Here is a 57,671-nt window from a genome sequence, read left to right on the forward strand (position 1 = left end):
GAGCATGATGAGCATCCAGGGCATTCGAGGCGTGCGGATGCGGCGCGCTCTCGCGGTGTCCGTCGCGGGGCTGACCGCGATACCGGCGCTCGTCCTCGGCACCGGCGGGTCCGCGCAGGCGGCGTCCTGCACGACGTCCACCGGGCCGAACCAGAAGCAGGTCGAGAAGTACCTGCACCGGCCGGTGGACGGCAAGCAGTCGGTGGCCGACTGCAAGGCGATCCGGTCGTTCCAGAACACCTACGGTGTCACCCCGGCGATCGGCTACGCGGGCCCGGTCACCTGGCGCACGATGACGACCCTCACCGCCCAGAAGGCGGCCGGGAAGGACCCGAACAAGGCGAAGAAGTGCCCCACCGACAAGGGGCGCATCGCGTGTGTGGACCTGACGCGGCAGATCAGCTGGATCCAGGACGGCAAGAAACTGAAGTTCGGGCCGGTGCCGGTGCGGACCGGGCGGGACAAGTACGAGACCCGCACCGGGGCGAAGAAGATCTACTGGCGGCACAAGAACCACGTCTCGTCGATCTACCACGTGTCGATGCCGTACTCGCAGTTCTTCGACGGCGGGCAGGCCTTCCACGCGGTGGGCGTGAAGATGTGGAACCCGCCGGGCTCGCACGGATGCGTCAACATGCGCACCGCCGACGCGAAGTCGTACTGGAATCTGCTGAAGAACGGCGACGACGTGTACGTGTACGGGCGCAAGCTCGGAACGTGACCGCTTTCCGCTCTTCCCGCCTCGGTTGTCAGTGCCCTGCGGTAGCTTCCCAAGTGCTGAAGTGAGCGGTGTCACGGCGCAACAGGGGTGGAGCGACGCAATGGGTGATCTGACGGCGACGGCGGGCGATATCGACAGCCGTCTGGAGGGACACCGGGTCGAGCTGACCGGCTACTGCTACCGGATGCTCGGCTCGGCCTTCGAGGCGGAGGACGCGGTCCAGGACACGCTGGTGCGCGCCTGGCGCAACTTCGACAAGTTCGAGGGCCGTTCCTCACTGCGGTCCTGGCTGTACCGGATCGCGACGAACGTCTGCCTCGACATGCTGAACGCGGGCAACAAGCGGGCCAGGCCCGTCGATCTGTCCGGCCCGACGCCGCTCGCGCAGGCCGCGCTCAATCCGCGGCCGGAGAACACCTGGCTGGAGCCGATGCCGGACGGGCGCATCCTGCCGTCCGTCGCGGACCCGGCCGAGGCGGCGGTGGCGCGCGAGTCGGTGCGGCTCGCGTTCGTCGCCGCGCTGCAGCATCTGCCGCCCAAGCAGCGGGCCGTGCTGATCCTGCGCGAGGTGCTCGCGTGGAAGGCGAGCGAGGTCGCCGAGCTGCTCGACACCTCGGTCGCTTCGGTCAACAGCGCCCTCCAGCGGGCGCGGGCGACGCTCAACGACCACCAGGACACGGCCGCCGACGCCGCCGATCCGCTCGACGAGGAGCAGAGCAAGCTCCTGGAGCGGTACGTGGCGGCGTTCGAGGGGTACGACATGAAGGCGCTGACCGCGCTGCTCCATGAGGACGCCATCATGACGATGCCGCCGTTCGACCTCTGGCTCCAGGGGCACGACGACATCGCCGGCTTCATGACCTCCATGGGCGCGTCCTGCGCGGGCTCCCGGCTGATCGCGACGTCGGCGAACGGCACCCCGGCGTTCGCGCACTACAAGCCGAATCCGGACGGGCCCGGTTTCGTGCCGTGGGCGGTGCAGGTCATCGACATCTCGGACGGTGCGATCACCGGGATGCACTGCTTCCTGGACACCCCGCGCTGGTTCCCGCTGTTCGGGCTGCCCGATCACCTGGAGGCGGATGCGGCGTGAGCCGACGGCTGGGCCGGGGCGCGGCGTACGGGCTGGTCGCGGCGTGGGCCGTGGTCGTGGCCGGCGGCTGGGGGGCCGGCCAGTGGCTCGGTGAGCCGGCGGCCACGTCCGGCCCCCGCCGGGTCCTGCCACCGGCCTCCGAGGCGGAGCCGGGACCGCAGCCGGAAAGCGGGTACGCCGATCTCTGCGACCAGGTCCCCTCCGGGTCCGCCTGCAGGCGGTACGCGCCGCCCTCCCCGTCGCCGTTTCCGAGCGTCATGCCCTCGGAGACGATGCGCGACGAGGCCCGTGTGTCCGCCGTCCAGTGCTCGAAAGCGGTCGTCAGGGGCGGCTGGCGCGAGGCGGACTGAAGGGCCTGTGTCTTCCGTCCGCACCAGGTGGTGGCCGGGGCCGTGGCGGACCGGGCCGCGCAGCAGGCCGCCCGCTCACTCCGGGACCCTGCGCGCCCCCTCCTGGTCCGCGAGGCCGACCACCTCGTCCAGCCCCACCAGGTCCAGCAGCAGCCGGAGTTCGGGAGGCGTTTTGCGCAGCCGGAGCCGTCTGCCGCCCGACCGGCGGGCGACCAGCGACAGCCGGGCGACCGCCTCCACGGCGGCGAGGTCGGGGTGGACGAGCCCGCCCACGTCGCAGTCCACCACCGTCACCTCCGTGTCCGCGGCGGCCAGCAGCGCCTCCAGCTCGGCGCAGAGTCCGGGCACACCGGCCCGCGTGAGGCGTCCGGAGACGGTGAGAACGATCGGGGTCATGGCATCCACATCAGGGAGACCGGTCCGGCGGCCGAAACTCATCGCCGCGCGGTTCCCCGCTTTTCACCGGCTTTCCGAAGGCTCCCCTGCGGTTCCCCCGGGGGCGTCCTGGTGCCCCGAGCTGCGCATGGGCCTCCCCGGCCACCGTCGTCACGGCCGTTTCCCGTCGCGCAGGGCCGACCGACCATCGACGAAGTTTCGCCAACTCCGTTCATCTGTGTGCTTGCTGTGAACCGATTCGATCAAATCTCCCCTCTATGCGAGTGAAACGGCCGGCTCCGGTGCGCGTACCGGAGCCGGCTGCCCAGTGGCCCTCTCGTGGGGCCGCCTGATTCTCCAGGGGGAGAGTTGCGCAGACACGTCACAAGAGCGTGTGTTTCAACCGTCGCCACGGCTGCGGCCGTGGCGCTCGCGGCCGGACTGACCACCCCGGCCATGGCCCGTGACAACGGCCCGTCACGGTCGGCGGACGGCACGTCCGGGGCCCGGCATCAGCTCACGCTCATCACCGGTGACCGCGTCACGGTGGACGCCAAGGGCCGGGTCGTGGGCTTCCGTCCCGCGGCGGGGCGCGAGCACATACCCGTGCAGCGGCAGATACGGGACGGGCACACCCTGCTCGTCCCGGCCGACGCACACCGGCTGATCAGTTCCGGAAGGCTGGACCGTCGGCTGTTCGACGTCACGGAGCTGAACCGGGCGGAGAACCGCAGGGCGCAGAAGTCGGCCCTGAAGCTGATCGTCTCCTACCGGGGCGCCGGGGCCGCGGCCGCGAGGGCGGAGGTCCGCGACGCGGGCGCCACCCGGGTCGGGCCCGTGCTGAAGTCGCTGAACGCCCAGTCCGTGGCCACCCCGCGGGAGGACGCCCGGTCCATCTGGCAGGCGCTCACCAGCAAGCCGTCGGGCAGCGCCCAGCGGACCACGGCCGCCGGTATCGACCGGGTGTGGCTGGACGGCGTACGCCGGGCGAGCCTCGACAAGAGCGTCCCGCAGATCGGCGCGCCGACCGCCTGGAAGGCGGGGTACACCGGCAAGGGCGTCAGGATCGCCGTCCTGGACACCGGTGCGGACGCCACCCACCCGGACCTCAAGGGCCAGATCCTCGCGTCGAAGAACTTCTCCGGCACGCCCGATCTGAAGGACCACTTCGGCCACGGCACCCATGTCTCCTCGATCGCGGCCGGTACGGGCGCGAAGTCGGGCGGCAGGTTCAAGGGTGTGGCCCCGGACGCCAAGCTCCTTGAGGGCAAGGTCCTCGACGACGACGGCTTCGGCGAGGACTCCGGAATCCTGGCCGGTATGGAGTGGGCGGTCGCACAGGGCGCCGACGTCATCAACCTGAGCCTCGGCGGCACCGACACCCCGGGGATCGACCCCCTGGAGGCCGCGGTCAACAAGCTCTCCGCCGACAGCGGCGTGCTCTTCGCCATCGCGTCGGGCAACGACGGCGGCGCCGGCACGGTCGGCTCCCCCGGCAGCGCGGACGCCGCGCTGACCGTCGGGGCCGTCGACGGCAAGGACGTGCTGGCGGACTTCTCCAGCCGCGGTCCCCGGGTCGGTGACAACGCGATCAAGCCCGATGTCACCGCTCCCGGCGTGGACATCACGGCGGCCGCCTCCCCCGGCTCCGTCATCGACAAGGAGGTCGGCCAGAACCCGGCGGGCTATCTGACGATCTCCGGTACGTCGATGGCGACCCCGCACGTCGCGGGCGCCGCGGCGCTCCTCAAGCAGCAGCACCCGCGGTGGAAGAACACCGAGCTCAAGGGTGCGCTCACGGCCTCCACGAAGCCGGGGAAGTACACCCCCTTCGAGCAGGGCTCGGGCCGCATCGCCGTCGACCGGGCGATCACCCAGTCCGTCGTCGCCGACCCGGTGTCGCTGAGCTACGGCGTCCAGCAGTGGCCGCACACCGATGACGTGCCGGTCGCCAAGAAGGTGTCGTACCGCAACCTCGGTACGACCGATGTCACGCTCTCGCTCGCCGTCCAGGCCACCGGCCCGGCGGGCAAGCCGGCCCCGGCCGGGTTCTTCGCCCTCGGCGCCGACCGGGTGACCGTCCCGGCGGGCGGCACCGCCGAGGTGCCGCTGACCGTGAACACCAGGCTCGGCGGCACGGCCGACGGCGACTACAGCGCGTACGTCGTGGCGACGGGCGGCGGGCAGACCGTCCGCACCGCGGCCGCGGTCAATCGCGAGCGCGAGTCGTACGACCTCACGCTCAAGACCATCGGGCGTGACGGCAAGCCGGCCCGGTACACCACCGGGGACGTCTACGGCATCACCGGCGGCGGGACCGACGTGTGGGAGTCCCCCGAGGTGGTCAACGGCACGGCCAAGCTCCGCGTCCCCAAGGGCGGGTACGTGCTGAACTCGGCCGTGTACATCGACCCGGACAACGCCGACAAGGGCGTCGACTGGCTCACCCAGCCCCATCTGAAAGTCACCAGGAACACCACGGTGACCTTCGACGCGCGCCTGGCCAAGCCGGTGGACATCACCGTTCCGGCGACCGGCACGAAGGCCGTGCTCGCCTCGCCCGACCTCCAGTTCGAGACCGAGGACAGCTTCTACTCCTACGGCTTGCAGCTCAACTCGTTCAAGCCGCTGCGCACCGCGCACATCGGCCCGAAGACGACCGGCATCCAGCTCTCGCAGCAGTGGGCCGGCACGTGGACCAAGGGCGCGGCGACCCGCTACGACATCACGGTCGGCGGCCCGGTGAGCCGGGCGGCGACCGGCTACCGCCGCGCGTTCAGCAGCGGTCAGCTCGCCAAGGTCACCATCCGCGCCGGTGCGTCCGTCAAGGGCAAGACCGGTGACATCACCGCGTGGGGCGAGCTGCCCGACTCGTTCAGCCTCGTGGCGGCCCCGACCACCCAGAAGCTCCCGTCGACCACCACGGTCTATGTCTCCACCGCGGACAAGGTGCAGTGGAGCTTCGACTTCAGCCAGAACGGCGCGCTCGACGAGGACGGCTTCCCGCAGACCGACGCCTGGTACTCCCTCGGTGCCCCGCAGGCCCTCAAGGCGGGCGGGACGTACGCGAAGACCGTGAACACCGCGGTGTTCGGACCGTACGTGAACGCCGGCTTCGGGGTCTTCCGCGACGGCAACGAGCTCACGGGGGCGCTGCCGCTGGTCGCCGACGGCCACCGGAATGTCGGCGACTCCGCGTACAGCTCGGTGAAGACCGTGCTCTACCGCAACGGCAAGGAGTTCGCCAGGAACGCCGACCCGCTGACGGGCGAGACGCCCATCGTCGTGCCGTCCGCCGCCGCCGACTACCGGCTGACCACGTCGGTGCGGCGCGGCGCCGACGTCGCCTCGGTCTCCACCCGGATCGACGCGAGCTGGACCTTCCGCTCCGGCCGGCCGGTCTCGGGCTACGCCCAGCTGCCGGTCTCCATGGTCCGCTTCGCTCCCGAGGTGGCGCCGGACAGCACGGCCAAGGCCGGCAAGGCCGTGTCCGTGCCGGTGACGGTGCAGGGTGCGGCAGCCGGTAAGAACCTGAAGTCGCTGACGGTGTCGATCAGTTACGACGGCGGGAAGACCTGGAAGAAGACCGCGGTCAAGAAGGGGAAGATCGCCATGAAGAACCCGGCCAAGAAGAAGTCGGTGTCCTTCAAGGCCACGGTCACCGACAAGAAGGGCAACACGTCCTCGGTGGCGATCTACAACGCCTACTTCGGCAAGTAGCCGGCCAGTAGTACGCGGCAGGACCGCATGAAAGCGGCCCGCCGGGACGGTGAGACACCGTCCCGGCGGGCCGTTCGCGTCGGCGCCCGCGGCTACGCGATGCGCTCGCGCACCACCGGGGTGGCGGTGAACTCCGTGCCCGCCGGGGCGATGTCGTACGACTCGGGCAGCGCCTTCAGCGCGTACTCGAACTTCTCCGGGGTGTCCGTGTGCAGCGTCAGCAGCGGCTGCCCCGCGGTCACCGTGTCCCCGGGCTTGGCGTGCAGCTCGACACCCGCGCCCGCCTGCACCGGGTCCTCCTTGCGGGCGCGGCCCGCGCCGAGGCGCCAGGCGGCGACGCCGATGTCGTACGCGTCCAGGCGGGTCAGTACGCCGGAGGACGGGGCCGTCACGACGTGCTGCTCGCGGGCGACCGGGAGGGTGGCGTCCGGGTCGCCGCCCTGGGCGGAGATCATCCGGCGCCAGACGTCCATCGCGGAGCCGTCCGCGAGGGCCTTCTCCGGGTCGGCTTCCTTGAGCCCGGCCGCGTCCAGCATTTCGCGGGCGAGGGCCAGGGTGAGGTCGATGACGTCCTTCGGGCCGCCGCCGGCCAGCACCTCGACCGACTCGCGGACCTCCAGGGCGTTGCCCGCGGTCAGGCCGAGCGGGGTGGACATGTCGGTGAGCAGCGCGACCGTCCGCACTCCGCTGTCGGTGCCCAGGGCGACCATGGTGGAGGCCAGTTCGCGGGCGTCCTCGATGGTCTTCATGAAGGCCCCGGAGCCGACCTTGACGTCCAGGACGAGTGCGCCGGTGCCCTCGGCGATCTTCTTGGACATGATCGAGCTGGCGATCAGCGGGATCGCCTCGACGGTCCCGGTGACGTCGCGCAGCGCGTACAGCTTCTTGTCGGCGGGGGCGAGGCCGTCGCCCGCCGCGCAGATGACCGCGCCCGTGGTGTCGAGGACGTCGAGCATCTCGGCGTTGGTGATGTGGGCGCGCCAGCCGGGGATGGACTCCAGCTTGTCGAGGGTGCCGCCGGTGTGGCCGAGGCCGCGCCCGCTGAGCTGCGGCACGGCGGCGCCGCAGGCGGCGACCAGCGGGGCGAGCGGCAGGGTGATCTTGTCGCCGACGCCGCCGGTGGAGTGCTTGTCGGTGGTGGGGCGGGAGAGCGCGGAGAAGTTCATCCGCTCGCCGGAGGCGATCATGGCGGCGGTCCAGCGGGCGATCTCCGTACGGTTCATGCCGTTCAGCAGGATCGCCATGGCCAGCGCGGACATCTGCTCGTCGGCGACCTCGCCGCGGGTGTACGCGTCGATGACCCAGTCGATCTGCTCGGGGGTCAGCTCGCCTCGGTCCCGCTTGGTGCGGATGACGGAGATGGCGTCCATGTCCTGGAGTCCTTCCGGCCGGTACGTACGCATGAGTCCCGTTGACTCTACGCGCATAGAGGATGAGAGAACCGCCGGACGGGCAGGAATTGGCCCGTCCGGCGGTGGGGAGTCGCGTCGCTAACCGAGGTGGGACGGTCCGAACGCCTGCGGGAGCATCTCGTCGAGGGTGCGGAAGCCGTCCGGGGTCTCCAGGACGAGTTCCGGCCCACCGAACTCGTGCAGCAGCTGTCTGCACCTGCCGCACGGCACCAGGATCTCGCCCGCCCCGTCCACGCAGGTGAAGTGGGTCAGCCGGCCGCCGCCGGTGGCGTGCAGCTGGGAGACCAGTCCGCACTCGGCGCACAGCCCGATGCCGTACGAGGCGTTCTCGACGTTGCAGCCGACGATCGTGCGGCCGTCGTCGACCAGGGCGGCGACGCCGACCGGGTAGCCCGAGTAGGGCGCGTACGCCCGGGACATGGCCTCCCGGGCGGCGGTCCGCAGGGCGTCCCAGTCGGCTTCGGTGACCGTGGTCATTTCCCTTCACCTCTGCGGTAGATCACACCGTCCGCCTTCGGCATCCGCAGCCGTTGCGCGGAGAGCGACAGCACCAGGAGCGTCGTGACGTAGGGCGCCATGTCGACGAACTGGCTGGGCACCTGGTCGGTCAGCGCGTACCAGGTGAACAGCAGCGCGGAGATCGCGGCGGAGATCACGGCGGCCACGTACTTCTTGCGGTACAGCTGCCAGAACACCACGATCACGAGCAGGATCGCCAGCAGCAGCAGCATCGCGTGGACGTTCTCGGCACCGCCGCGCAGCTTGAGGCTGTCGGTGAAGCCGAAGAGACCGGCGCCCAGCGCCATTCCGCCCGGCATCCAGTTACCGAAGATCATCGCGGCGAGACCGATGTAGCCGCGGCCGCCGGTCTGGTTCTCCTGGTAGATGCCGGTGGAGACGATGGCCAGGAAGGCGCCGGCGAGCCCGGCCATACCGCCGGAGGTGATGACGGCGATGTACTTGTACTTGTAGACGTTCACGCCGAGCGTCTCGGCGGCGATCGGGCTCTCGCCGCAGGAGCGCAGCCGCAGACCGAACGCCGTGCGCCACAGCAGCCACCAGGTGCCGGGGACGAGCAGGATGGCGACCACGGTCAGCCAGGACAGGTTGGTGACCACGCCCCCGACGACGCCGGCGATGTCGGATACCAGGAACCAGTGTTTCTGCTGGAGGTCCTGCAGCCAGTCGGACAGCCCCGGAATGGTGATTCTGTCGATCGCTTCGATCCGCGGGGACTGCTTGGAGGAACCGCCCTCGACGCCGTCGAACGCGAAGTTGGAGAGGTAGCGGGTCAGGCCGACGGCGAGGATGTTGATGGCCACACCGGAGACGATGTGGTTCACGCCGAAGGTGACGGTGATGACCGCGTGCAGCAGACCGCCGAGGGCGCCGCCGAGGATGCCGAAGAGGACACCCACCCAGGGACCCCACTGGAATCCGGCCCAGGCACCGAACCAGGTGCCAAGGATCATCATGCCTTCGAGGCCGATGTTCACGACGCCCGCGCGCTCGGCCCACAGACCGCCGAGCCCCGCCAGGCCGATCGGGACGGCCAGTTCCAGCGCACCGGAGACCTGCCCCACCGACGTCACGTCGTTGGCGCCGCTGATCAGGCGGACCAGCGAGACCAGCGCGAGGCCGCCCGCCACGATCAGCAGGACGACGGGCAGGGTGAGCTTGCGGCGGCCGCCGCCCTTCTTGGGGGCGACGCTCGCGGCGGAGACTTTGCTGGCGCTCACAGTGCGGCCTCCTTCTCGGTCGTGAGGGCATGGCCGGCTGCGAGTTCCTCGCCGACCTTCTGCTGTTGACGGCGGATTCCGTAGCGGCGGACGAGCTCGTAGCTGACGACGACCGAGATCACGATCAGGCCCTGCATGATCGTGGCGATCTCCTTCTCGTACCCGAACTGGTCGAGCGAGGCGGAGGTCTTGTCCAGGAAGGCGATCAGCAGTGCGCTGAAGGCGATGCCCAGCGGATTGTTACGGCCGAGCAGGGCGATGGTGATTCCGGTGAATCCGATGCCGGTCGGGAAGTCGAGGCTGTACGTGTGGGTGTCACCCAGCAGCGTCGGCATGCCGGCGAGGCCCGCGATCCCCCCGGAGAGCAGCATCGAGGTGAGGATCATCTTCTTCGCGTCCACACCCGATGCCTGGGCGGCGCTCTCGCTCTCGCCCGTGGCCCGGAGGTCGAAGCCGAAGCGGGTGCGGTTCAGGACGAACCAGTAGACGACGCCGCACGCGGCCGCGACGAAGGTGAACCCGTAGATCTCCCCCGCTTCGGCGCCCATGGACAGACCCGGGAACCAGCCGGACTCCGGGAGGTCGCCGGTGGTCAGGTTGTTGGAGCCGGCCGGCTGCTCACCGAAGTTCTTCGGCAGGATCAGCCAGGCGATCAGTGCGGTCGCGATCGAGTTGAGCATGATCGTCGAGACGACCTCGCTCACCCCGCGGGTGGTCTTCAGGAATCCCGCGATGCCCGCCCAGAAGGCACCGACCAGCATCGCGACGATGACGATCAGGGCGATCTGGAACGGTCCGGGAAGGCTGACGCTGGCACCGACGAGCGCCGCCACCATCGCCGCGAGCCGGTACTGGCCGTCGACGCCGATGTTGAAGAGGTTCATCCTGAACCCGATCGCCACCGCGAGCGCCGCGAGGTAGTAGGTGCCGGCCTGGTTGATGATCAGGACCTGCACGTCGGCGTAGGTCGCCGCGTCGAACATCAGCCGGTACGGCTCGAACGGGTTCTTCCCCGACGCGAGCAGCACCACGGTGGTGAGCGCGAAGGCCACGACCAGGGCGAGAACCGGGCCGGCGAAGCCCAGGATCAGCCGGTCCTTGTCGAACTTCTTCATCAGGCGTCGTCCTCCGGTGCTGCCTCGAGATGGCCGGTGGCGGCACCGGTCATGGCCGAGCCCAGTTCCTCCGGCGTGATGGTGGCGGGATCGGCGTCCGCGACCAGCCGGCCGCGGTACATGACACGCAGCGTGTCGGAGAGCCCGATCAGCTCGTCCAGGTCCGCCGAGATGAGCAGGACCGCGAGTCCCTCACGGCGCGCGGCACGGATCTGGTCCCAGATCTGCGCCTGCGCGCCGACGTCCACACCACGGGTCGGGTGCGCGGCGATCAGCAGCTTCGGGTCGTGGCTCATCTCCCGGCCGACGATCAGCTTCTGCTGGTTGCCGCCCGACAGGGAACCGGCCGTGACCTCGATGCCGGGCGTGCGGACGTCGTACTCGCGCACGATCCGCTCGGTGTCCGCGCGGGCCGCCTTGATGTCGAGCAGCCCGCGCCGGCTGTTCGGCCGCTCGGTGACGTGCCCGAGGATCCGGTTCTCCCAGAGCGAGGCGTCCAGCAGCACGCCGTGGCGGTGCCGGTCCTCGGGGATGTAGCCGATCCCGCTCTCGCGGCGCTTGCGGGTGGGGAGGCGCGAGATGTCGTCCGTGTCGAGGGTGATCACCCCGCCGTCGAGTGCCCGCATGCCGACCAGCGCCTCGATCAGCTCGGTCTGCCCGTTCCCCTCGACCCCGGCGATGCCCAGGACTTCGCCCTTGTGGATGGTGAAGCCGACGCCGTCGAGCACGTTGCGCACGACGCCGTCGGGGTCGGTGACGGAGAGCGCGAGGCCCTCGACACGCAGCATCGGAACGTCGGTGACCGTGGATTCACGGGTTTCCGGCGAGGGCAGCTCGCTGCCCACCATGAGCTCGGCGAGCTGCTTGGTGGTGGTGTTCGACGGGTCCGCCGTGCCGACCGTCGTGCCCCGGCGGATCACCGTGATGTCGTCGGCCACGGACAGGACCTCGCCGAGCTTGTGCGAGATGAAGATGACCGTCAGCCCCTCGGCCTTGAGCTCGCGCAGGTTGTCGAAGAGCGCGTCGACCTCCTGCGGGACCAGGACGGCGGTCGGCTCGTCGAGAATGAGGATGCGGGCGCCCCGGTAGAGGACCTTGAGGATCTCGACCCGCTGCCGGTCGGCGACACCGAGGTCCTCGACGAGGGAGTCGGGCCGGACGCCGAGACCGTACGCGTCGGAGATCTCCATGATCTTCCTGCGCGCCGCGGCCCCGATCCCGTGCAGCTTCTCGCCGCCGAGAACCACGTTCTCCAGAACCGTGAAGTTGTCGGCCAGCATGAAGTGCTGGTGCACCATGCCGATGCCGCGCGCGATGGCGTCGGCCGGACTGCCGAACACCACCTGGTCGCCGTCGACCGTGATGGTTCCCTCGTCCGGCCTCTGCATGCCGTAAAGGATCTTCATCAGGGTGGACTTGCCGGCACCGTTCTCTCCGACCAGGGCGTGGACCGTGCCCTTGCGGATGGTGATGTCGATGTCGTGGTTGGCGACGACACCGGGGAAGCGCTTGGTAATGCCGTGCAGTTCTACGGCCGGGGGGCTGCTGGACGCGTTGATGACACACTCTCCTTAGCCGGACAGGAGCGGGGGCGGGGGGCAAGGGCGGGGTGAAGTTATCGCGCCAGAGGTTGGTCTACACGCGTAGTGCCACCGAATCGACATTCACGTGCGCGCGCAGACCCGAAACGTCCGGTTCCGGGGCCCTGCAAGGAGACGCTGCGATGGGTGGGACTTCTTCAGGACTTCATCAGGACTTCTCCGGAGAACACCCCGGGGCCCGGAGCTGCGTTGGTGCGCGCTCCGGGCCCCGGGAAGTCCAGCCGTCGAGCAGAGGCCGTTACGGGGTGGTCTTGACGGTGACCGAACCGTCGATGATGGCCTTCTTCGCCTTGTCGACCGCGGCGATCACGTCGGTCATCTTGGTGAACGCCGGGTTGGAGTCGGCCAGGCCGACGCCGTTCTTGTCCAGGCCGTAGCGGATCTCACCGGTCTGCGGCTTGCCGTCCTTCACTGACTTGATCAGATTGAAGACGGACCCGGAGACGTCCTTGGTGACCGAGGTCAGGATCTGGTCCTTGTAGGCCGCGAGACCCTTCTGGTTGTACTGGTCGGAGTCCACACCGATGGCCCACTTGCCGGCCTTCGCGGTGGCCTCGATCGAGCCCGAGCCGGCGAGACCGGCTGCCGCGTAGACGACGTCGGCCTTCTTGTCGAGCTGCCCCTGGGCGGCGGCCTTGCCGAGGTCGGGCTTGGAGAAGCCGTCGAAGTTCGGCGGCTGGGTCAGGTACTGCGACAGGACCTTCACCGACGGGTCGGTGTCCTTGACGCCCTGCTCGTAGCCCGCCTGGAACTTCTTGATCAGCGGCGTCTCCACGCCACCGATGAAGCCGACGGTCTTCGTCTTGCTGACCTTGGCCGCGGCGACGCCCGCGAGGTACGAGCCCTGCTCCTCGTTGAAGACCAGGTTGGCGATGTTCTTACCGGTCACCGAGGCGTCGTCGATGATGCCGAAGGTGGTCTTCGGGAACTTCGGCGCGACCTTCTTTATGGCGGGCGCGTAAGCGAAGCCGACACCGATCACGGGGTTGTTGCCGGCGCGGGCCAGCGTGGTGAGCCGCTGAACCTTGTCGGCGTCCGACTCGCCGTCCGACGGCTCGGCCTCGGTGCCCTTGACACCGAGATCCTTCTCCGCCTTGACCAGCCCGACGTAGGCGGCGTCATTGAACGACTGGTCGCCGCGCCCACCGATGTCGTAGGCGAGCGCGATCTTGTCTCCCTTCGAGTCGGAGCTGGTGTCCGACGACGATTTACCGCCACATGCGGTGACGCTTAGGGCAAGCGCCGCGGACGCAACGCCCACGGTGGCAATCCTGGTGATCCGGCGCAAGGGAAGGCTCCTTCAAACCTGACCGAAGCGCCTCTTCCGGCGCTGGTTTCGCCGCGATCGTAACGCGCGTAGATGTCAGATAAAGCCCTGTACGGAAGCTGTTATCGGATCGTCGCGAACCGGGGGTGACCTGTCCGGTTACAGATGATTACCGTCGAGCAACGCAGAGGCGGTGAAGAGCTCCACGCCAACGGTGATCGCCTCCTCGTCCACGTCGAAGTTGCCCCGGTGCAGGTCCAGACCACGGGCGTCGCCGGGGGTACGCACCCCGAGCCGCGCCATCGCGCCCGGCACATGCTCCAGATACCAGGAGAAGTCCTCCCCGCCCAGGCTCTGCTCGGTGCTCTCGATCGCATACGAACCGCGGCGGGCGGACATGGCGGCGGTGAGCAGTCCGGTCGCGGCGGCGTCATTGACCACGGGCGGGACGCCCCGGATGTAGTTGATCACCGTCTTGGCCCGGTACATTCCGGCCACCTCGTCGATCGCGGCGTGCACCAGATCCGGGGCATCCCGCCAGGCCGCCAGATCCAGGCAGCGGACGGTGCCCGACAGCTCGGCGTGCTGCGGGATCGCATTGCAGACGTGCCCGGTCTGCAGCCGCCCCCAGGTCACCGCGAGCCCGGCCCGCGCGTCGACCCGGCGGGCCAGCAGCGCGGGGACCTCGGTGGCCACCTTGGCGGCGGCGGTGACCAGGTCGGTGGTCAGGTGCGGGCGGGCGGTGTGGCCGCCGGGCCCGTCCAGGGACAGCTCCAGCCGGTCGCAGGCGGAGGTGATCGCCCCGACCCTCAGCCCGATCCGCCCCACGTCGACCTTCGGGTCGCAGTGCACCCCGATGATCCGGCCGACGCCCTCCAGCACCCCGCACTCGATCGTGTCGGTCGCTCCGCCGGGCAGCACCTCCTCGGCCGGCTGGAAGATCAGCCGCACCGGGTTGGGCAGCAGCCCCTGCCGGTCCAGCTCGGCGAGCACGAGGCCGGCGCCGAGCACGGTGGTGGTGTGGATGTCGTGCCCGCAGGCGTGCGCCCGGTCGGGCACGGTGGAGCGGTACGGGACGCCCGTCTTGGTGTCCGGGATCGGCAACGCGTCGATATCGGCGCGCAGCGCCAGCATGGGCCGCGTGGCCTCGCTCCGCGTCCCCACGTCGCAGATGAGCCCGGTCCCGGAGGCGAGCACCCGGGGCTCCAGCCCCGCCAGCTCCAGCCGGGCCTTGATGGCCGCGGTGGTGCGGAACTCCTGGTTGCCGAGCTCGGGGTGCATGTGCAGATCACGCCGGAAGGCGATCAGCTCGGCGCGCAGCGCTTCGGGCAGTGTGCCGGGCAGTACGCGGCCGCCCTGGCTCACGCCGTCGCCCCCGGGCAGGTCGGCATCGGACTCACAGGAGATCAACTGGTTCACCCGTTGAAGGGTAGGCCCCGTGACGCCTCAACGGGCCACAGATCAAGAAAAGTTCAGCCACACAGAGGAGAAAGAACCCGCGGTAGCGTTTTGCGCGAGCGCCCGACGGGTAAAACGCGCCCGCGCCACTCCCAGGGGGCCCGCCCGCACTGGAACCAGTTCCCGCCGGCCAGCTATCACGCGCCCCCACTGCACTCAACCTCCCGCAGGGTGAATCACGCTTCGCTCCGAGGGCCGATGTTGACCACCGTCTCTCCCTGCGAGCCTGCTCCGGGGCCTTTCGGCTCCTCCAACGGGAGGGATTGTCATGAACAAATACCGCGCTAGGGCCGGAGTCTTAACTTCCGCCGTCGCCCTGCTGGCCTCAGGCGTCACGCTGGGCCTCGCGCCCGCCGCCGAAGCGGTGACCAAACCGAGCAACTGCAGCGCCTACGTCAGCCACGGCGACCTGAATGACGCGGTCGCCTGGTGCGACAAGGGGAATGGATCATGGTACGTGCAGGCCAAGTGTGCCAGCGCGGGCCGTGTGAACGGGCCGTACCGCGGCAGCAAGGGCTGGCGCAAGGGCGCCACCGCAGCGGCTTCGGTCCTTGATTGCGGAACCAACGCCTGGCCTGTCGAGCTGAAGGTCGTCAACATCAGCGGCTGATGCCCGTGGCGGTGTGCCGGTGCCGGACGTCATCGGTTCCAGACGCATCGCCTGCCCGGCCGTCGGGCCCGTCGCCGAAATCACCGCGCCGCATCCGGCGGGGCTCCGTCAGCCTCGCCTGGCCCGGCGCACGGGGAACAGAGCCGGCCCGGTACTCCATCGGTGGCGGGCATGGCTCTGCGGTGGCGGCGCAGTCGCGCCGCCACCGCTTCCGTGGGCCGGGGTCAGTTGAGGGTCAGGAAGGTGCCCGCGCCGTTGGAGTACTCGATCCAGGCGGTGGACCGGGCGTCCGACGGCACGCCCGACCAGGCGGCGGTCAGGTCGATCGGGGCACCGGGGGTCACCCGGGCGCGGCCGGGCGCGACGGTGACCGTGCCGGTGGCCGGGCTGTTCTCGGTGATGTTGTTCGCCTGATACGTGTACGGAGTGACGCTCTCCCCGGTGCCGGTCTCGTCGAGGGCGACCACGGCCACGAAGATCTTCTCGGCGTCCGGCTGCGGCAGATTGATGGTGGCGGTTCCGCTGCTGTCGAGGTCGGCGAACGCGACGTCCCGCAGTGCGCCGTCGAACATCCGTCCCCAGACGACGCCGCCGATGTTGCCGTCGGCAAGGTCGAAGTGGACCGAGATCTGGGAGGCCTTGGTGCCGGCCGGGACGGCCGCCTCGTAGTAGATCTCACCGGTTCCGGTCAGGGTGCCCTTGGTGAGGGGCGAGGAGACGGGGCCGTAGGCGGTGGCGACGAAGGTGTCGGTGGCCGGGGTGACGGAGTAGGTGTTCTCGCCGTCGGTGCCGGTGCCCTTGACCTCCGCGGGGGCGTGGACGCTCTGCGGGGTGACGACGATCGGGCTGCGGACCGTGGTGCGGCCGGAGGTCCAGGTCAGCGAACCGGTGTCGACGGCTCCCGCGCGCGCGGTGGTCACGTCGAGCTTGACGGTGAAGGTGCGCTTCTGCCCGGCGTGGCTGAAGTGCAGGACGGACGGGGAGACCTTGGCCTTGATGCCGGGGAGGTCGACCTTGGCACGGTAGGTGCCCGCCGAGGTGGCGGTGACCGTGCGGGTGACGGTCTGGGTGCCGAAGAGCTCACCGATCGCGATGGAGGGGTAGTTGAGGTCGCTGGGGTCGATGGCCTTGGTGCCGGTCCTCGTGTCGATGCCGACGCCTTCGAGGTAGGCGAGCCAGTCCCGTTCGGTGGAGTCGTAGACGAGTCCGGGCCGGAGCATGGTCCGGGCCTCGACCTCGCCGGCGCCCTGGGCGAAGACGTCGTCGCTGTTCTTGCCGTCGGAGGTCTTGGTGGGCGACGCGGTCGTCATCATGGCCGACTTGATGCTCATGGGAGACCAGGTGGGGTGCTCGGAGAAGTAGAGGGCTGCGAGGCCGGCGATGTGCGGGGTGGCCATGGAGGTGCCGGAGTAGAAGTCGAAGTCGCGGCCGTGGTTACCGGGCGGGGCCACCGCGGCGAGGATGGTGGCGCCGGGCGCGGTGATGTCGGGCTTGAGCAGGTCGCCGTTGCCGGCGAGGGAGGGGCCGCGCGAGGAGAAGCCCGTGACCTGCGGGTAGGTGGCGCTGCCGGTGCCGCCGCGGGTGAGGGTTGCGGTGGCGTTGCCCGTGGCGGCGTAGTCGCGCACGGTGGTGGCCTCGGGGACGTTCAGGTGGACGGTCGGTACGGAGTGCAGGTCGCCGTCGGTGCTGTCGTCGTGGATGTTGACCAGCACCATGCCGAGACCGCCGGCCCTCTTGACCTCGGCGGACTTGTCGGCGCGGGCGATGGTGCCCCGGTCGCAGACGACTATCTTCCCGGCGGCGAGTGCGGGGTCGAGGGTGCCCGTGACACAGAGGTCGGCATCGGCGGTGTCGGCGCCGGCGGCCTTGACCGCGGCGGCGCGGACGAGAGGCGCGGAGCCGACGGTGTTGTGCACGCTGGTGCTGATACCGGCGTAGCTCTTCCCGTTGCCGAGGGTGACGGTTCCGGTGTACGGGGCGATGGTTCCGGCGGCGACGGTGGTGGTCCAGGGGGCGGTGTTGTCGAGGCTGGAGGCGTCGGGACCGGCGTTGCCCCCGGCGGTGGCGACGAAGACTCCGGCGGCGGCGGCGTTGCGGAGCGCGGTCTGCGACGGGTCGTCGTAGTCGCTTTCGAACTGGGCGCCGAGGGAGTAGTTGATGACGTCCACGCCGTCGGCGACGGCCTGGTCGATGGCGGCGACGAGGTCGCTGGTCAGGCCGCCGCTCTGCGTGCCGTCCTTGCTCTCCCAGAGGGCCTTGTAGACGGCGACGGCAGCGGCGGGGGCGACGCCGGAGATGGCGCCGAAGTCATCGCTGCCGACGGTGGCACGGACGTTGGCGTTGCCGGCCGCGGTCGATGCGGTGTGAGTGCCGTGGCCCTCGCTGTCGCGGGGAGAGATGTAGCCGGCGCGGTTGGACTCGGGAACCCCTTGGAGCCAGCCCTTGGCGAAATAGCGCGCGCTGATGATCTTCTCGTTGCAGTCGGCGGCGGTGAAGCCGTCGCCGGTCTGGCAGGTGCCGGTGAAGGTGGCACCGTCGGCCTTGTGCATGACGGTGGTGGTGCCGTCGCGGTAGGGCCGGTAGCGGTCGTCCTTGGCGGGCTTCCCGGTGGGCTTCTTGCCGGAATTTCCGGTGGGCTTCCTGGTCGTGAGCGCGGGGGCCTTGAAGGAGGCGCTCTCGGGCCAGATGCCGGTGTCGATGTCGCCGATGACGATGCCCTTGCCCGCCTTGGCGCTACCGCCGAGGGAGGCCCACAGACCCTTTCGGCCCGAGAGGCCGAGGAAGTCGGTGGAGTTCTTGTCGTCGGTGGCGTGGTGGAGCCGGTCCGGGGCGATGCCGGTGACGCCCTTGGTGGCGGCCAGCCGGACGAGCTGGCGGGCGTTGAGCTGAGCACTGAAGGTGTTGGTGGTGACGGCGTAGTGCTGGCGGACCGTGGCGCCGACCGTCTTGGCGACGTGGGCCTGTTCGTCGATCAGGTGGGCGCGGTAGCGCTTGGCATCGGCCGTGGTGACGTCGAGTTTCCTGCCCTGGACGGGTCTGGTGGCGGGAATGTCGTCGATGCTGCCGTCGTAGGTGACGAGAGGCTGGTCGGCGAGGGTGACCAGGTAGGCGCCGGCAGCGAGGGGACCGGCGGGGCCTGCGGCGGTGGCGGGGGCGGCGAGGGGCAGGCCGAGAGCGGCGAGGGTGGTGGTGAGCAGAGCGCCGATGGTGCCGCGTCGTATGCGGGACGCTCTTCGTGGCTGAGGTGTCACGCGATTCCTCACAGGGGTTCGGGCATGCCGGGCAGGCGAGCGGGGAGGGCTCGCCTCGCGGGGCGTGGGCCGACGGCTGGGGTGGGCAAACCGCCGCTCACGTGGAGTGATTGACCGGCGATCCCCCAGGAGTGAACGCTGTGCGATCACTTGATGTCCAGATAATCTGATGGCGTGTTTGGCCTGGTGACCAAACGCGCCATCGGCGAAGGGACGGTCGGTGACTGACTGCCCGTCCCGGTCCGGGGGCGCCCCCCACACGGGTGGCAGGGGAGGCTGGTTGTGCTGGAAGCAGTGGGCGTGAGCCCGTTCGACGAGGGTGTGTACCGGGCGGTGCTGTCGGGCTCGCAGAGCGCGGTGCGTGATCTCGCGGAGAGCGCGGGGGCCGGGGTGGCACGCACGGGACAGGCGCTCAAGCGCCTCGCCGTCCTGGGGCTGGTACAGCGGGTGGGGCGGAGCCAGTGGGAGGCCGTGAGTCCGCAGTCGGCGTTGTCGGCGTTGCTGAACCGGCGCCGCTCGGAGGTGGAGACCGCGTTCGCGGGAGTGGAGACGGGGTTCGCCGATCTGCGTCGCCTGCACCGGGCCGGGCAGTTGCGGTCGGACCCGGGCTCCCTGGTGGAGGTGCTGACGGGCCGGGAGGTGATGATGCGGAAGATCGAGGAGTTGAGCCGGTCCGTCACCACCCATCTGTGGACGTTGGACAAGCCGCCCTATCTGGAGCAGGTGGGGCAGCCGCACTTCGATGAGCGGAATTCGGCGACGACTCGGGAGTGGGCGGAGCGCGGGGTGGACATCCGGGGGGTGTACTGCCTGGAGTCGATCGAGCCGCCCGGGCGATTGGGGACGATTCTCAATCTGGCGGCGGCCGGGGAGCGCTCGCGGCTGTTGCCGCATCTTCCGCTGAAGGCGCGGATCGTGGACCGGCGGGTTGCGGTGGTTCCGCTGGCGGGGGGCAGCAAGGATTCCATCGTGCTGGTGCATCCCTCGGGCTTGCTGGACGGGCTGATGGAGCTGTTCGAGGCGTACTGGGAGCGGGCCGAACCGCTGCTCTCCGAGGGACCGGATGTGGTGGAGGGACCCAGCGAGGAGGAGCTGGTGCTGGTGCGGTTGCTGCACTCCGGCTACAAGGACCAGGCGATCGCGCGTCAGTTGGGCGTGAGTGTGCGGACGGCGACGCGCCGGGTGGCCGCGTTGATGCAGAGGCTGGACGCGGGAACGCGGTTCCAGGCCGGGGTGAAGGCGCGGGAGCGGGGCTGGGTGTGAGGCCTGGTGTCGGCGGGGCGGGCGTCGTGGGCGAGCGCCGCGCGGGGCGGGGAACGGGCCGGGTAGCGGGCCGGGGCGTTGAGGATCGTGACTCGTGCGGTGCCGTGCACGCCCGGGTCGAACCGGGGCGAGGGGAGACTCCTCCGGCTTCTTCCGGGCCGAACTCCCTGTACGCCGCCCGGACTCGCGGCTTACGCTGCGTCGTTGCCGTCGAAAGCGGATGCGCCTTTGACATACACCTGAGCGGTTCCTGGTAGGGGCCGTCGGACGAGGGGGGCCTCAGCAGTGCTCGGCACCGTGGAGGAGCGCGTTCAGTCATGCCCGGAGTGCGGGGAGGAGATCCGGACGGACCACCGGTTCGTACCGTGGTGTGCCGCCTGCGACTGGAATGTGGACCCGGGTGAGCCCGAGGAGCCGGGCGGGCGGCTGGAGGCCCTGCGGCGCAGGCTGGCCCGGGAGCACGGGGAGCGGCTGCTGGCCGAGGTGACGACGGACGAGGCCCTGCGCCCCCGGCGCGACGCGGCGAGTGTCCTCGCCCTGGCGCTGGCGTCGGCCGTCCACGGCTTCACGGCCGCGCTGTTCGTCGGCGGAGTGCTGCTGGTCGTTCTCGGCTGGGGCGGCGCGCTCCCGGCCCCCGGCGCCCTGTGCCTGCTCATCGCCTGGCTTCTGCGCCCCCGGTTCTCGCACCTGCCCGAGGACGAACAGGTGCTGTACCGGTCGGACGCGCCCGAGCTGTTCGCCTTGATCGACGAGATCGGCGGGACGGTGGGGACGACCGGGGTGCACGCGGTCGCGGTCAACGGAGAGACCAACGCGAGCGTGTCGACGTACGGCCTGCGGCGCCGCAGGCTGCTGACCATCGGTCTCGGCCTCTGGGAGATGCTCACCACCGGTCAGCGGATCGCACTGCTGGGCCACGAACTCGGCCATTACGCAGGCGGCGACACCCGGCACGGCCTGGTCATCGGAAACGCGCTCGCCTCGTTGCGCACCTGGCTCTACCTGCTGAGCCGGATCGAGAGCCCCACGGCCCCCGAAGCCGTGCTGAACGCCCTCTATCTGCTCCCCCGCGGCGCGGTGCTCGGCGCCGCGATGGCCCTCGACCACCTGACCCTGCGCGCCACCCAGCGCGGCGAGTACCTGGCCGACTCCTTCGCCGCCCGGTGCGGCTCGACGGAGGCCGCCGTCGGGCTGATGGACGCGCTGATGGTCTCCGGCTCCGCCGATGCCACCCTGCTGCGCGAGTCCAACGCGCTGCGCGGCCACCGCGGGGCGGCCGGTGACGCCGAGAGCGGCCTGTGGGACAGGCTGGCCGCCCATACGGAGTCCATTCCGGCGAGCGAGTACGAACGCCAGCGCCGCCGGGGCGCCCTGCGCGGGCACAGCGTCGACTCCACGCACCCCCCGACCCACCTGCGCCGATCCCGGCTACTGGCCGTCGCCGCCCTGCCGGCGGCGGTCACCGTGGACACGGCGCGCGGTTCCGCGGTGCGGACCGAACTCTCGGGGGCACGGAAGCTCGTGGCGCGCCGCATCCTGAACGGCGGGTAGTTCCGGCCGGGGCGCGCGTCACCCACGAGGTGATCGGTGACCGTCCGCGACGCTCGACCCGGTCGCGTCCTCCGCGCTCCCGTGCAGCCGGTTCCCACGGCTCACGGCGACGCACACAACGTCCCGCAGCGACTCGGTGAGCCGGCCTGCGAGGTAGCGGACCTGCCCGGGGTCGGCCTCCGGATCGGCCAGCATGTCCCGCGCGTGCTCGATCAGCCCCATTCCCATGCCGAGCTGCACCGCCTCGATCCGATCCGCTGCCCGGGACACGGGGCCGGGTGCCTCAGGATCGGTGATCAGCAGACACGTCCTGCCGTCGGCGCCGGTCCAGGGCAGCACGCGGGTGACAGGAATCGGCATGGAGAGCTGCTTTCGTCGAAACGGCACGCTTCTGATGCCGAAGAAACTAGGTCTGCCAGCAGGGCATCACCAGGGACACCCCGTGCGACTTCCCGGTACGCCTGGGACAGGGCGTCCTACTCAGCCCTCAAGGCCCAGTCGGCCCGCGAGATCCGACACCGGGGAGACACGGCGCCGCTCTCCGCCTCGCAGATCGGACACGAGGCGTCGGCTCGTCGAGTGGTAACGCATCCACTCCGGTGCGATCCGCTCGGCCGTCAGCAGCGCGCGCACCGCGCCGTCCGCATTGTTCAGCTCCGCGTGCGCCAGAGCCCGGTCGACGTGAAAGCGTGCGAGCCAGGTCGGCGGGAGGGAACGCAGATCCGGGACGGTACGGGCCGTACGGAGCGCCTCGGCGCTGTCCTCCATTTCGACCAGGAAGTTGACCTTGGCCACACCCACGTTCGTCGGCCCGAACGGAGTCGCGTAGTCGAGTCGGTCCGCGCCGATACGGGCGGCCGCCGCGCTCACCAGGGTCAGCAGTTCGCGCACGGTGTCGTGGCGGCCGGCGCGCACCGCTGCCGTCGCCGCCCGGAGCAGGAGAATCCCCCAGAGCGACAGTTCGACCGGCTGGGACCGGAACGTCGGCTCGACGCGCTCGGCGGTGACCGTGGCGAGCCGTTCGGCATCCGCCAGCCTGCCCTGCCGGGTGAACACCCAGGCGAGACTGGAGATCCCCGCGGTCTCCAGGTGCGGGTCGTTCCCCTTGCGCGCGGCCTCCGTCGCCCGCTCCAGCGCGGTGAAGCCCGCGTCCTCCTTGCCGAGTGCGGTCAGTGTGGTGGCGGCAACCTGATATGCCTCGGCCAGCACCGAGTACGCTGCCGCCGCATCCGCGCCGCTGTGCGCGCGTACGGCCGCTCTCGCATCGCGGATCAGCTGCGGCAGCAGCAGACCGATCTCACCGATGCGTCCCTCCCGCCGGACGAGCTCCGTGGACCGCAGCGCCGCCCGTAACTGCGTAAGCGTGGGCGGCTCCTCGGGGTCGGACTCCTCCCCCAGCAGATCGGCGACCGGCGAGAGCACCTGTCGCAGAGCCAGCACCGAGGGCTGGTCCTGTTCGCCGCGCACCTCGAATGTGGAGGGCTGCCCGACGAGCACGGACGGCTCGACATCCAGGGCGCGTGCCAGGGCGTTGAGGGTCGTGAGCCGCGCAGTGCTGCGTACGCCCTGTTCGAGTTTGCGGACGACGTCGACCGAGACTCCCGCGCGCTCGGCGAGCCTCTCCTGTGTCAGCTTTCGCCGCAGCCGCAGCCGGGCGATCCGGTCACCGATACCGGGCTCCTCGTGGAACTCCATGGCCGCCACCCGCGAAACTGGTCCGAGTCCGACTCACCACGATACGCCCGGGGTTGGGCCGTGGCGGGGCACCGAAGTCCGATGGGCGCTCCACCATGCCGTGCGAAGGTCGAGCCGCCGTCGTCGCAGGAGTGCGGGACCGCCGTCAGTCCGGCAGCCCGCGGCGCACCGGGAAGAGGGCCAGTCCGATGCACAGGGCTCCCGCCGTCAGCAGGTCCAGGCTCACGGCCATCATGACGGTCCCGGCCAGCACCAGCAGCGGGGACCAGGCCGGGACGTCGTCGCGGCGGAGGAACGCGAGCAGGGTGACGAGCGCCAGCAGCCCGAACCAGAACAGCATCGGCACCGCCGTGTAGACCACAGGCATAACACCGGGCACGTCCTGCACCTTCTCGAACATGTCGCTCATGGCCCGGTCGTCCGCCGCGACGAACCCGACCGCCAGGTCGATCACCGCCTGGACCGCCACCGCGGCCACCCCCAGCAGCCCGGCCCCGGCCGCCACCCGGACCCCGGCCCGTCCGGCGCCACGTACCCCGTCCGGCACCCGCAGGCCCCGGAAGACCGGAACGAACGCGAGCACCCCGGCCAGGAACAGCAGGTGCGCCACCGACCACCACACCCCGGGCCCGTAGTCCCCCACCGCCCGCCCGGCCAGCCGCACCAGTCCGTAGCCGGCCATCAGGGCTGGGCCCAAGAGGAAAACCCTTGCGGTGGAGCCATCTTGACGTTGCGTCATGTCCGTGGTCTGCATGCTTCGATGATCGTCTCGGTGTGTCGCTGGCCGCTATCGGGGATGACCCCGGGCCGACCCTGGTCCGGATGCCCGCGGCACCTGGGGGTGGACTCGGGGTCGGCGGCCGGAGCGAGTCCGCTCGCCGCGGCTTAGGCTTGGTCAAGTGGTTGGTCCACCTATCGATCCGGCACTGCGAGGCAGCCGTGGAAGCAGCGCGTCAGCACAACGTCCATGAGGCCAAGACACACCTCTCGCGCATCCTGGAGCAGGTGGCCACCGGCGAGGAAGTGGTGATCTCCGAAGCCGGGGAACCGGTGGCCAAGGTTGTGCCGCTCCGGGCCCGGGTGAACCGGACCGGGCGCGGGTCACTGCGGGGGCAGATCCGCATCGGGGACGACTTCGACGAGCTGCCGGACGGCATGATCCCTTCGACCGGATACTGATCGCGCAGGCTCAGACCGAGGGGATGACCATCCTGACCCGGGACAAGTGGATCCCCTCCTACGACGTACAGGTCATGCCCGTCCGACCCTGCCCGGACGGCCGGGCGCGTCCGCCCGGCTCACGCCTCCCTGGCCACCGCAGTCGCCCGCCAGGGCGCCAGCCGCTGGACGTCGCGGGCCGTCTCCGTGACCCCCGCGAGGAAGCCCTGGGCCCGCGGGGACGCCGTTTCGCGGAGCCACTCCGGGGCGATGTCGCAGACCGCGACCTTCACGTCGGTGCCGACCAGGGCCAGGGGCAGGGTGTGGACCACCGTGGAGGGGAAGCTCAGCACCGTGCGGCCGATCGGGCCGCGGCGGGCGATGAGTTCCAGCGGGAGATCGGGGCGGACGATCTCCAGGCCGGTGGCGGCTTCCAGGGCGTGGAGCTTCTCGGTGGACTCGCGGCGGTGGGCGAAGTAGCGGGTGGCGCCGTGGGTGCGGGCCAGTTCCGCGACCGCTTCCAGGTACGGGGCCCGGTCGACCACGCCGGTCTCCACCAGGGAGGTGCCGACCAGGTCCGCGCCCTTGGTGAGCAGCGGCGGGCCGAAGCGGGAGCGGGTCCAGGAGAAGGTGTTGGGGATGAGGGTGATGCCGGGCGGCGGGATCACCGGCATCGCGGTGAAGAGTTCGACCTCGCGGACCGCGGACGGGGTGAAGCGGCGGCGGGCGGTGGCGGTGACCGGGGCCAGGACCAGGTCACGGGGGCTCGATCCGCCGCGGCGGTGCCAGCGGGTGAGGCGTTCGCCGCGGGTCAGCTGGGCGACGAACTCCATGGTGGCGGTGCCGTCGTCCACCACGGTGAGGCGGCGGGGGCGGACCAGGGTGAGCAGCAGCTGTACGTAGCGGCTGAACGGGTCCCCGATGACGATGTGGTCGGCGTTGCGGACGAGCCGGGTCAGGGCGCGCAGCGACTTCAAGGGGGTGCCCGAGTCGCCGCGCGCCTCCTGCCAGCGCACGGTGACGCCCTCGTCGCGGGCCAGCTCCGCCATCCGGCGCAGCTGACCGCGCGACATCGGGTCGACCGGAGGGAGGACGACGACGGTGACGTCCGCGAGGACGCGGCCGCCGCCTCCCTCTGTGTAGGCCCACTCCAGGACGTTCAGGAGCTGGACCGGGCTCTCGACGAAGGCGAGGTTCACCGGTCGGCCCGTCAGACCGCGACCGGCTCGGCGGCCTGGGCCGCGTCACCGCTCTCCGCGACGACACCCGGGACCCGGCGGAGCTTCTTCATCGGGCCGAGCTCCGACTCGTACACCTTCTTGACACCGTCGCCGAGCGAGGCCTCGATGGTGCGGATGTCGCGGACGAGGCGGGTCAGGCCCTGCGGCTCGACGGACGCGGCCTGGTCGGAGCCCCACATCGCGCGGTCGAGGGTGATGTGGCGCTCGACGAAGGCGGCGCCGAGGGCGACGGCGGCCAGCGTGGTCTGCAGGCCCGTCTCGTGGCCGCTGTAGCCGATCGGGACGTTGGGGTACTCCTGCTGGAGGGTGTTGATGACCCGGAGGTTCAGCTCCTCGGCCTTCGCCGGGTACGTCGAAGTGGCGTGGCAGAGCAGGATGTTGTCCGAGCCGAGCACCTCGACCGCGTGGCGGATCTGGCGCGGGGTCGACATGCCGGTGGAGAGGATCACCGTGCGGCCGGTGGCGCGCAGCGAGCGAAGCAGCTCGTCGTCGGTGAGGGATGCGGAGGCCACCTTGTGGGCGGGGACGTCGAACTTCTCCAGGAAGGCGACGGCCTCGGTGTCCCACGGGGAGGCGAACCAGTCGATGCCGCGCTCGGCGCAGTGCTCGGAGATGGCCCGGTACTCGGTCTCGCCGAACTCCACGCGGTGGCGGTAGTCGATGTACGTCATCCGGCCCCAGGGGGTGTCGCGCTCGATGTCCCACTGGTCGCGCGGGGTGCAGATCTCCGGGGTGCGCTTCTGGAACTTGACGGCGTCGCAGCCGGCCTCGGCGGCCGCGTCGATCAGCGCGATGGCGTTGTCGAGGTCGCCGTTGTGGTTGATGCCGATCTCGCCCGTGACGTAGACGGGGTGGCCGGGGCCCGCGGTGCGGTCGCCGAGGGTGCGCAGTCGGGAGGTGTTCATGAGAGTGGTCCTTACTTGGTGGGGGTGGAGTCGGTGGGGGTGGAGAGGTGGTCGGTGAGGGTGGGGCCCAGCAGCCAGGCCGCGATCTCGCGGATGGCGCCGAAGCCGCCGGGGGTGGTCGTCACGGCGCGCGCCGCGGCGCGTACCGAGTCGTGGGCGCTCGCGACGGCGACGGGCCAGCCGGCGAGTGCGAAGCAGGGGAGGTCGTTGACGTCGTTGCCGACGTACATGACGCGTTCGGGGGCGATGGACTGCTCGTCGCACCACTGCTTGAGCGCGAGGTCCTTGCGGTCGATGCCGTGCAGGACGGGGACGCGGAGCTTGTGGGCGCGGGCGGCGACGACCGGGTTCTGTTCCGTGGAGAGGATCAGGAGGGGAAGGCCCGCCTTGCGCAGCGCGGCGATGCCGAGTCCGTCGCCCCGGTGGACGGCGACCGTTTCGCGGCCGTCGGCGTCGATGAGGACCCGGTCGTCGGTCTGGGTGCCGTCGAAGTCCAGGACGACCGCGTCGATGTCCTCGCGGGTGGGCAGCGGCGCCGGGTCCAGGAGCGGGGCGAGGGCGCGGGCGCGGGCCAGGTCGTGCGGGTCGTCGATCTCCAGGACCCGGGCCGGGTCGGTGCGCACCAGCGCGGTGTGACCGAAGAAGCGGTGGCGGTGGGTGCGGAAGCCGGCCGCGTCCATCGCGTAGGCGGCGCCGGTCTCCAGCAGGTCCTCGGGGCGGTCCTGGCGGCGGGGCCGGACCGACTTGTCGTGGTTGACGCCGTAGTTGTGGTCCTCGACCGCGCTGCCGTCGCGCCACAGGAAGCCGTGGAACGGGGCGACGGTGACGGCCGTGTCGGCGCCGTCCCGGGCGACCGCGGCGGCGACGCCGTCGATGTCCTCGCGGGCGACGAAGGGGCTGGTGCACTGGACGAGGAGGACGACGTCCACGCTCCGGCCGTGCTCGGCCTCGTAGCTGTCCATCGCGTGCAGCACGGCGGCCTCGCTGGTCGCGGTGTCCCCCGCGATGGCCTCGGGGCGCTGCACGCAGTGCACCCGGGCCGCCTCGCCGAGCGCTTCGCCGGCGGCTCGGGCGGCCTCGGCGACGGCCGGGGCGTCGGTCGTCACGACGACGTCCGTCACCTCGGCCGACGCCAGGCAGGCGCGGACCGCGCGGACGACCAGCGCTGCGCCGCCGACCTGGGCGAGGTTCTTGGCCGGTACGCCCTTGGATCCGCCGCGGGCGGGGATCACGGCGAGCACGGTGGGCTGCGTCATCGCTGCTCCATGAGGTGTCGTGGCTCCATGAGGTGTGGTGGCTCCATGAGGTGTCCTGGTGGTGTTCACAACTCGCCCATCCGCCGGATGACCGGGGCGACCCGCTGGACGCCGTGGCGGTACGCGCCCCGGGCCGCGTCCCGGACCGCCTCGCGCACCGCTCCCCTGACCCGGCCGGTCTCCCCGGTCGCGGCGGCACCCGGCAGCGGGTGGCCGTCGGGGGCCAGGTGGTGGCGGGCGAGGATGGCGGGGAGGTAGCCGGGGGCGGTGGCGGGTGTGTAGTAGGGCGCCGGGCCGGGCAGCCGGTCCGCCGCCAGCAGGGCGGTGACCCGGGCCCGTGCGGTGTCGTAGGCGGTGTCGTAGCTGCCGTCGGCGGCGACGCCCTGGCCCGCCAGCCAGCGCTCGTCCGGCCGTGGGTGGGCGCCGCCGTCCAGGTGGTCCCAGGAGGTGAGCAGGCCGGAGCCGATGAAGTGGTGGTTGCCGAGGGTCTCGCGCACTCCCAGGTCGGTGAGGACCGCGGTGGGGATGCGCCGGTGCAGGGATTCCAGGGCGGCGGTCGAGGAGACGGTGACCAGCAGGTCGGTGCGGTCCAGGACCTCGCCCATGTGCCCGTACACCAGGCGGAAGTTGGGCGGGAGTCCGCCGGGCAGCTTCTCGGCGAGCCGCTGGTAGGGGAGTTCCTCGATGTGTGTGGTGTGCTCGCCGGGCTTGGAGCGCAGCTTGAGGAGCACCTCGCGCTTCGGGTGCAGCCTGGCGTGTTCGACGAGCCTGCGCAGCAGGTACGTACGGTCGGCGCGGGAGGCCGGTACGGAGGGCTGGGCGGCGAAGACGACGGTGTCGCGGCCCTGTTCGGGGCGGTACGGGTCGCCGCCGAGGAAGGGCAGGGCGGCCTCCGTGACGGCCGAGGCGTCGGCGCCGACCCCCTCGTACACCGCGCGGAACCGCTCGGCGTCGTGGCGGGAGTTGGCGAGGACGACGTCCGCGCCGTGCCGCAGCAGCAGCCCGTCGGCGAGCTTCTCGTAGACGACGCCGACATAGCCGGTGACGACGACGGGCCTGGCGGGCAGCCGGAGCGCGGCGAGGCCGTGCAGCATCGCCTGGACGGCGCCGCCGACCAGGGCGAGGACCACCAGGTCGTACCCCTCGTCCCGCACGGTGTGCAGGAACTCGACCGCCGTCACCTCGCGCACCCGGTCGGCGGCGATGCCGACGTCGCCGACCTCGGCGAGCTGGCGCGGGGTCGGGGTCGCCCTGCCACGCAGCAGCAGTCCGCTGATCTCCGCCCGGGGCGCGTCCGCACGGGTACCGCCCGAGGTCAGCCGGCGCGCGGTGAGCGCGCCCCACTTCCATCGGGTGTCGGAGTCGGCGAGCACGGCCACCCGGAGCGCCGGGGGCGGCGCATCCGTGGATTCCAGTTCTGCCGGCGAGGCCGAATTGCTGTTACGAGGGGGCACGTCCAAGAAGGTAGGAAGGCCCGGGGGTGAGCAGCCCAACGTGACAGCAACAAAGGGTTAACAGCCCACCGACGATTGCCCAACCTGCCGCCGGGCTCCTTGAACGGGGAGGAAAAGCACCCCGGGGTGCTTACCGGTTCATCATTTCGACGGGTGCCGTTCACCCCGCGTCCGTACGGCCGCAAGGGCGAATGCCCGGCCCGGAACTAGCGTGATGCGGGTGGTTAAGCTCTCCGTCATCGTGCCGTTCTACAACGTGCAGACATACGCCCCCGACACCCTGAGAAGCCTGCGGGCGAACGCCCGCGAGGACTTCGAGTTCATTCTCGTCGACGACTGCTCGACCGACGGGACCGCGGACATGCTGCGGCGCGCGCAGGACGAGATTCCGGGGGTGGTCGTCCGCAGACACGAACAGAACGGCGGACTGGCCACCGCCCGGAACACCGGTCTGGACGCGGCCCGCGGCGAGTACCTCGCCTTCCTGGACGGCGACGACTGGCTCGCCCCCGGTTTCTACGCCGAACTCCTGGCCAGGACCGAGGCGTTGGACTGCGACTTCGTCCGCACCGACCATGTCCAGGCCGACGGCAGGACCCGTACCGTCCAGCGCGTCCCGCACGGCCGCAGGGGCGAGGTGATGGCCCCCCGGGACGCGATCCTGCCCGCCGGGCGCAGCACCTCCGTCGACTACGCGTACGCCTGGGCGGGCCTCTACCACCGTCGGCTGCTGGACCGCGGGCTGCTGCACTTCACGGACGGGCTGCGTACCGCCGAGGACCGGCCGTGGATCTGGCGACTGCACCGCGAGGCGGATTCCTTCGCGGTGCTGGGACTTCTCGGAATCTTCTACCGACGCGGCGTCGCCTCGTCGCTCACCCAGATCGGTGACATGCGCCAGCTCGATTTCATTCGCTCGTTCGACCAGGTCGTACGGGAAACAGCGGCGGACCGCGATGCGCGGGAACTTCTGCCGAAAGCGGTCCGAAACTATTGCGCGATCATTTCCCATCACATGGGTTCGATGGAAAGGTTCGAACCCGCTGTGGCGCGTGCCCTGAAATCGATGAGCGCCGGTGCTCTCGGGCGAATGCCGCAGGATGTGCTGGACGAGGCCCTCGATTCGATGGACGTCAAGCGCGCGACCCTGCTGCGCCGGCTGCGCCGGCGGTCCGCCGCGAAGGAGGTGGCGGCCGCGTGAACAGCAGCCGGGCCCGCACGACGCAGATCTTCTTCGCCTCCACCCTCTACGGCACGGCCACCCTCGCCGCCGCCCTGGACGCGGGCCTCTTCGCGGACGCCGGCCGCCGCGTCCTGCTCGTCTCGAACAACGCGGCGATCCCGGAGACGGCGACCGCCCTCGACGCGATGCCCGGATTCGACGTGCTGCGCGGCCGGTTCGACGACGTCGTGTCGTGGAATGCCACGATCGCCCCGCACCATCCGGGCGGCTGGTCCCCGCGGCCGGACGACGTTCCGCTGTGGGAACGGCATCTGCGCCTGGCCTGGGGACTCGGCGACGACGACATCGAGATCGCGGTGGAGTCGATCCAGGTCGACCCGGCCATGGCGATCGCCCAGATCTTCACCGGTGTTCCGATCGACGTGTACGCGGACGGGCTGATGAGCTACGGCCCGACCCGGAACAAGATCGACCCGCTGGTCGGCACCCGGGTGCGGCGGCTGCTCCATCTCGACCTGGTGCCGGGACTGCGGCCGCTGCTGCTCACGGAGTTCGGCGTGGCACCGCGGATCGTGCCGACCGAGGCCTTCCTCAAGGTGCTCGGTGAGCTGGGCGACGCGCCCGACGTCGCGGCGGGCGTGCCGTCCGTGGAGACTCCCGCGCTGCTGCTCGGCCAGTACCTCTCCGCCCTCGGCCTGATCAGCGCGGCGGAGGAGGAGCAGCTGCATCTGCGGATGATGCGCGGCGCGGTCCGGCTCGGCCACACCCGGCTGGTGTTCAAACCGCATCCGACGGCCCCGGCCCAGTGGTCGCGGGGGATGGCGGCGGAGGCGGAGCGGCTCGGCGCGGAGCTGACCGTGCTGGACGCGGGGGTGCTCACCGCCCCGGTCCTCGCCGAGGTGCTGTACCAGCGGATGCGGCCCGCCCTGGTCGTCGGCTGCTTCTCAACGGCGCTGCTCACGGCGTCCGCGTTCTACGGGCTGCCGGTGGCGCGGGTCGGGACCCGGACGCTGCTGGAGCGGCTGACCCCGTACGAGAACAGCAACCGGGTCCCGGTCACGCTGGTGGACGCGCTGGTGCCGGACCTGGAGGACCACGGCGCGGCCGAGACGGCGCCCGCGGTGGCGCCGGACGGGCTGAACGACCTGGTGAGCGCGGTCGGCTTCGCCATGCAGCCGAAGATTTACCCGGGGCTCCGCCCGGTCGCCGAACGGTATCTCGCCGCCCGTCCCGCGGCCGCGACCCGGCGCTACTTCAAGCGCAGGCGGCTGACCTCGCTCGCACTGCCGGGCGGGGTGCCCGAGCAGTTCGCGTTCCTGCCGCGGAGCGCCGCGGTGCGCCGGGTGGCGCGGCGGGCGAAGGCGCTGCGGCCGGGCGCGCGGCGGTGAGCAGGTCCGTCCGACGGTGACAGCGGATGAGGGGGCGGGACGCCGGCCGGCGGCCCGCCCCCTCCTGTCGTGCCGTCAGACGCGCACGCCCGCCAGGATCAGCTGGAGGTCCGCGGCGTTCGCCTCGGTGACCTTCCACAGTTCCCGCTGGCGCCCGTGCACATCGGCGACCGCCGCCGCGTGGTCGTCCAGCAGTCCGGCCGCCCGCTCCACGAGCCGTGCCCCGAGGTGCCGGTCGTGGACGGAGATGCCCCACTCGGGCCGCTCGATGTCGGACAGGAAGTACGCCATCTTCGGGTGCGAGATCAGGCTGATGACCGGCGTACCGCAGCCGAACGGGATCATGCCCGCGTGCCCGCGCATCCCGATGACCAGCTTGGTCCGGGCGTAGGTGTCCCGGATCTCGTCGTTGCCGAAGTCGTACATCGGGATCACCGGCAGCGCGATGCCGTGCTCGCGCCGCAGGTCGAACGCGATCCGCTCGTCGTCCAGCGAGTGGGCCACGCACTTCACCGCGGCGCGGCCGGCGAGCCCCTTCACCGCGGTGGCCATCTCGGCGAGGAAGTGCCCGTAGTCGTGGCCGAAGCGGAGCCCCGAGCGGTCGTACGCGGCGTTGACCAGCACGGTGTTCTCGCGCTGCGCGGGATCGGTCCAGCCGTCCACCAGGTGCCGGGTGACGGTGGTCGGGCAGGGCTGGAAGCGGACCTTGTCGTGCAGCGAGGGCGGCAGCAGCTCACGGACCTTCTCGATCGAGCCGTGGTTGCGCAGCCCGAAGAACGCGGCGCGCTCGACCAGCTTGCGCAGCGAGGAGAGGAACCGCTCCCGGCCGTGGCCGTACGCCTGGCCGTCGAAGGCATTGAAGCCGACCGCGTACACCATGACGGGTACGTCGATCCGCTCCAGCAGTCCGTCGGGGACGTTCCACTGCCAGCCGCTGTTGCCGTTCGGAGCGGTGTCCGGGATGAAGAGGCCGCCGCCGCCGATGACCAGGCCGCGGCGGGCGTTGACGCGTTCCAGCGCGGCCTCGTCGAACAGCCGGTGGGCGTGGACGGAGTGCCAGCGGGCCGGGCCGGTGTCGCGGCCGAAGGCCAGCCGGACGCTCGAAGGGAGCAGCTTGTCCCCGGCGTTGCCCTGCCGGTCCATGTAGAAGGCGACGTGGGCGAGCTGCCCGGCGGCCGGTCCCTCGTCGGGGGCCTCCGCGTCCCTGGTGCGCTTGTACATCAGCCGGTTCGCCCGGTGGGTGGGGTCGACGCCGAGGCCTTCGAGGGCGTACTGCGCCGCGCCGGTGTCGTCGCCGTGGATCCAGGCGATCTGGGCGAGGCGTGAGAAGGCGGTGGCGGCCCGGTTGGGGGCGGCGGCCGCCAGCAGGAGCTGGGCGCGGGCCTCCTCGTAGCGGGAGACGCTCATCAGGGCATGGCCGAGCACCTCGTGCGGCCAGGCCTCGTCGACGGGAATCCGGACCGAGCCGAGCAGGTCGGCCGCCTCCTGGTACTCACCGGCGACGATGTGCGCGGTGGCGACCCGGCGGGCGCTGTCGGGGTCGGCGGTGCGCCGGACGTGCGGGGTGCCGTAGTGCACCAGCAGGTCGTGGTGCTTGGCGCCGGGCAGTGCCAGGTAGGCGGCGTGGAACTCGGCGTCGGACAGCTCGAACCCGCGCCAGCGGTCCTCGGCCAGGCCGTACCCGGCCTCGCCGCCCTGCCAGGGCTTGTGCCGTCCGGTGAAGTGCAGGATCGCGGTGGTGTCGGGCACCGGGAGGTCGCCGGAGAGCCGCCGCTTGACGAAGTTGTAGCGGGAGTCGAGCTGCACGAAGCCGCCGTCGAGCACGGCGTTCAGGATGCCCTGGTCGTGCTTGTCCAGCTCGTATTCGCCGCTGCGGCCGACCTCGTCGATGCGTGCGCAGAACGCGTCGCTCAGGTACTCGCGCTGGATGACCAGCAGCCCGCTGTTGAGCTTGTGCTGTCCGTAGAAGAACTGCGGAACGGCCGCAAGACCCTCGCGCAGCCTCAGCAGTTCGTCCAGAGCGCCGAGGACCACCATGTCGGTGTCCAGGGTGATCACGGTGTCGTAGTCACGCACCCGGAAGACGTCCAGGATGAAGTAGGCCTTGCGCACCAGGTAGTTGTCCTGGTCGCCCTTGGCGTACGTGTCGTAGTGCGCGGCGTCGACCCGGCGGAAGTCGACGCGCGGGTGCAGTTCCCGGATGCGGGCGACGGAAGCGGGGCGCAGCCCGTCGTGCAGGACGACGAAGTCCTCGCAGACGGCCGGGTTGGACAGGGCGAGGCTGCGCAGCAGGGCGAGGAAGCCGGGCAGGTAGTTCTCGTCCACGAAGCTCGCGAAGGCGACCCGGCGCTTGCCGGTGAGGGCGTTGGCCGGGGCGGGCGGTGCGGGCACGGGCGCGTCGGCGGGGGGCATCTCGGCAGGGGGCATCTCGGCGGGGGGCGTCGTCGTCATCGCAGTCGGATCCTCGTATCGGTGACGCTCTGGGCGCGTTCCATGACCCACGCCTTTTCGCTGGTGTACTCGTGCACGGAGGTGATCGGCATCTTCATCGCGGCGGGCAGCCGATAGGCGCCGCTCTCGTAGAAGTCGAATCCGATCAGGTCGAGTTGAGGGCTGACGTCCAGGTGGTCCAGCAGCCAGAGCATGTTGAAGCCGCTGGTGGGGATGGCCGGCCAGACGTCGGTGCCGACCTTGCCGATGTCGCGCAGCGGCCAGCGCAGCGACTCGTCGCCGAGGTACTGCTGGGCGCCCGGCACCAGCCGGGTGCGCAGCGAGTGCTTCCAGTCGCCGGAGATCCCGCCGAACACCAGCCGGGTGTGGACCTTCCGCTCCCAGTTGAAGCCGTGCTTGTGGATGGTGGCGTGGATGTCGGTGCGGCTGCCGGTGGCGGCGGGGTCGATCCGGTACGAGTTGAAGCGGACGACGAGGTCGTACGCGTCGATCTCGGCGCCCATCGAACCCGCGCCGACCCGCTGGGAGTTGGCGATCAGGCAGATCGACTTGCCCGCGATGTGGTTGCGGAACTCGCCGAGCGTGGACCATTCGACCCCGCCGAAGGTGGGGTCGGCCACCGGACCGCGCATCCGGGTCCGGCGCTGCCCGGCGTAGAGCGCGATCAGCTCCGTGAGGTGGCGGGGGCCGTCGTTGCCCGGGGTGGTGCGGGGTACGCCGCCGCTGCCCGGCGCGCCGCCGGCCTCCAGGGCGAGGCCGAGGTACTGGGCGAGGGCCTCCTGGATCTCCGGCACCGGCGCACCGGACCGGTCCTGGGCCAGGAGTGCGCCGATCAGCCGGGACCGTGCGCGGTTCCAGTCCCCGCGCGCGTGCAGGGCCAGGCCCTCGGCCCAGGTGTCGGTGACCGGCCCTCCGGCGAAGCCCGCGGCCTCGGGGCAGTCCCGCTCCAGCATCCGCAGCAGCTCGTCCTGGCGCTCCGCTCCGGCCCGCAGCCCGGCCGTCCTCGCCGCGATGCCGAAGCCGTCGTCGTCGGTGAGGTCGAGGTAGCGCTCGTACGCCTCGACGGCGTCGGCCTCCGCGCCCATCGCCTCCAGGACGCGGGCCCGCAGCCGCCAGGCCGCACGGGAGCGTCTGCGCTGGGTCAGCACGGTGTCGGTGACGAGGGCGGCGAGCTTCAGCTCGTCCTCGTAACCGCAGTCCAGCGCCTTGTTGCCGACCGCGAGCAGCGGGTCGAGCAGCTGGTCGCCGAGGATCAGGGCGGAGCCGGGGCCGCCCTTGGAGGTGCGCCGCAGCAGCGGGGCCGGGGAGGCGGCGGGCGCCTGCTCCATGGCGGCGTGGGTGGCCAGCAGATTCCGCAGCGCCTCCGCCAGCGCCGTACGCCGCCGGTCGAGCCCGGCGACCAGCTTCCCGCTGTGGGCGGCACAGGCACGCAGGCAGGTCTCCAGCTCCGTCGGACGGACGGCGGCGAGGGGCGAGGTGCCGTCCTCGGACGGGAGCGGGTCCTGTGCGTCGCGCTGCCGTGGCCAACGGCTGCGGGCTTTCGTCATGGCGCTCCAAAGCGTCTGATGCCCGTGGGGGGAAGGGGCGTAGGGAGGGGGAACGGATGTCCGTCAACCGTTCGGGGTTCCGTGGCACGCTAGGAAACCTGAACGGCCGCCCGATGAACTCGCCCTGTCGGCAGGGGAAACTGCTGCCTCCCGCCCGTTCCCGGTGGTCGCGCCTGCCCGGACCGGTGTCTTCGCCGCTGCGGGCAGGGGCCGCCCCCGGCCGGCCCAGCCGTCGCCGGGCCGGATGACCTGGCGGGGACCGCCGTATGAAGGGCGGCGGACCATCAGGTGAACCGCCCTTTCCCGCAACGGATTTCACGATGTTCGATGACATATTCGACCCACCATGAGGACTCCGTCGATTCTCCGATCGCCGCGCGGCCGGGGCGCCGCCCTGGCCGCCGTGCTCACCGTCGTCACCGTCTGCGCCGGGGACGCGGTGGCCCGCAGCTACCCCTTCGGCCCGCGCACCCGCAGCGTGAACGACCTGGGCAATCAGTTCGTACCGTTCCACGCCCACCTCTGGGACCTGCTGCACGGCAGAGCGGACGGCGGGCTCCTGCTGAACTGGCAGTCCGGCTTCGGCACCAGCTTCCTGCCCGATCTCGGTACGTATCTGAGCAGCCCGTTCGCCCTGCTCGTCGGGGTGTTCCCGAGGGACCGGATCGACCTGGCCGTCTACGTGGTCACGCTGGTGAAGACGGGGGTGGCGGCGGCGGCGATGACGTGGCTGCTGACCGCGTTGCGCCGGGGCCGCGGCCGGGAGTGGCTGGCGGCCGTGCTCGGCGCCTCGTACGCGCTGTGCGGCTGGTCGGTCGCCGAGGCCGCGTACAACCCGATGTGGCTGGACGGGCTGATCGCCTTCCCGCTGCTCTGCCTGGCCGGCGAGTGGGCACGGACCGCGCGGCGGCCGGTACCGGCGACGCTCCTGGTGACGCTCGCCTGGGTCGCCAACTTCTACACCGCGTACATGGCCACGCTCGGGGCCGCGCTGGTGCTGGTGGTACGGCTGCTGCTGGAGGACGGCACGTCGCGGGAGCGGGTCCGGGGGCTGGTGCGCGCGGTGCGAACGGTGCTGCTCGGCATCGGTCTGGCCGCGCCGGTCCTGCTGCCGGTGTTCCTCGGAACCAAGCACGCCTACCCGGGCTGGACCCGGGAGTTCGCCCCGGCGGCCTGGCCGGATGTCGCGGCCCGGCTGCTCCCGGCCACGTACGGCTTCTTCAGTCCGGCGGTCTTCCTCGGCACGGGCGCCCTGCTGCTGGCCTGCGCGCTCGCCTTCCACCGTGCCGCGCCGCGCGCCGAGCGCTGGGTGTGGCCGGGGCTGGTGGCCGTGGTCACGCTGTCCCTGCAGTGGGGGCCCACTCATCTGCTCTGGCACGCCTTCGCGACACCGAACGGCAGCCCGTTCCGGCAGACGTTCGTGCTGTGCGGCCTCGTGGTGATCGCCGCCTGGACCTCGGTCGCCCGTGCCTGGCCGGACCGGCGGGCGCTGCTGGGCGGGGCCGGGGTGCTGGTGCTGATCGCGGCCGCGGCCGCGCCCAGCGCACTGGTCACCCGGTGGACGTATCCGCTGTTCGCCGCGGGGCTGGTGGCGGCCGTCTGCGCCCTCGCGCTGGTGCGCAGCGGCAGGTTCCTCGCGCTCGCGGTGCTGCTGCTGGTGGGGGCGCAGGCCGGACAGGCCGCCGCGACCACCGCGTACGCCGACCGGCAGCGGCTGAGGCTGCTCGACGACTACGCGCCCTGGGGCGAGCGCCAGCGCCTCCAGGCCGACGCGGTCGCCCGTGCCGACGGCTGGCCGCGCTACCGCACCGATCCGGGCCTGGAACAGAGCACCGCCAACGATCCGCTGGTGGTCGGCGGCCAGGGCGGGGCCTACTACAGCAGCCATACGCCCGACGTGACGACCCGCACCCTCCTCGCCCTGGGCGGCGGCTGGACCTCGCGCGGCCGCGCCCTGCAGAGCCTGGACAACCCGGTGACCGACGCGGTGTTCTCGGTCGGCGCCCGGGTCCATGTGCCGCGCGATCCGCACCAGGTCTGGAACCGCCCGGACGAACGGCCGGTGACCGTGACCCGCAGGGACGTCCCGCCGCTGGTGACGGTGCGGCCGTCCGGGTCCGGGGGCGCGGCCCGGTGGGGGCGCTCGCCGTTCCGCAATCAGGAGGAGCTGCTCGGCGCCCCGGTGTACACGCTGCCGAAGACCGTGCTGCGGTCCGAGGACGGTGCGGCCGCCCCCGACAGGAATCCGCACGCCTACGAGGTGCGGGCCGGCGCGTACACCCTGAGTGCGAGCTGTCCGGCCGGCAGTCAGGTGTTCCTGTGGGCGCCCGACCTGTTCGGCACCGCGCGGCTGGGCGCCGCCGGTGAACCGAACGATCTGCGGGGCGACCTGCCCGCGCGCCGGGCCGCGATGCTGCCGCTGGGTCCGGGCGCGGGACGGATCGCCGTGACGCTGCGGGCGGAGCGGGACAGCACGGTTCCGCACGAGTCCGTCGGCTGCCTGAACCCGGGGCGCCTGGCCTCGGCGGTGGCGGGGCTGAAGCAGACGGGGGCGACGCGGGTCACCGTCTCCGGCAACGGTGTGCACGCCGAACTCCCGCCGCACACCGAGGGGGTCGCCGTGCTGGCCGCGCCCCGGATCGCGGGCTGGAGCTGCGACGGGCATCCGGCCGACTCGTACCTCGGGCTCGTCGCGGTGCCGGTCGGCGACGGCCGGACGGCGGTGGACTGTTCGTTCCGGCCGCCGGGGCTGCGGGCCGGGACGCTCGCCGGGGCCGCCGCGCTGGCAGCCCTGCTGGCCACGGCGTTCGCACCGGCGGCCCTGAGCCGGGCACGGCGGCGGCGCGCTCGCCCGTAGGGCCTGCCGGGGCCGCGCCCCTCAGCGCACCCCGTACCGTGCCTCGACGCCCGCGACGATCAGCCGCAGCCCGTCCTCGAAGCGTTCGTCGTAGTGGTCGAAGATCTCGGCGCCGGCCGCCGCGGCGAGCGGGTAGCGGGCCATCCGCTGCGCGCGTTCACCGATGTCGAAGCCCTCGCGCCGCTGGTCCGGCATCGGGCGGACGCCCTGCTCCTCGCTGACGAAGCCCATCGTGTACGCGTACGCGGTGGTGCCCGTCCGGACCGCCTGCCACAGCTCGAAGCCCGCGTCGACCATGGTCCGCAGATGGCCTTCGAGCCCGTCGGCGTGGTCGGTGCCGGTGAACTTCGCGCCCCCGTAGACCTTGGCCCCGTCGCGGTAGCGCAGCAGCGCGCGGCGCAGCCCGGTGTTGTACGCGACGAGCTGGTCCTGCCAGTTCCGCGGGGCGGGCACCGGCAGGTCCTCGTCGAGCATCCGGCGGTACATCACCGTGGCCATCTCGTCGAGCAGCGCCTGCTTGTCCTTGAAGTGCCAGTAGAGCGCGGGCGCCTTGACGTCCAGCTCCCTGGCGATGGCGCGCAGGCTGAGCCCGTCCAGGCCCAGTTCGTTCAGCAGCCGCAGTGCCGTGTCGGCCACCCGTGTCCGGTCGATCTTCGTTGTACCCACCTTGACAATTTAACAGCGTTAAGCGCACACTCCCGACCATGGAACTTAACAGCGTTAAGGAAACCGGGGTGCTCATCGTCGGCGCCGGCCCCTGCGGCCTCGCCCTCGCCTGCGATCTGGCCCGCCGGGGCGTGCCCGCCCTCCTCGTGGAACAGGCGCCCGCGCTCTTCCCCGGCTCGCGCGGCAAGGGCATCCAGCCCCGCACCCGGGAGGTCCTGGACGATCTCGGGGTCGGCGACGCGGTCCGCGAGCACGGCGGTCCGGCGCCGGTCGGGATGGTCTGGCAGAACGGCGAACGGACGGGCGAGCACCGCATGTTCCGGGTGGCGGCCCCGACGGACGCCGAGCCGTACGGGGAGCCGTGGCTGATGCCGCAGTGGCGCACCCAGGAGATCCTGCTGGCCCGGCTGCGCGAACTGGGCGGCGACGTCGCCTTCTCGACCGCGCTGACCGGCCTCGGCCAGGACGCCGACGGGGTCACCGCACAGCTGTCCACCGGCCCTGTCCGCGCCTCCTACCTGGTCGCGGCGGACGGCGGGCGCTCCACGGTGCGGCGGGCGCTGGGCATCGCGATGACCGGGGAGACCGTGGACCCGGCACCGATGCTGGTGGCCGACGTGCGGGTCGCCGAGAACGCGCTCGACCGCCTCAACTGGCACATGCTGAACACCGACTCCGGGTTCATCACCCTCTGCCCGCTGCCGGGCACGGCGGAGTTCCAGCTGGTCGCCCAGTTCAAGCGGGGTGAGCCGGACATCTCCCTGGCGGGGGTGCGCGCGGTCGTCGCCGAGCGCACCCACCTGGACGCGCGGGACATCACCGAGCTCCGCTGGGCCTCCGACTTCCGGCCGCGCGCCGCGCTGGCCGACCGGTTCCGCGACGGACGGGTCTTCCTGGCCGGGGACGCCGCCCATGTGCACTCCCCGGCGGGCGGGCAGGGCCTGAACACCAGCGTCCAGGACACGTACAACCTCGGCTGGAAGCTCGGCCAGGTGCTGAACCACGGCGCGCCCCCGGCCCTGCTCGACAGCTACGAGGAGGAGCGCCGCCCGATCGCCGCCGAGATGCTCGGCCTGTCCACCCGTATCCACCGCGGCCGGCAGGAACGCGGCGCGGCCACCCAGCAGTTGGGCCTCGGCTACCGCGGCGGCCCGCTGTCGGCCGGCCGCGCGGGCGTCCTGCAGGCCGGCGACCGCGCCCCCGACGGTCCCACCGGCGACCGGCGGCTGTTCGACGTCTTCCGGGGCCCGCACTTCACGCTGCTGGCGGTCGGCACCGAAGCGGACCCGCCGCAGTCCGCGGGGCCGGCGGTCCGGGTGCACCGCATGGACGCGTACGAGGCGTACGGCAAGGGACTGTTCCTGATCCGGCCGGACGGCTACATCGGCTGGGCGGGCGAGGACACGGCCGGGCTCGCCGGATACCTGGCACGGCTGGGCCTCGAAGTCGAGCTCGGCTGAGTTCCCGCCTTCGCCGCCATGGGCCCGGGTGCGGGCGGGCCCCGCCCGGTCAGACGCTGCTGAGCGAGAGCTTCGCGGCGAAGCCGAGGAACAGCACACCCGCGGCAGAAGTGGCTCCCGCCGACAGCCGCTTGCGGCGGCGGAACGCGGCGGACAGCCGGGTGCCTCCGAATATCAGCATCGACAGGTACAGGAAGCTGGCCGCCTGGAGCAGGGTGCCCAGCAGCAGGAAGGAGAGCGCCGGATAGGCGTACCCGGGATCGACGAACTGCACGAAGAACGAGATCAGGAACAGGATCGCCTTCGGGTTGAACAGGCTGACCACCAGCGCCCGGCGGTACGGCCGCTCCATGGCGCCCACGGCCTCGGCCCCGTCCGCCGACTCGCCCGTCAGCTCGGCCACCCGCCGGTGCCGCTCGCGCCACATGGACACCGCGGTCCGCAGCATCCCGACGGCCAGCCAGGTCAGATAGCCCGCCCCCGCGAACTTCACCACGGCGAAGAGCACGGGCGTCGTCCGCAACAGCGACGAGGCCCCCAGCGCGGACAGCGTCATCAGCACGGTGTCCCCGGTCCACACCCCGGCCGCGGCCACATAGCCGGTCCGCACGCCGCGCCGGGCGGCGACGGACAGCACGTACAGCGAATTCGGACCCGGCAGCAGAACGATCAGCACCAGGCCGGCGAGATAGGTCGGAAGGTCAGTGACACCCAGCATGAAACGGAGTGTCGCACGCGGGTACGACAGCCCGGCCCCGGGGTGGCGGGATCAGAACGCGTCCGTCGGCACGTAGACCCCCCACACCTCCCGGAGCGCGTCGCAGACCTCGCCCACCGTGGCGCGGGCCCTGAGCGCGTCCTTCATCGGGTAGAGCACGTTGTCCGTGCCTCCGGCCGCGCTCCGCAGGGCGGCCAGGGCCGTGTCCACCGCGTTCCCGTCGCGCTCGGCGCGCAGCCGCGCCAGCCGGGCCGCCTGCCGGGCCTCGATCGCCGGATCGACGCGGAGCGGCTCGTACGGCTCCTCCTCGTCGAGCCGGAAGCGGTTGACGCCGACGACGACCCGCTCGGCGCTGTCCGTCTCCAGGGCGATGCGGTAGGCGCTGCGCTCGATCTCGTTCTTCTGGAAGCCGTGCTCGATCGCGCTGACGGCGCCGCCCAGGTCCTCGACCCTGAGCATCAGCTCCAGGGCCGCGGCCTCGACGTCGTCCGTCATCCGCTCGACGACGTAACTGCCGGCGAACGGGTCGACGGTGGCCGTCACGTCCGTCTCGTACGCCAGGACCTGCTGGGTGCGCAGCGCGAGCCGGGCGGACTTGTCGGTCGGGAGCGCGATGGCCTCGTCGAAGGAGTTGGTGTGGAGGGACTGGGTGCCGCCCAGGACCGCGGCCAGGCCCTGTACCGCGACGCGCACCAGGTTGACCTCGGGCTGCTGGGCCGTGAGCTGGACGCCCGCGGTCTGGGTGTGGAAGCGCAGCATCAGCGACTTGGGGTTCCTGGCGCCGAACTCCTCCGTCATCACCTTCGCCCAGATCCGGCGCGCGGCGCGGAACTTGGCGACCTCCTCCAGGATCGTCGTACGGGCGACGAAGAAGAACGAGAGCCGCGGGGCGAAGTCGTCGACGTCCATGCCGGCCGCGACGGCGGTCCGGACGTACTCGATGCCGTCCGCCAGCGTGAAGGCGATCTCCTGCGCGGGCGAGGCCCCGGCCTCCGCCATGTGGTAGCCGGAGATCGAGATGGTGTTCCACTTCGGGATCTCGGCCCGGCAGTACCTGAAGATGTCCGCGGTCAGCCGCAGCGAGGGCCCCGGCGGAAAGATGTACGTGCCGCGGGCGATGTACTCCTTGAGCACATCGTTCTGGACGGTGCCGCTCAGCTGCCGCGCGGGCACCCCCTGCTCCTCGGCCACCAGCTGGTACATCAGCAGGAGCAGCGCGGCCGGTGAGTTGATCGTCATCGAGGTGGAGACCTGGTCCAGCGGGATCCCGTCGAACAGCACCCGCATGTCCTCGACCGAGTCGATCGCCACGCCGACCTTGCCGACCTCGCCGGACGCGAGGGCCGCGTCGGAGTCGTGGCCCATCTGGGTGGGCAGGTCGAAGGCGACGGACAGGCCCGTGGTGCCGTTGGCGATGAGCTGCTTGTACCGGGCGTTGGACTCGGCGGCCGTGCCGAAGCCCGCGTACTGGCGCATCGTCCACGGGCGGCCGGTGTACATCGACGGGTACACACCGCGGGTGAACGGGTAGCCGCCCGGCTCCCCCAGTTTCTCCGCGGGGTCCCAACCGTCGAGCGCGTCCGGCCCGTAGACCGGCTCGATGGGCAGTCCCGACTCAGAATCGCGCGTCATCCGCTCCGCCTCCCGCTGGTCACCGATGCGGAACCTGAGGCGTCCTCGGGTGCCCGCTAACGATTTCCCCATCATCCGCAGGATTCGGCAACCGGGCAGAGCGGGAATCCGTCCCATGGGATACCCGAGACCCCAGGGGGCCGAGATGGTACGCACCAGAAGGACCGGGCGCGGCCACGCGCCCAAGGGCGGCAAGGGAGCCGCGGCGGCGACCGCGGCCGTCGCCGTGCTCGCGCTGACCGCGGTGACCGCGGGGTGCGAGCCGCAGGCCGCGGTCAGCACCCCGTCCGCCCCGGCGCCCGCGCCGACGAGCGGCAGGCCCACCGACGACGCCAAGCCCGGCGCGGCCGGGCCGGGGACGGCGACGCCGTCCGCGAGCGCGAAGCCGAGCGCACCGCCGAGGTCCACGCCCGCGCCCGACCCGCAGGGCACGGTGCTGATGGCGAGCGGCGCTCAGGGCGAGCAGGTGCGCGAGCTCCAGGCCCGGCTGCGTCAGACAGGCCACTTCGGCCGCAGCCCCACGGGCTACTACGGCACCGTCACGGTCGCCGCCGTGCAGTCGTTCCAGGGCAAGCGGGGACTGTCCCGTACGGGGAAGGCGGACACGCTCACCTGGCAGAAGCTGCTCGGCATGACACACGAGCCGACGGCCGCGGAGCTGAACCCGCCGACCACCCGCCCGGTCGCGAAGCCGGACAAGCGCTGCATGACGGGCCGGGTGATCTGCATCAGCAAGAACAGCCGGTCACTGTCCTGGATGATCGACGGCAAGGTCCTCTCGTCGATGGATGTGCGGTTCGGCTCGCAGTACACGCCGACCCGCGAAGGCACCTTCTCCGTCTACTGGAAGTCCCGGCACCATGTGTCGACGATCTACGACTCGCCCATGCCGTACGCGATGTTCTTCAGCGGCGGCCAGGCGGTGCACTACTCGTCGGACTTCGCGGCCCGCGGCTACAACGGCGCCTCGCACGGCTGCGTCAACGTCCGGGACGAGGGGAAGATCGCCTCGCTGTTCGCCCAGGTCCGCGACGGCGACAAGGTCGTCGTCTACGGCTGAGTGCCGGGCGGGGGCGGAGGGTCTGAGGGGCGCGGGCGGGACCGGGGGAACGTGTCCCGCCCGCGCCGTTGCGCCGAGCCGCAGGTACGGGGGGAACCCCGGCTCAGGACGCTGCCGATGACCAGTCGGCTCACTCCGTACTGCGTCTGTGTGCCGAAAAACGTCACACCCCGTGGCGGGCGGGGGTCAGCGGGCCGCGGCGGGGGTGTCCGGCGCCGCCGGCTGCGAGGCGGTGACGTCCGCTTCGGGGTCCGTTCCGGCGAAGGCGGTCGACGGGTGCGGGGACGCGGGAGTGAACCCGATCGACGGGAGGGAGCCGGAACCGCCGGGCGGCGATTCGCCGTCGCCGTCCGAGTCGCCGTCGCCCCCACCGTTCTGGCTGTTGCCGTTGTCGCCGGCCCTGTCGAGCATCCGGTCGCAGAACCGGTCCAGGTTGCGGGCGCCCTTGGCCAGCGCTTCGAGGCGGCGTCTGCGGTCGTCGTCGAGCTTGCCGTCGCGGTAGTCGCGGCAGGCCTTCAGGGTCTTGGCGTACCAGGCGCCCGACGTGCCGTCCTGGGAGGTGCCGGGCTGTCCGGCGCCGTCACCGTCCGTGCCCTCGGTGCTGTCCGAGGAACCCTTGGCCGGGTCCTCGGACGGTCCGGTGCCGGTCTCGTCCTGGGTGCCGGGGCCGGTGGGACGGCTGCCGCCGGGTCCGACGGTGCTCTTTCCGTCGGGGCGGGCGGAGTCCGGCGGCTCCGGTGGCACGCTCCGCGCGCTCGGTGAGCCGGACGGCGGCTCGGGCGTCCGGTCGTCGGTGGTGAGGCCGGAGCCGAGCTCCTCGGGCGAGGCGGCGGCCGACACCGAGGTCGCCGGCGAGGGGGCGTGCCGGCCGAAGGGGCCGGGCAGCACCCCGGTCCCGGCGGCCACCGCGACCCCGCCGATCGCGCAGCACGCGAGGGAGGCGACCAGGCCGAAGCGGATGGGCCGGCTCCAGCGCAGCGGGCGGGCTCCGCGGGAACCCGCGGAGGCGGACCGGGCGCCGGAGGCGGCCCGGCCTATGTGTACGGGCGCGAGCATGCCGGTCTCGCCGATCCCGTCCGCCCCGGCGACGGGCACCCGGCCCGCCCGCGCGGACGCGGAGCGGGTACGGGGGGCGGCGCGGAAGGCGGCCAGCGCGGCGGCCTCACCCGGAAGCTCACCGGTGGCCGGGCGGACGGACCGGGCCGCCGCGTCCAGAGCGGCCGCGAGCCTCTCGGCCTCCGGTTGCGGCCGGCCGTCGGCAGGATCGACCGGTTCGCGGCGGAGCAGTCTCTCCGCCGCTTCCTTGTCAAGCCATTCGTACTGCTCGTCGGCCATCACATGTCCTTCTGCGTCCACAGACGCGAATGCGTCACACCGGCGGGCGCCACCAGGCCGGTGCGGGAGGGGCGTTGCGCGGGTACGGCGCCGAGTTCCGCCGTCCGGCCGGCCGCGTTGCCGTGCGGGGTCTGTGCGGGGGCCGGCGCGTCGGCCGGGGCCCTGGGGGCGTCGGCCCCGCCGGCCGGGGCGCCGTCGTGCGGACGGCCGTCCTGCCCGTGGTCCGCGGCCGGCAGATCGCCCCCGCCCCCCGGGTGGTCCATGCCGTCCGGGCTGTCCGCACCGTCCGCCCGCAGCAGTTCGGCGAGCCGCTTGAGTCCGCGGTGGGCGGCGGTGCGTACCGCACCCGGCCGCTTGCCCAGCGTCAGCGCCGCGCTCTTCGCGTCGAGACCGACCACCACGCGCAGCACCACGGCCTCGGCCTGGTCCTGCGGCAGCTGGGCGATGAGCGACATGGTGCGGCCGGTGGCCAGGGCCTCGATCGCCTCGGCGGCCGTGTCGGACTCGGCGGGCTTCTCGGACAGTTCCGTCTCGTCGCCGCCGACCGCGGGCCGTCTGCCGCGCATCCGCAGATGGTCCAGGGCACGGTTACGCGCTATCCGCGCCGCCCAGCCCCGGAACCGGTCCGCGTCACCGCTGAACCGGTCGAGATCGCGCGCTATCTGGAGCCAGGACTCGGACGCCACGTCCTCGGCATCCGGCTCCCCCACCAGCGTCCTTATGTAGCCCAGCAACCGCGGCTGCACAGCGCGGTACACAGTACGGAAGGCGTCCTCGTCCCCGTCCTGCGCCGCGAGCACCGCGGCAGTAAGCCCCGCGTCGTCCCCCAGCACTCCCTCAACCTGCCCTGATGTCCTGAATCGCAGCTGGTCACCACTGCCGCGCCACGCTGCGCGACTCAGCACGCTACGTCCTTCGCGGCCATCCCGTCCATGACTTGTACAACCCGCAACATTCCGCGGCCGGGACGCGGTGTGACAGAAAACGCAGTCACGGCGCTGAGATGAGTACGGGGTCGTCCTGCGGCCCCGCGGAAGACGACCGGGGCCTCTCCTGTGGGGGGTGGCGGCCCCGGTCGTCTTTCTGCATTCTGACCGCCCGAACTGCATTGATGTCATGTTCAGACCGCTCGCGTGACCAACCGCGTGACCAACGCGCCAGCCGGTCCGTTCGAGCTTCCCCGAACCGATGCGCTGCGCGGCCCCGGCCGTCGTGGTCGTTGCGCTGATCCACCGGCCGCGTCAACGCGCGGACCGGGCGCCCGGACAGAGGTTCCGTCCGGGCGCCCGGTCCGTGGTGATCAGTGGCGCAGGTCGAGACGGTGCACGCCGCCGTCGACGGTGCCGACGTAGAGCGTGCGGCCGTCGGGGCTCGCGGCCAGTTTGGTGGTGTCGGTGTTCTGCAGGCCGGTTGAGATGTTGTGCCAGCTCAGACCGTGGTCGGTGCTGCGCAGTACGCCCCGGCCGCCTTGGGGGAGGCCGCTGGCCCCGGAACTGGTGGTGGCCGCGTAGAGCGTGTTCTTGACCCGGAGCAAATCGGAGACATGGATCGCGAGAGCGCCGGTGTCCGCGGTGCGGAACGTCCGGCCGCCGTCGGTGCTGACGCGGACGCTCTCGCCGCCGACGACGAGACGCCGTCCGTCGAGGTCGATCGCGGTCACCGGGCCGTCGGCGACTTTGGTGACGGTCACCCCGCCGTCGTCCGACCGGTAGAGACCGGAACGGTTGCCGAGCCACAGGCGCAGCGGATCGGCGGGATCGCCCACGATGGTGTCGAAGAAGCCCTCGTGGTAGAGGTTCTTCCACGTTGCGCCGCCGTCGCTGGTGGCGAACAGCCCCTCTCCCAGCAGGCTTCGGAAGCTGACCATGACCCGGTTCGGGTCGGCGGGGTGGACCAGGAGCGCCGTCGGCACCTCCGCCGAACTGCCCCTCTCCTCCCAGGTGGCACCGCCGTCGCCGCTGCGCTCGACGGTGAATGAGCCGAACGCGGTGCGCCGCACCTTCCAGATCACCTTCGGATCCTTGGCCGACACGGCGAGTTGCGGAACGGTGACGCCCCTCATGCCCTCGCCGCGCGACTGGCCCCACTCCGGGCTCGCGACGGGAAGGGCGGTGCGGTAGACCGCGCTGTCGGTGGCGGCGAGAAGATGGCCGTCACTGACCGCGAGATCGTTGACGGTCAGTCCCTGGACGCCGATCCGCCGATATCCGGTGCCGTCCGCGGCACCCCGGTAGAGACCGTCCTGCTCGCTGGAGACGGTGACGGAACCGTCGGCCCAACGGTCGTAGTCCACCGGTAGCGCTGCGCGCGACGGCGCGGCGACCGTGGTCCACGTCTGCCCGTGGTCGCGGCTGAGACGGCCGCTGCCGGACAGCGTGCTCAGGTACAGGTCGTCACCCGAGATGGTCAGGCGGAGGCCGCCGTCCGTCATGGACAACAGGGTGGTCCAGGTCTCCCCGCCGTCACGGGAACCGACAACTCCCCGGCCCGGGACATACACCGCCACGACCGAGGAGTCGGCGGCCAGCCCGCCGACGGCCCCGCCGGACGGGGCGAGGAGCAGGCGCGCCTCGCCGGGGTCGCCCGAGCCGATACCGGAGCGGGCCCAGACGCCGTGATACGTCGTCATATAGAGGGTGTCACCGGTGACGGTGGCGGCGATGATGCCGCCGGTGACGCCGGTCGGATACGTCGTCCAGTGGTCACCCGCGTCCGTGCTGACCAGCAGCGCGTCCGAGGTGACCGCGACCAGGGTGCGGGTCCGCTCATCGGCGACGAGCGCCGCGATGCGGGTGTCCGGGACGTCGAGCGTGCGCCAGGTACGCCCGTTGTCGTCGGTGCGCAGGACGGCGCCCCGGCGGCTGCCGTCGTGAACACTGTTCACGGCGTACCACCAGCGGTCGGGATTCTTCGCGTCGACCACGAGCGGACCCGTGCCGTCCGCGACCGGCAGTCGTCCCAACTGGCGCCAGGAGGTGCCGTTGTCGGTGGTCAGCCAGGGGGCCGCCTTCTGGTACTGGGTGAGGACGGCCTGCCGCGGCCGGCTCGGCGAGAGGGCGACGGAACCGGCCTCGCTGTTGGGGCCGACCGGCTCCCAGCGGTCCTCGCGGCTGTCGACCGGGGTGACCTCGAAGGCACTGGCGCCGGTGAGCAGTTGCCCGGTGGCGGCGGTGCCGCGTACCGAGACCCGGTAGGCGCCGGCCACGCTGCCGGTCACCTGGGCCCGGTAGTAGCCGCTGGCGGGATCGAGCGTGGAAGTGACGTAGACGGCCTTGCCACGAGGCGGGGTGACGGTGACGACCGGCGGTGTGGCCAGCCGGGTCGGCGGGGCGATGTGCACGGTCGAGTGACCGTCGCTCGGGTCGGGTGCGGCCTGGACGGCCAGATGACGGACGGCGAGCAGGTAGGGCACCCCGATCGCCGGTCCCCGGTCGGGAGTCGCCGTGAGACGGCCGCTGATCTCGGTGTCGGCCGCCGGTCGGGCGACGCGCAGCGAGACCGTGACGGTCGCGGTCCCTCCGGCCGGCACGGTGACCCGCTTCGCCGAGACCGTGGCCGGACCGTCGGTCCGCAGCGAGGTCGTGACCGGCCGCTTGCCGGAGTTGCGCAGCGTCACCTTCGCGGTGCCGCCGACCTGACGCCGGGACAGATCGGCGAGCCCGAACGACACCGACGCCGGCGAGGCGCTGACCGTGGCCGAGGCGGCCGCGGCCACATCGAGCCGGCCCGAGCCCTGCGTCGTGGGCCCGCTGCCGCTCAGCGGCTTCGCGGTGCCGATCAGCTCGGCCTTGATCTCGGCGGGCGTCCGGCCGGGGTGCAGCTGGCGCAGCAGGGCCGCGGCGCCGGCGACGTGCGGGGCCGCCATCGACGTGCCCGACATGCGGTACTGGCCGGGTCCGTACAGCGACTTGGGTATCGTGGAGCGGATCTCCACACCCGGCGCGACCAGATCGGGCTTCAGACCGAAGCCCTGTGTGGGACCGCGTGAGGAGAACGAGGCGATCCGGTCGGTGGTGTCGGTGCCGCGCAGCGTCACCGACACCTTCCCGGCGGCGAGCCGGGAGCTCAACTCCGTGTACTGGGTCGAGTCGATGCCCATGACCACCAGGTGGTCCATGCGCAGCGAGTCGCCGGAGGCGTCGATCCGCGCGGACGAGGACGGCACCTGGGCCACTCCCGGCTCAGGGTTCACCTCCGGCGGCCGGACCTCTCCCGGCGCTCCGGCGACGAACACCGGGCCGCTGTTGGAGGGCAGGCCGGCCAGCACGGCGATCGCGCCGCGCTTCTCCGCCTCCTTCGCCCAGTCCACGGCGCTCGCCGTCAGGTACCGGGTGTCGGCGGCGATGAGCATCTCGGCCCGTACGATCTTTCCGCGTACGTCGCCGACCCGCTTCCAGTCCTCGGCGGTGCCCTGGCCGACATCGACGAGCGGCGCCGTGACGGGGTGCCCCGGCGGGTTCGCGGACAGGATGCCGCGGTAGGTCTGGATCAACTCGGGTTTCTTGCCTGCCAGATAGGCGCTGGGCAGCCGCAGACCGCTTGTCGACGCGCCGACCGCGACGACGCCGTCGGCCGTTGCGGGGCTGCTGACCGTACCCGTGCCGGGTCCGTCGTTGCCGGCCGCGGCCACCACGACCACACCGGCTCGCACGGCCGCTGTCGCGGCGCGGCCCAGCGGGTCGGTGCCGTCGCCGGGGCCGCCGAGGCTCATGTTGATGACGTCGGCGCGGTGCGGGTTGGCCGGGTCGGAGGCAGCCTCGACACCGGCGATGATGTCCGACGTGTAGCCGGAGCCGTCGGCGTCCATCACCTTGTAGGCCAGCAGATTCGCGCCGGGCGCCACGCCGGTGACGCCGCCCTTCTCGGCCGCCCTGCCCGCGATGATGCCGGCGACGTGGGTGCCGTGGCCGTTGTCGTCCATCGGGTCCTCGTCACCGTTGACGAAGTCGTGCCCGCCGACGACCTTGTGCCCCTTGCCGAGCCCGCCTCCCAGGTCGGGGTGGGTGTAGTCCACGCCGCTGTCCAGGATCGCGACGGTGGTCCCCTTGCCGGTGACGCGGCTTCCGGCCGGGTCTCTGCGCTGCCAGACGCCGGGTGCGCCGATCAGCGGCACGCTGACGTCCGTCTTCGTCAGCACCCGGGTGTCGGGGCGGACGGCGGTGACGCCCGGCAGCGAGGACAGCCGCCCCACCTCGGACGCGGGCACCGTCATTGCCACGGCATCGATGAGCAGACCCAGTTTGCGGGTCGCCGAAGGGTGCAGCCCGGCGCTCTTCGCCGAGCCGAGGAACGTCTCCTGCCGCGCGTCGAGCGCGCGGCGGGCGGCGCCGACGCCGCGGGCGGCCTCGGCGGACAGCAGCGATCCACCGGGCGCGGCGGTGACCGCTGGGTTCCCGGACAGTTCGACGAGCACTCGTTGCGACGGGTCGGGCGTGGACGCGGTGGCGGCACCCGGTGTCACCGCCAACGTGCCGGCGAGAACAACGGCGGCGAGGGCGGCATGACGCGATCTTCGTGACTTCATTGCCATGCGTAAAGGTCCTAGTGGTGAGGGCACTTGCCGCACAACTGATCTCCGTGGCCCATTGCTGCCGCTGGCACAATTGGGCCACCATCCGTCCATGACTCCTGAGACACCGCAACTCACGGCGGCAGGCATCGATCCGTTCGACGAGAGCGTCTACCGGGCCGTCCTGACCCGGCGGACGGCGGCGCCTGCCGAACTCACCGCGGACCTCGACTGTTCGGCCGAGCGCGTCGCCAGGGCGCTGGACCGGCTCCGCGACCACGGGCTGGTCGGCCGGCTCGCCGGCTCCCGCCGCCGGTACGCCGCGATCGAGCCGGGCGCCGCCGTCGAGGCGCTGGTGCGGGCCAGAAGCAATGAGCTGGAGCGGGTCCGTTCGGCGGCCGACGAGCTGTCCCGGCTGTTCGCCGCCGCGCGCACCGGCGCGACCTATGAGGACGAGGTGGAGATCACCACCGGCAGCGAGGCGCTCGGCCGCTGGTTCGTCCGCCTTCAGCAGGAGGCCCACGAGGACGTGATGACCCTGGACCGGCCGCCGTACGCCCTGACCACCTCCAACCCGGTGGAGGCGACGGCGCTCGGCCGCGGCGTACGGTACCGCGCGGTCTACGCCCCCGAGGCCCTGGAATGGCCGGGCGTCCTCGACGACATCCGCGAGCTGGTCCGGCACGGCGAACAGGCCCGCGTCCTGCCCGGCCTGGGCATCAAACTCGCCATCGCCGACCGCAAGCTCGCCCTGATGCCGCTCTCCCTCGACCTCAACGACGTCCGCGCCGCGGTGATCCGCCCGTCCACCCTGCTCGATGCCCTCACCGGCTACTGGGAAATGTGCTGGCAGCAGGCCCTGCCCCTCAACGCACCCGCCGAGGACCCCCTCGGCGAGGAGGACAGACTCGTCCTCACCCTCCTGGTCAGCGGCCTCAAGGACGAGGCGATAGCCCGCCAGCTCGGCTGGTCCGTGCGCACCATGCGCCGTCGCATCAGCCGCCTGCACGACCTCCTCGGCGCCGCCAACCGCTTCCAGGCCGGAGTGATCGCGGCCCGCCGCGGTTGGTTGTGAGACAGCACGCCGGCAGCAGCTGGGGCGGCAATGAGCGGATGGGGTCCCGGCGCGTGTTCCGTGCCTGCACAGGGCGTTGAAGCGGCACGCTTCCGGGGAGGAGGGGCACGTCCGATACACGGCCCAGCGGCCTCCGACCGAGCCGTCCCGCCACTGAGAGATCTTGTCTGTGACTGCCCGTCAGGTCGCCTCGCGCCCTCGGCCAACGCTGCGGCCGAGTGGTGCGACGCTTCAAGAACCCGGGTTCCCTTTCATCCGGCGGCACCAATCGTGCGGCTTGGAGGGGGGCTACTCTCCGTTTCGGCGATCGGCCCCGACCGGGGCTGCCCGGAAAGGCCACGATGTTCGAGGAGCTCCACCACCGCGCTGTCGTCGCCGACGCTCACAACGATCTGTTGTGTGCGGTCGCCGCCCGGCCCCCGAAGCGCTGGGGCTCCTTCTTCAGGGAGCGCTGGCTGCCTCAACTGCGCTCGGGCGGAATCGACTTGCAGGTACTGCCCGTGTTCATCGACGCGCCGTACCAGCCCGAGGGCGCACTGCGGCAGACCCTGCGGATGATCGAGTGCGCCCACGTCCTGGCCGAGGAGAACGCCGATCAGGTCGCGCTGTGCCTCACCGGCGCGGACATCGATGCCGCCCTCGCCCAGGACAGGATCGCTCTCGTACTCGCGCTCGAAAGCGCCCCCGGCGTCGACGCCTCCACCGAGCTCTTCTCGACCATGCACCGCCTCGGCGTACGCATGGCCTCCATCGCCCACTGGGGCCGCACCCCGCTCGCCGACGGCAGCCGGGAGGACGCCACGGGCAGCCGCCTCACCGCCCCCGGTGTCGAGGCCGTACGCGAGATGGAGCGCCTCGGGATTCTCTTCGACATCTCCCACCTCGGTCAGAGCGGCGTCTCGCACGTCCTGGAGCTGGCCACCCGTCCCGTGATCGCCTCCCACTCCTGCGCTCGCGCCCTGCGCGACCACCACCGCAATCTGACCGACGAGCAGATCCGCGGTGTGGCGGCGACCGGGGGGCTGGTCTCGGTGGCGTTCGTACCCGACTTCCTCACCGACACCCAGGACAAAGTCCACGTCGACAGGATCGTCGATCACATCGAGCACATCGTCTCCGTGGCCGGTGTCGACCATGTCGGCATCGGCGCCGACTTCGTCCGCGAGGTCATCGCCGACACCACTCCGCCCTGCTGCGAGGAGTTCGCGGACGCCGACGACCCCTCTTTCACCTTCCCCGAGATGGAAGCCCCGGCCGACCTGCCCCGGCTGACCGAGGCCCTGCTCGCCCGCGGGTTGCCCGAGAGCGACATCCTCAAGATCATCGGTGGCAATCTGCGCGCACTCCTCGGCGCGTACATCTGAACCCGCCCGCGGTTGGTCGGGGCGGCTGAAGCGCGGACACCGATCCTGCCCGGATCGACATATCGTCGCGCGGGACGTTCCGAGACCCTGGGGGAATGACACCGGAAACCCTGCTGATCGCCGATATCGAACGACTCGTCCGCTGCGAGTCGCCGTCCGAGGACCTGGAAGCGGTCGCCCGCAGTGCGGAGGTGGTCGCGGCGGTCGGAGCCGCGCGGATGGGGGCGGAGCCCGAGCGGATCGTCATCAACGGCCGGACCCATCTGCGCTGGCGGTTCGGCGACCGGCCCAGGGTGCTGGTACTCGGCCACCACGACACGGTGTGGCCGACCGGCACGCTGGAGCGGCTCCCGTACGGAATCCGGGACGGCGTTCTGCGCGGGCCCGGCTGCTTCGACATGAAGGCCGGGCTGGCGATGGCCTTCCACGCGGTGGCCGCGCTGGACGACAACGCGGGCGTGAGCGTGCTGGTCACCGGTGACGAGGAGCCGGGATCGCCGACCTCGCGTGAGCTCATCGAGGACGAGGCACGCGGGTGCGACGCCGTGCTGGTGCTGGAAGCCGCGGGCCCCGGCGGGGCGCTGAAGACCGAGCGCAAGGGCGTGTCCCGCTACGAGGTCCGTGTCACCGGGCGGGCGGCCCATGCCGGGCTCGAACCGGAGAAGGGGGTGAACGCGGCCCTGGAATCGGCCCATCAGATCCTGGCCGTGGCCGCGCTGGGCGGCAGAGGCACCACCGTGACCCCGACCACGGCCAGGGCGGGCACCACGGTGAACACGGTCCCGGAAAGCGCCGTCTTCTCGGTGGACGTACGGACGTGGACCCAGGAGGAGCAGGACCGGGTCCATGGCGCCATGCTCGCTCTGCGGCCGCACCTCGACGGCGCCGAGGTGGAGGTGCGGGGCGGCCCCAACCGCCCGCCCCTCCAGGCCGAGGCGTCCAAGGACCTGTTCGAGCTGGCCTGCCGGCTCTCGGCCGAGCCGCTCGCGTCCACGGCGGTCGGCGGCGCCTCCGACGGCAATCTGACCGCGGGCATCGGCATCCCCACCCTGGACGGACTGGGCGCGGTGGGCGGTGGAGCCCACGCCGATGACGAACACCTCGTCGTCGCAGAACTTCCCGTACGCACACGACTGTTGACGGACATCCTGCACTGTCTGCTCGGACGAAATCAGGGCGCCCGTTCCGTCCGGGCGGACCAGCTGCCCACGACGAGCGACTGAAAGCATGATCAGCGTGATTGAAGACATCCGTCTCCTGGAGAGCGTCAGCGACCTGGAGGCCGTACGGCGCCTGTACGAGCGCATCTGGCGCACCGGGGCGAACAACCCGCCGGTGACCGCCGACTTTCTGCGCGCACTGGCCAAGGCCGGCGGTTATGTGAGCGGGGCCTACGAGGGCGACGAACTGGTCGGCGCCTGCTTCGGCTTCTTCGCCCCGCCCGCCCGCGAGGCCCTGCACAGCCATATAGCCGGCGTGCTCGCACAGGCGCAGGGACGCAATGTGGGTTTCGCCCTGAAGCTCCATCAGCGGGACTGGGCCCTGGCGCGGGGCGCCGCCGAGATCTCGTGGACCTACGACCCGCTGATCCGGCGGAACGCCTACTTCAACCTGGCCAAGCTCGGCGCCGAACCGAGCGAGTACCTGCCGGACTTCTACGGTCCGATGGACGACGACGTCAACCGGAGCGACCCCACGGACCGGCTCTTCGTCCGATGGCGCCTGACCTCCCCGGAAGTCGAGGCCGCCTGCGCGGGCACGCCCCGGGACGCGGCGCCCGCCGCGGCCGCCGCGGCGCCGCTGCTCGACATCGGTCCGCAGGGGCGTCCGTGCGCACGGCAGACCTCGTCGCAGCTCGTCAAGGTCGCCGTCCCCGACGACATCGAGACCCTCCGCGGACAGGACCCCGCCCTGGCCGCCGAGTGGCGGACAGCGCTCAGGGAGGTCCTCGGCGGGCTGCTGGGGGACGGCGGAAGGATCACCGGTTTCGGCCGGGTCGGCTGGTACATCGTGGAGAGAGCAGCATGAAGATCACCGGAGTCGAGCTCCGCACCGTGGCGATGCCGCTCGTCGCGCCGTTCCGTACGAGTTTTGGGACCGAAACGGTCCGTGAGGCCGTCCTGCTGCGGGCGGTGACCGACGAAGCGGAAGGCTGGGGCGAGTGCTGCGCGGGTACCGCACCCCTGTACTCCTGCGAGTACACGCAGGGCGCGGCGGACGTCCTGACCCGCTATCTGATCCCGGCAGTCAAGGGCGTCGGCGGCGCACACCAGGTGGGGCCCGCCCTGGCCGCGTTCAAGGGCCACCGTACGGCCAAGGCAGCCCTGGAAATGGCAGTCCTGGACGCCGAACTCAGGGCACGCGAACAGCCGTTGAGCCAGGCCTTCGGCGCCATCCGTACCCATGTCCCCTGCGGCGTCTCGGTGGGCATCACCGACACGGTCCCCGAGCTCCTGGACCTCGTGGCGGAATACCTCGCAGCGGGCTACCAGCGAATCAAGCTGAAGATCGAACCGGGCTGGGACATCGAGCCGGTCGCGGCGGTGCGCGAGCGCTTCGGCGACATCCCGCTCCAGGTCGACGCGAACGCCGCGTACCGGCTCGACCAGGCCCGGCACCTGGCCCGGCTCGACCCCTTCGACCTGACCCTGCTGGAGCAGCCGCTGGCCGAGGACGACCTCCTGGGCCACGCGGAGCTGGCGAAACGCCTCACGACGCCCATCTGCCTGGACGAGTCGATCGTCGACGCGCGCGCCGCCGCCGCCGCGATCAAGCTGAAGGCGTGCGGAATCGTGAACATCAAACCCGGCCGCGTCGGCGGCTACCTGGAGGCCAAGCGCATCCACGACGTCTGTGTCGCCAACGACGTCCCGGTCTGGTGCGGCGGCATGCTGGAGACCGGCCTGGGCCGGGCGGCGAATGTCGCGCTGGCGGCGCTGCCCGGGTTCCAGCTGCCCGGCGACACCTCCGCCTCCGACCGGTACTACACCACCGACATCACCGAGCCGTTCAGGCTGGCGGAGGGGCGGCTGCGGGTTCCGACAGGACCTGGCCTGGGTGTGACCCCGATCCCCGAGCTCTTGCAGGCGGTGACGGTCAGCACCCGGTGGATACCCGTATGACCGGACCCGACGCCGGGCGTGATTCCATCAGGCACGACGACAGGCCACGTCCCGGGGCCTCGCGAGCTTCGGACGGGGTATCCCTGTGACCAGCCTGGCCCGCGTTCTGGAGGAGCTCGGTTCGACCCTCCTCCACCCGGTCTGCGGAGATCTGCCGCGGAAGGGGAAGGAGATCGGCGGCGTCGTCATCCACGACCCGCTGGACGAGCCCGAGCTGCCGGACAACGCCCTGGTCCTGGGCGTGGGCCTGCGCGACGACCTGCCGGAGGTCGTCGCGCGACTCGGTGGGCGCGGAGCCGTCGGCCTCGTCGTCCGCGGGCCGGTCGAGCCCGATGAGCGGCTGATCGAGGCGTCCAGGGAGTACGGCGTCGCCGTCCTCGCGTTCACCCGTGGCGCCTCGTGGAACCATCTGACCGGGATGCTCCGCACCCTGACCGCCGAGAGCGATCCGTACGACGCGAACGGCCACACCCGCTCCGGCGATCTGTTCGCCGTGGCCAACGCCATCGCGGCCCTGCTCGACGCGCCCGTCACCATCGAGGACCGCAACTCCCGCCTGCTGGCCTTCTCCAGCCGCCAGGAGGAGGTCGACCCGTCCCGCGTCCAGACGATCCTCGGCCGCCAGGTCCCGGTCCACTACACCCGCATCCTGGAAGAACGCGGCGTCTTCCAGGCGATCTACCGCAGCAACCGGCCCGTCTTCGTGGCCCCGCTGCCGGAGTCCGGCGAACTCCCACGCCTGGCGATCGCGGTACGCGCGGGCGATGAGATCCTCGGGACGATCTGGGCGGTCGTACCCGAACCCATCGACGAACAGCGGAGCGAGTCCCTCTTCGAGGCCTCCAAACTCGTCGCCATGCACATGGTCTGGCAGCGTGCCGACGCCGACAGCGAACGCCGGCTGCGCGCGGACCTGCTGAGCACCGCCCTGGACAGCGGTCCTGGAAGCCGTGAGGCCGTGCAGCGCCTCGGGCTCAGGGACGAGCGGGCGATCGTCATGGCGCTCACCGCGGCACCCGCCGCGACCGAGGCGCCCGCACAGGCCAGCGCGGACCGCAAGCGCCTCGCC

At 71.6% G+C, this 57,671-nt stretch carries 43 protein-coding genes (1 of these 43 cut by a window edge); 19 read left to right on the forward strand and 24 right to left on the reverse strand.

All coding sequences use genetic code 11. The features are described from left to right. The first annotated feature begins 37 nt into the window (after positions 1-37). The 3 genes from OG322_RS12885 to OG322_RS12895 all read left to right on the forward strand — a co-directional run bounded on the left by OG322_RS12885 (position 38) and on the right by OG322_RS12895 (position 2,164). The gene (locus OG322_RS12885; protein WP_260146841.1) at positions 38-721 is read left to right on the forward strand and encodes a L,D-transpeptidase family protein; all 684 of its coding nucleotides are present in this window, start codon (positions 38-40) and stop codon (positions 719-721) included. A 100-nt stretch (positions 722-821) separates the two neighbouring features. After that, complete coding sequence (locus OG322_RS12890; protein WP_123461225.1) at positions 822-1,814, forward strand: sigma-70 family RNA polymerase sigma factor; 993 nt, start codon at positions 822-824, stop codon at positions 1,812-1,814. Then, positions 1,811-2,164 (forward strand): hypothetical protein, encoded by a 354-nt coding sequence (locus OG322_RS12895; protein ID WP_329306428.1) that lies wholly within the window; start codon positions 1,811-1,813, stop codon positions 2,162-2,164. Before OG322_RS12890 ends, OG322_RS12895 begins: the two co-directional genes overlap by 4 nt. Before the next feature lie 75 nt (positions 2,165-2,239). On the opposite strand, the gene OG322_RS12900 is transcribed toward OG322_RS12895, so the two are convergent. Then, complete coding sequence (locus tag OG322_RS12900) at positions 2,240-2,602, reverse strand: STAS domain-containing protein (RefSeq protein ID WP_123461223.1); 363 nt, start codon at positions 2,600-2,602, stop codon at positions 2,240-2,242. Between the two features lie 360 nt (positions 2,603-2,962). Between OG322_RS12900 and OG322_RS12905 the strand changes: the two genes are divergently transcribed. Then, positions 2,963-6,259, forward strand: a complete 3,297-nt coding sequence (locus OG322_RS12905; protein WP_443066542.1) for a S8 family peptidase — start codon at positions 2,963-2,965, stop codon at positions 6,257-6,259. Between the two features lie 92 nt (positions 6,260-6,351). Here OG322_RS12905 and OG322_RS12910 read toward each other — a convergent pair whose 3' ends face one another. The 7 genes from OG322_RS12910 to OG322_RS12940 form a co-directional block, all read right to left on the reverse strand. Further along, on the reverse strand, positions 6,352-7,629 hold the full coding sequence (locus OG322_RS12910) for a thymidine phosphorylase (protein WP_124284869.1): 1,278 nt from the start codon (positions 7,627-7,629) through the stop codon (positions 6,352-6,354). A gap of 120 nt (positions 7,630-7,749) precedes the next feature. Continuing rightward, on the reverse strand, positions 7,750-8,148 hold the full coding sequence (locus OG322_RS12915; protein ID WP_123461221.1) for a cytidine deaminase: 399 nt from the start codon (positions 8,146-8,148) through the stop codon (positions 7,750-7,752). Then, a complete protein-coding gene (locus OG322_RS12920) occupies positions 8,145-9,410 on the reverse strand; it encodes an ABC transporter permease (RefSeq protein ID WP_123461220.1) in 1,266 nt (421 codons plus the stop codon). The genes OG322_RS12915 and OG322_RS12920 overlap by 4 nt, the downstream gene beginning before the upstream one ends. After that, complete coding sequence (locus OG322_RS12925; protein ID WP_123461219.1) at positions 9,407-10,525, reverse strand: ABC transporter permease; 1,119 nt, start codon at positions 10,523-10,525, stop codon at positions 9,407-9,409. Before OG322_RS12925 ends, OG322_RS12920 begins: the two co-directional genes overlap by 4 nt. Continuing rightward, positions 10,525-12,051, reverse strand: coding sequence for an ABC transporter ATP-binding protein (locus OG322_RS12930; RefSeq protein WP_123461218.1), 1,527 nt, complete (start codon positions 12,049-12,051; stop codon positions 10,525-10,527). Before OG322_RS12930 ends, OG322_RS12925 begins: the two co-directional genes overlap by 1 nt. A 313-nt stretch (positions 12,052-12,364) precedes the next feature. Then, positions 12,365-13,414 (reverse strand): BMP family lipoprotein, encoded by a 1,050-nt coding sequence (locus tag OG322_RS12935; RefSeq protein WP_329306429.1) that lies wholly within the window; start codon positions 13,412-13,414, stop codon positions 12,365-12,367. A gap of 138 nt (positions 13,415-13,552) precedes the next feature. Next, positions 13,553-14,803 carry an amidohydrolase gene (locus tag OG322_RS12940; protein ID WP_398911738.1) on the reverse strand — a complete coding sequence of 417 codons (1,251 nt, stop codon included), beginning with the start codon at positions 14,801-14,803 and terminating at the stop codon, positions 13,553-13,555. 316 nt (positions 14,804-15,119) lie between these two features. On the opposite strand from OG322_RS12940, the gene OG322_RS12945 reads away from it, so the two are divergent. Continuing rightward, complete coding sequence (locus OG322_RS12945; RefSeq protein ID WP_124284868.1) at positions 15,120-15,461, forward strand: hypothetical protein; 342 nt, start codon at positions 15,120-15,122, stop codon at positions 15,459-15,461. Between the two features lie 224 nt (positions 15,462-15,685). On the opposite strand, the gene OG322_RS12950 is transcribed toward OG322_RS12945, so the two are convergent. Beyond that, positions 15,686-18,712, reverse strand: coding sequence for a S8 family serine peptidase (locus OG322_RS12950; RefSeq protein WP_241200111.1), 3,027 nt, complete (start codon positions 18,710-18,712; stop codon positions 15,686-15,688). Between the two features lie 282 nt (positions 18,713-18,994). Between OG322_RS12950 and OG322_RS12955 the strand changes: the two genes are divergently transcribed. Both OG322_RS12955 and OG322_RS12960 read left to right on the forward strand, forming a co-directional pair. Continuing rightward, a complete protein-coding gene (locus tag OG322_RS12955; protein WP_329306430.1) occupies positions 18,995-19,975 on the forward strand; it encodes a helix-turn-helix transcriptional regulator in 981 nt (326 codons plus the stop codon). A 285-nt stretch (positions 19,976-20,260) separates the two neighbouring features. Beyond that, positions 20,261-21,526, forward strand: coding sequence for a M48 family metallopeptidase (locus OG322_RS12960; RefSeq protein ID WP_329306431.1), 1,266 nt, complete (start codon positions 20,261-20,263; stop codon positions 21,524-21,526). 18 nt (positions 21,527-21,544) lie between these two features. Here the strand turns inward: OG322_RS12960 and OG322_RS12965 are convergent, their stop codons facing one another. The 3 genes from OG322_RS12965 to OG322_RS12975 all read right to left on the reverse strand — a co-directional run bounded on the left by OG322_RS12965 (position 21,545) and on the right by OG322_RS12975 (position 23,918). After that, positions 21,545-21,886 (reverse strand): hypothetical protein, encoded by a 342-nt coding sequence (locus OG322_RS12965; protein ID WP_123461214.1) that lies wholly within the window; start codon positions 21,884-21,886, stop codon positions 21,545-21,547. A 120-nt stretch (positions 21,887-22,006) separates the two neighbouring features. Beyond that, on the reverse strand, positions 22,007-23,221 hold the full coding sequence (locus OG322_RS12970; protein ID WP_123461213.1) for a helix-turn-helix transcriptional regulator: 1,215 nt from the start codon (positions 23,219-23,221) through the stop codon (positions 22,007-22,009). Positions 23,222-23,366: 145 nt separating this feature from the next. Beyond that, a complete protein-coding gene (locus tag OG322_RS12975) occupies positions 23,367-23,918 on the reverse strand; it encodes a hypothetical protein (protein WP_124284866.1) in 552 nt (183 codons plus the stop codon). Positions 23,919-24,160: 242 nt separating this feature from the next. On the opposite strand from OG322_RS12975, the gene OG322_RS12980 reads away from it, so the two are divergent. Further along, positions 24,161-24,400, forward strand: a complete 240-nt coding sequence (locus OG322_RS12980; protein ID WP_123462388.1) for a type II toxin-antitoxin system Phd/YefM family antitoxin — start codon at positions 24,161-24,163, stop codon at positions 24,398-24,400. Between the two features lie 119 nt (positions 24,401-24,519). Here the strand turns inward: OG322_RS12980 and OG322_RS12990 are convergent, their stop codons facing one another. The 4 genes from OG322_RS12990 to OG322_RS13005 form a co-directional block, all read right to left on the reverse strand. Further along, positions 24,520-25,578 (reverse strand): hypothetical protein, encoded by a 1,059-nt coding sequence (locus tag OG322_RS12990; protein WP_123461211.1) that lies wholly within the window; start codon positions 25,576-25,578, stop codon positions 24,520-24,522. A gap of 11 nt (positions 25,579-25,589) precedes the next feature. Next, the gene (locus OG322_RS12995) at positions 25,590-26,525 is read right to left on the reverse strand and encodes an N-acetylneuraminate synthase family protein (protein ID WP_124284865.1); all 936 of its coding nucleotides are present in this window, start codon (positions 26,523-26,525) and stop codon (positions 25,590-25,592) included. Between the two features lie 11 nt (positions 26,526-26,536). Next, entirely contained in the window at positions 26,537-27,781 is a 1,245-nt protein-coding gene (locus OG322_RS13000; protein ID WP_123461209.1) for an acylneuraminate cytidylyltransferase, read from the reverse strand. Between the two features lie 65 nt (positions 27,782-27,846). Beyond that, positions 27,847-29,235, reverse strand: coding sequence for a DUF6716 putative glycosyltransferase (locus tag OG322_RS13005; protein WP_123461208.1), 1,389 nt, complete (start codon positions 29,233-29,235; stop codon positions 27,847-27,849). A gap of 220 nt (positions 29,236-29,455) precedes the next feature. On the opposite strand from OG322_RS13005, the gene OG322_RS13010 reads away from it, so the two are divergent. Beyond that, on the forward strand, positions 29,456-30,436 hold the full coding sequence (locus OG322_RS13010) for a glycosyltransferase family 2 protein (RefSeq protein WP_123462386.1): 981 nt from the start codon (positions 29,456-29,458) through the stop codon (positions 30,434-30,436). Next, positions 30,433-31,806, forward strand: coding sequence for a polysialyltransferase family glycosyltransferase (locus tag OG322_RS13015; protein ID WP_123461207.1), 1,374 nt, complete (start codon positions 30,433-30,435; stop codon positions 31,804-31,806). The genes OG322_RS13010 and OG322_RS13015 overlap by 4 nt, the downstream gene beginning before the upstream one ends. Before the next feature lie 75 nt (positions 31,807-31,881). On the opposite strand, the gene OG322_RS13020 is transcribed toward OG322_RS13015, so the two are convergent. Both OG322_RS13020 and OG322_RS13025 read right to left on the reverse strand, forming a co-directional pair. Then, positions 31,882-34,257, reverse strand: a complete 2,376-nt coding sequence (locus tag OG322_RS13020) for a glycosyltransferase (protein ID WP_329306432.1) — start codon at positions 34,255-34,257, stop codon at positions 31,882-31,884. Continuing rightward, positions 34,254-35,804: a tetratricopeptide repeat protein gene (locus OG322_RS13025; protein ID WP_123461206.1), complete on the reverse strand. Its 1,551-nt coding sequence runs from the start codon at positions 35,802-35,804 to the stop codon at positions 34,254-34,256. Before OG322_RS13025 ends, OG322_RS13020 begins: the two co-directional genes overlap by 4 nt. Before the next feature lie 346 nt (positions 35,805-36,150). Between OG322_RS13025 and OG322_RS13030 the strand changes: the two genes are divergently transcribed. After that, the gene (locus OG322_RS13030) at positions 36,151-38,661 is read left to right on the forward strand and encodes a YfhO family protein (RefSeq protein WP_124284862.1); all 2,511 of its coding nucleotides are present in this window, start codon (positions 36,151-36,153) and stop codon (positions 38,659-38,661) included. A 21-nt stretch (positions 38,662-38,682) separates the two neighbouring features. Here the strand turns inward: OG322_RS13030 and OG322_RS13035 are convergent, their stop codons facing one another. After that, on the reverse strand, positions 38,683-39,327 hold the full coding sequence (locus tag OG322_RS13035) for a TetR/AcrR family transcriptional regulator C-terminal domain-containing protein (RefSeq protein ID WP_123461204.1): 645 nt from the start codon (positions 39,325-39,327) through the stop codon (positions 38,683-38,685). A 38-nt stretch (positions 39,328-39,365) separates the two neighbouring features. On the opposite strand from OG322_RS13035, the gene OG322_RS13040 reads away from it, so the two are divergent. After that, a complete protein-coding gene (locus OG322_RS13040) occupies positions 39,366-40,787 on the forward strand; it encodes an FAD-dependent monooxygenase (protein WP_329306433.1) in 1,422 nt (473 codons plus the stop codon). Between the two features lie 49 nt (positions 40,788-40,836). On the opposite strand, the gene leuE is transcribed toward OG322_RS13040, so the two are convergent. Beyond that, positions 40,837-41,505: a leucine efflux protein LeuE gene (gene leuE / locus OG322_RS13045; RefSeq protein WP_123461202.1), complete on the reverse strand. Its 669-nt coding sequence runs from the start codon at positions 41,503-41,505 to the stop codon at positions 40,837-40,839. A 51-nt stretch (positions 41,506-41,556) separates the two neighbouring features. Beyond that, on the reverse strand, positions 41,557-43,137 hold the full coding sequence (locus OG322_RS13050; protein WP_123461201.1) for an acyl-CoA mutase large subunit family protein: 1,581 nt from the start codon (positions 43,135-43,137) through the stop codon (positions 41,557-41,559). A 145-nt stretch (positions 43,138-43,282) separates the two neighbouring features. Between OG322_RS13050 and OG322_RS13055 the strand changes: the two genes are divergently transcribed. Beyond that, entirely contained in the window at positions 43,283-44,197 is a 915-nt protein-coding gene (locus OG322_RS13055) for a L,D-transpeptidase family protein (protein WP_124284860.1), read from the forward strand. A gap of 186 nt (positions 44,198-44,383) precedes the next feature. Here the strand turns inward: OG322_RS13055 and OG322_RS13060 are convergent, their stop codons facing one another. The 3 genes from OG322_RS13060 to OG322_RS13070 form a co-directional block, all read right to left on the reverse strand. Continuing rightward, positions 44,384-45,532 carry a hypothetical protein gene (locus tag OG322_RS13060; protein ID WP_329306434.1) on the reverse strand — a complete coding sequence of 383 codons (1,149 nt, stop codon included), beginning with the start codon at positions 45,530-45,532 and terminating at the stop codon, positions 44,384-44,386. Continuing rightward, complete coding sequence (locus OG322_RS13065) at positions 45,532-46,365, reverse strand: RNA polymerase sigma factor (protein WP_123461199.1); 834 nt, start codon at positions 46,363-46,365, stop codon at positions 45,532-45,534. Before OG322_RS13065 ends, OG322_RS13060 begins: the two co-directional genes overlap by 1 nt. Positions 46,366-46,832: 467 nt before the next feature. Then, on the reverse strand, positions 46,833-51,062 hold the full coding sequence (locus OG322_RS13070) for a S8 family serine peptidase (RefSeq protein ID WP_329306435.1): 4,230 nt from the start codon (positions 51,060-51,062) through the stop codon (positions 46,833-46,835). Between the two features lie 91 nt (positions 51,063-51,153). Between OG322_RS13070 and OG322_RS13075 the strand changes: the two genes are divergently transcribed. The 6 genes from OG322_RS13075 to OG322_RS13100 form a co-directional block, all read left to right on the forward strand. Beyond that, on the forward strand, positions 51,154-52,116 hold the full coding sequence (locus OG322_RS13075; RefSeq protein ID WP_164494387.1) for a helix-turn-helix domain-containing protein: 963 nt from the start codon (positions 51,154-51,156) through the stop codon (positions 52,114-52,116). 341 nt (positions 52,117-52,457) lie between these two features. After that, positions 52,458-53,480: a dipeptidase gene (locus OG322_RS13080; RefSeq protein ID WP_124284857.1), complete on the forward strand. Its 1,023-nt coding sequence runs from the start codon at positions 52,458-52,460 to the stop codon at positions 53,478-53,480. A gap of 95 nt (positions 53,481-53,575) precedes the next feature. Further along, positions 53,576-54,703, forward strand: coding sequence for a M20 family metallopeptidase (locus tag OG322_RS13085; RefSeq protein ID WP_266411138.1), 1,128 nt, complete (start codon positions 53,576-53,578; stop codon positions 54,701-54,703). A 4-nt stretch (positions 54,704-54,707) separates the two neighbouring features. Continuing rightward, a complete protein-coding gene (locus OG322_RS13090) occupies positions 54,708-55,508 on the forward strand; it encodes a GNAT family N-acetyltransferase (RefSeq protein ID WP_124284855.1) in 801 nt (266 codons plus the stop codon). Continuing rightward, on the forward strand, positions 55,505-56,602 hold the full coding sequence (gene menC, locus OG322_RS13095; RefSeq protein ID WP_266411139.1) for an o-succinylbenzoate synthase: 1,098 nt from the start codon (positions 55,505-55,507) through the stop codon (positions 56,600-56,602). Before OG322_RS13090 ends, menC begins: the two co-directional genes overlap by 4 nt. An 85-nt stretch (positions 56,603-56,687) precedes the next feature. Then, positions 56,688-57,671 carry the 5' portion of a PucR family transcriptional regulator gene (locus tag OG322_RS13100; protein ID WP_266411140.1) on the forward strand. 612 nt of this gene lie beyond the right edge of the window, so the window shows 984 of its 1,596 coding nt (coding positions 1-984); the start codon lies at positions 56,688-56,690; the stop codon falls past the right edge of the window.

It is taken from the genome of Streptomyces sp. NBC_01260, assembly GCF_036226405.1.
GTDB classification, from domain to species: domain Bacteria; phylum Actinomycetota; class Actinomycetes; order Streptomycetales; family Streptomycetaceae; genus Streptomyces; species Streptomyces laculatispora.

What these genes read in the sequence shown, in the direction of transcription:
- leuE (WP_123461202.1), bottom strand. Translation starts at nt 41,505, where the DNA reads ATGCTGGGTGTCACTGACCTTCCGACCTATCTCGCCGGCCTGGTGCTG.
- OG322_RS13025 (WP_123461206.1), bottom strand. Translation starts at nt 35,804, where the DNA reads ATGACGAAAGCCCGCAGCCGTTGGCCACGGCAGCGCGACGCACAGGAC.
- OG322_RS13085 (WP_266411138.1), top strand. Translation starts at nt 53,576, where the DNA reads ATGACACCGGAAACCCTGCTGATCGCCGATATCGAACGACTCGTCCGC.
- OG322_RS13070 (WP_329306435.1), bottom strand. Translation starts at nt 51,062, where the DNA reads ATGGCAATGAAGTCACGAAGATCGCGTCATGCCGCCCTCGCCGCCGTT.
- OG322_RS12910 (WP_124284869.1), bottom strand. Translation starts at nt 7,629, where the DNA reads ATGGACGCCATCTCCGTCATCCGCACCAAGCGGGACCGAGGCGAGCTG.
- OG322_RS12925 (WP_123461219.1), bottom strand. Translation starts at nt 10,525, where the DNA reads ATGAAGAAGTTCGACAAGGACCGGCTGATCCTGGGCTTCGCCGGCCCG.
- OG322_RS12965 (WP_123461214.1), bottom strand. Translation starts at nt 21,886, where the DNA reads ATGCCGATTCCTGTCACCCGCGTGCTGCCCTGGACCGGCGCCGACGGC.
- OG322_RS12890 (WP_123461225.1), top strand. Translation starts at nt 822, where the DNA reads ATGGGTGATCTGACGGCGACGGCGGGCGATATCGACAGCCGTCTGGAG.
- OG322_RS12900 (WP_123461223.1), bottom strand. Translation starts at nt 2,602, where the DNA reads ATGAGTTTCGGCCGCCGGACCGGTCTCCCTGATGTGGATGCCATGACC.
- OG322_RS12915 (WP_123461221.1), bottom strand. Translation starts at nt 8,148, where the DNA reads ATGACCACGGTCACCGAAGCCGACTGGGACGCCCTGCGGACCGCCGCC.
- OG322_RS13090 (WP_124284855.1), top strand. Translation starts at nt 54,708, where the DNA reads ATGATCAGCGTGATTGAAGACATCCGTCTCCTGGAGAGCGTCAGCGAC.
- OG322_RS13075 (WP_164494387.1), top strand. Translation starts at nt 51,154, where the DNA reads ATGACTCCTGAGACACCGCAACTCACGGCGGCAGGCATCGATCCGTTC.
- OG322_RS12995 (WP_124284865.1), bottom strand. Translation starts at nt 26,525, where the DNA reads ATGAACACCTCCCGACTGCGCACCCTCGGCGACCGCACCGCGGGCCCC.
- OG322_RS13060 (WP_329306434.1), bottom strand. Translation starts at nt 45,532, where the DNA reads ATGGCCGACGAGCAGTACGAATGGCTTGACAAGGAAGCGGCGGAGAGA.
- menC (WP_266411139.1), top strand. Translation starts at nt 55,505, where the DNA reads ATGAAGATCACCGGAGTCGAGCTCCGCACCGTGGCGATGCCGCTCGTC.
- OG322_RS13050 (WP_123461201.1), bottom strand. Translation starts at nt 43,137, where the DNA reads ATGACGCGCGATTCTGAGTCGGGACTGCCCATCGAGCCGGTCTACGGG.
- OG322_RS13040 (WP_329306433.1), top strand. Translation starts at nt 39,366, where the DNA reads ATGGAACTTAACAGCGTTAAGGAAACCGGGGTGCTCATCGTCGGCGCC.
- OG322_RS12885 (WP_260146841.1), top strand. Translation starts at nt 38, where the DNA reads ATGCGGCGCGCTCTCGCGGTGTCCGTCGCGGGGCTGACCGCGATACCG.
- OG322_RS13080 (WP_124284857.1), top strand. Translation starts at nt 52,458, where the DNA reads ATGTTCGAGGAGCTCCACCACCGCGCTGTCGTCGCCGACGCTCACAAC.
- OG322_RS13030 (WP_124284862.1), top strand. Translation starts at nt 36,151, where the DNA reads ATGAGGACTCCGTCGATTCTCCGATCGCCGCGCGGCCGGGGCGCCGCC.
- OG322_RS12945 (WP_124284868.1), top strand. Translation starts at nt 15,120, where the DNA reads ATGAACAAATACCGCGCTAGGGCCGGAGTCTTAACTTCCGCCGTCGCC.
- OG322_RS13020 (WP_329306432.1), bottom strand. Translation starts at nt 34,257, where the DNA reads ATGACGACGACGCCCCCCGCCGAGATGCCCCCTGCCGAGATGCCCCCC.
- OG322_RS13055 (WP_124284860.1), top strand. Translation starts at nt 43,283, where the DNA reads ATGGTACGCACCAGAAGGACCGGGCGCGGCCACGCGCCCAAGGGCGGC.
- OG322_RS12970 (WP_123461213.1), bottom strand. Translation starts at nt 23,221, where the DNA reads ATGGAGTTCCACGAGGAGCCCGGTATCGGTGACCGGATCGCCCGGCTG.
- OG322_RS13000 (WP_123461209.1), bottom strand. Translation starts at nt 27,781, where the DNA reads ATGACGCAGCCCACCGTGCTCGCCGTGATCCCCGCCCGCGGCGGATCC.